Origin of the sequence: Kocuria sp. UBA1838 (assembly GCF_002338785.1) — a bacterium.
Lineage (GTDB): Bacteria > Actinomycetota > Actinomycetes > Actinomycetales > Micrococcaceae > Kocuria > Kocuria marina.
The window spans coordinates 71,531-115,088 of sequence record NZ_DDIY01000006.1; the positions used below are offsets into that span (position 1 = coordinate 71,531).

A 43,558-nucleotide genomic window follows, 5' to 3' on the forward strand; every position below is an offset into this window, starting at 1 on the left:
TGCACGAACACGTCCAGCGACGCCATGGCCGTGGCGAGTTCGGTGCCCGTGAGGAAGCCCTCGAAGTGCGCGTTGGGCAATACCGAGCGCAGCGACTCCTTCCCGGGGCCGGAACCGATGATCACGAGCCGGGTGTCCGGCAGGGCGTCGATCGCGGCGAGGTCTGCGACCTGCTTCTCGGGGGCCAACCGCCCCACGTATCCCACGAGCCGCTTGCCGCCGCCCACGCGCTCGCGCCACGCGTGATCGCGCAGCGCGGGACGGAACCGGCTCGTGTCCACTCCGCGGCGCCACATGTGCACCCGCTGGACGCCATGCTCGTGGAGTTGGCTGATCGACGCCGTGGAGGGAGCGAGCGTGAGGGTCGCACTGTTGTGCATCGCACGCACGTGGGACCACATGGCGGTCTCCAGCACGGACGCCCCGTAGCGTGCGGCGTAACCGGGCACGTCCGTCTGGTACACGGCCACGCACGGCAGACCCAAACCCTTGGCGGCCTGGATGGCCTGCCACCCGAGCACGAACGGGGACGCCACGTGCACCACGTCCGGGGCGAAGCGGGCCAGGATGCGCTGCATGCGACTCACGGTGCAGCTCGCCACGCGGACCTCGGGATAGCCCGCGAGCGGCAGAGACGGGATGCGCTCGATCCGTACGCCGTCCACGTGGTCCACCGAGCCCAGGAACAGGGTCTTCTCGTAGGAGGGGGCGATCACCATGGCCTCGTGCCCGTGATCCCGCAGGTGTTCCAGGACGCGGATCACCGAATGAGTGACACCGTTGACGTGGGGGAGGAACTGTTCGGCCACCAATGCAATTCTCACGGTTCCCACTGTGGGCCCGGCGCCTCACGGGGGAGTCACCCGGGGGTGGCCCGCAGGTGAAGTCCGGGCTAACTTCGCTGCCCGTGGTGCGCGGGTGAACGTGAAAAGATGTCCGGTGATGAAACTTCCCTCACTGCCCGGCGTGGTCTCGGGCGTACGCGACCGCTTCACGTCGCACGGTTCGTCCCCCGCGCGCGCCGCCGACGTGCCCCGCCCCGAACCGGACGACTCCCCGGGACTGCCCATGCCGCTCGCGCTGCAGGGCGTGATCGAGCTGCTCGCGGTGGCCGTGATGGGCCTGTTGCTGGGCACCGTGCTCCTGGGTGCGGTATGGGCTGCGGGGGGCTTCGCGACCCTGGGCGCGGGCGGGAGCCTGCAGCTCGCCGGACAGGTCTGGTTGCTCGCGCACTGCGTGCCCCTCACGATCCAAGCCATCCAGGGCCTGTCGCTGGACGGTGGCGGGACGGTCACGCTCGTGCCTCTAGGGCTCACGCTGATCCCGTTCGGCCTCGCGGTGATCGCAGGCCGCCGGATCGCCCGGGCGTGCTGGCGCGGTCAGTTCCTGATCCCGTTCTTCGCCGGGATGCTCGCGTACGCGCTCTTCGGGACCCTCGTGGGCTGGCTCAGCCGCACCGAACAAGTCTCGGTGGACCTCGTGGCGGCCGCCCTGTTGCCCCTGGTTCCGGCCGGGTTGGGCACCCTCGTGGGCGGGTGGAGCGCTTCGCGCTCGCTCGCCGCGGTGCTCGGGGCCGACGTCGCGTCCTGGTTGCAGCGCACGAGCCAGCACTCACGCTGGGCCGGTTCCTACGTGTGGGCCGTGATCCGCGCCGGTTTCCTCGCCGCGGTCACCGTTGTGGCGGCCGGTGCCCTGTTGTTCGTGGTGACGCTCGCGTGGAACTGGGACCGCGTGATCACGGTCTACCAGGACCTCGGTACCGGCGCTGCGGGGGACACCGCCCTGACGGCACTGCAGTTCGGGTACCTGCCCAACATGGTCGTGTGGGCGCTCACGTGGGCCACCGGTGCCGGCTTCTCGCTGGGCACCGGGACCCTGGTGTCGCCGTTCCAGAGCACGCTGGGACCGCTGCCGCAGTTCCCGGCGCTCGCCGCGCTGCCCACCGGTGACCCGTGGCTGTACGCCCCTGCGGTCCTGGGGTTGCCCGTGCTCGCGGGTCTGCTCGCGGGGTGGTGGTTCTGCCGCGAGGGTGAGAACCACCTGGACGACTGGATGGCCATCCGCCTGCCCCTGCGCTGGATCACGTTCGTGCTCTCCACCGTGCTCACGGCGGTGTTCATGGCCGTGGTGGGGGCGGGCCTCGTGACCGCGCTCGCGTGGCTCTCCAGCGGTTCGCTGGGCATCGGCAGGCTCACGGATATCGGCCCGCACGCGTGGCACGTGTTCCTGTGGCTCGGTGCCGAACTCACGGTGGGCGCCACCGTGGGGTGCCTGGTCGGGCCCTGGCTCGAACGCGAGGGCTACCGTTCCCGCTCCCGCGCCGAGGCGGACGAGCTCCCCGAGTCGGATTCCCCGGCCCCGGAGGACGACGCCGCTGTGGCCCACCACGACGCCCTGCCCGCCGCTGGCGCCGCGCACAGTTCCCGCTCGGCTTCCGGCCCCGGCGCCGGGCAGGATGCTCGCACGGCACCCGGTGGCCGTCCTGGATCCGGGGCGGACGTCCCGGACGGCGAGGTCACGACTCGGGGTGTCCGGGGTCTGTTCCGGGGCCGCGCGTCGCGCGCTGCCGCCGAGCCCGAGCGGGAGTCCCAGCCCCGCGGCGGGTCCACGGCCGTGGGACGATCGGCAGACGAACCGGGACTGTCCCGCCGTGAGGAGGCCAAGCGTCGTCGTGCGCAGCGCAGGTCCGAGAAGCGCAAGGCCGCGCGGCTGGCCGCCCTCGACGACGAGCGGGACTGAGACGACGATGAACCGCTCCTGACGCCGACGGCCTCGGGCGTCCCAGGACGTTGGACTGGGCCGATGACGAACCGCTCCCGATAGCAATGGACTCGCTGGGAACGGGCGTCTCAGGACCCGGGACCGGCGGAGGTCGGCGAGGTCGCCCCCGGTGTAGCACTCCCCGAAGGGGCAGGGTTCGAGGCGCCCGGCGTGGGCGTGACAAGGGAGGCCTCAGGCGTGGCGGTGGCCGTCGGATCGTCCTGCGGCGCACCCGTCTCGAGGGGCGCACCGGAGAAATGCTTCCACACGTTGTCGTTGAGCTGTTGCTCGCACCGGCTGGTCGAGGACAGCGTGAGGGCCCGATCGGTGCATTCCTGGTAGACCTGGGTGGCCGGCCACACGAGCAACCGGGTGCCACCGCCCAGCGCATTGATCACACCCCACACGATGGCCAACACCGCGAGCACCGTGATCAGGACCCGTGAGGACGAACCGCGGGAGCGCGCGAGCGCGATGATGCCCAGCACGATCCCGGCGATGGCGAGTACGAGCCCCGCCACGGTGGACCACACGTCACCCACCACGAGTGCGGAGGCGAGCACCGCGAGGGCCGCGGCCACCGCGGCGAACCGGAGCCGAGCGCCGTCGCCGTCGGAGGGGTCCCCGGACTGGGGGCCGCGAGATGAGGGCTTCTCACCGCGCGGGTCGCCGGCGTGCGGGCCTCCCTGCTGCGGGCCGCCGGAGTGCGGTCCCCCTGAGTGGGAACCCCCGGAAGGGGTGCCGCCGGAGGTCGAACCCATCGAGTGCGTGGCGTGGGGCGGCGTGCTCCGGTGGCGGGAATCGTGCATACCCACCACTGTAGGCGAGCGGACGGACCGAGCAGCGTCGCGGGCGCAGCACCGCCGCGGCGCCATCGAGGCAGCCTCGCTGGATAGAGTGGGCCCATGCGTTTAGTGGTTCTGGTCTCGGGCTCCGGTACGAATTTGCAGGCGATGATCGACGCCCTGCACCAGGGGGACGTGGAGGTGGATATCGCCGCCGTGGGTGCGGACCTGGAGTGCGCCGGTCTGGACCGGGCGCGCGCCGCGGGCATCGACACCTTCGTGGTGCCGCTGTCCGAGTACCCGGACCGGGAGCAGTGGAACCGTGCGCTGCAACGACGCGTGGCGTCCTACCACCCCGACCGCGTGGTGTTCGCCGGGTTCATGCGGATCGTGGACGCGGAGTTCGTGTCCGTGTTCCCGGGCCGGATCATCAACACGCACCCGTCCTTGTTGCCGTCCTTCCCCGGTGCCCATGCCGTGCGGGACGCCCTGGCCTACGGCGTGAAGGTCACGGGCGCCACGGTGCACGAGGTTGTCGCGGACGTGGACGCCGGACCCATCCTGGCCCAGGTCGCGGTCCCCGTGGCCGAGGACGATACCGAGGCCGTGCTGCACGAGCGGATCAAATCCGCCGAGCGCACCCTGCTCGTTAACGCGCTGGCGAAACTGAGCTGGGACGTCACGAGCACCGACCCCGATCTGCCCCGGTCGTAGACTGAACCGGGCTCCGGCCCGCCTACCGTCCGTACCCTCGTCCCGCCTGGAGAGCTCGTGAACACTGCCGACCTGAACCGTGTGCCGCTCAAGCGCGCACTGATCTCCGTGTACGATAAGACCGGTCTGGAGGAGCTCGCGCGAGGGCTGCACGACGCCGGCGTGAGCATCGTCTCGACCGGTTCCACCGCCGGGACCATCCGCGGCGCGGGGGTCCCCGTGACCGAGGTCTCCGAGGTCACCGGGTTCCAGGAGTGCCTGGACGGGCGGGTCAAGACCCTGCACCCGCGCGTGCACTCGGGAATCCTCGCGGACCGGCGCAAGCCGGAACACATGGATCAGCTCACCGAGCTCGAGATCGAGCCGTTCGACCTGGTGATCGTGAACCTCTACCCGTTCCAGGACACCGTGCGCTCGGGTGCGGAGCAGGACGCCGTGGTGGAGCAGATCGACATCGGTGGTCCGTCCATGGTGCGCGCGGCCGCCAAGAACCACGCCGCGGTCTCCGTGGTCGTGGATCCCGCCGGTTACCCGGACGTGGTGCGCGCGGCCCAGGAGGGCGGTTACGACCTCGCGGCCCGGCAGAAGCTCGCGGCGGCGGCGTTCGCCCACACCGCGGCCTACGACACCGCCGTGGCCACGTGGACCGCCCAGCAGTTCGAGCACGACCCCGAGGCGAACTTCTGGCCCCCGTACGCGGGTCTCGCGCTGCAGCGCGCGGAGTCCCTGCGCTACGGCGAGAACCCGCACCAGAAGGCCGCGCTCTACACGAACGACGCCGCGGCGCCCGGGATCGCGCAGGCCGAGCAGTTGCACGGCAAGGCGATGTCCTACAACAACTACGTGGACGCGGACGCCGCCGTCCGCGCCGCATTCGACTACGACGAGCCCGCCGTGGCCGTGGTCAAGCACAACAACCCGTGCGGCGTGGCCGTGGCCACCCCCGGCGCGCAGGACCCCATTGCGGACGCCCACCTCAAGGCCCACGCGTGCGACCCGCTCTCCGCGTACGGCGGTGTCGTGGCGGCCAACCGCACGGTCACGGCGGACATGGCCCGCAACCTCAAGCCCATCTTCACCGAGGTGGTCGTGGCCCCCGAGTTCGAGCCGGAGGCGCTCGAGATCCTCGGGGCCAAGAAGAACATCCGCCTGCTCGCGCTGCCCGAGGGCTTCGGCCGCGATCCCTTGGAGTACCGCGGGATCTCCGGCGGCGCACTGTTCCAGCAGGCCGACCGCCTCGACGCCGAGGGCGACGACCCTGCCGACTGGACCCTGGTCTCGGGTGACGCCGCGGACGAGAAGACCCTGGCGGACCTCGAGTTCGCGTGGCGTTCCCTGCGAGCCGTGAAGTCCAACGCGATCCTGCTCGCGAACGACGGCGCCTCGGTGGGCATCGGCATGGGCCAGGTCAACCGCGTGGACTCGTGCCGCCTGTCCGTGGAGCGGGCGAACACGCTCGCCGAGGATCACGCCGAACGTGCCCGCGGTGCGGTCGCGGCGTCGGACGCGTTCTTCCCGTTCGCGGACGGGTTGCAGGTGCTCCTGGACGCGGGCGTGCGCGCCGTGGTGCAGCCGGGCGGTTCCATCCGTGACGAGGAGGTCATCGAGGCGGCCCAGGCCGCGGGCGTGACCATGTACCTCACGGGGGCGCGGCACTTCTTCCACTGAGCGGCATCCACCGAGCCGCATCCACTGGGCGACACTCACTGAGCCGCTCCCGCCGGGCTACCGCGTTTTCACCCGGCGTACGACGACGCGCGGCCCCAGGCTTCCGGGGCCGCGCGTCGTCGTGTGTTGCGGTTGTCCAGGCGGGCTCAGGAGAACATGGCGCGGTGTTCCCGGGAGAGCTCGATGTAGTTCTGGGCGTTGCGACTCACGGCATGCTGCTCGTCCACGGACAGCTCCCGCCGGACCTTGCCCGGGACCCCGGCCACGAGGGAACCGGGCGGGATGCGTTCGCCCTCGAGTACCACGGTCCCGGCGGCGATCAGGCTCCCTCGGCCCACCACGGCGCCGTTGAGCACGGTGGCGTTCATCCCCACGAGGACGTCGTCCTCCAGGACGCACCCGTGGATCACCGCGTTGTGGCCCACGCTCACGCGCTCGCCGATGGTCGTGGGGTGGTCCGGGTCCGAGTGCACCGTGACGTTGTCCTGCAGGTTGGAGTTCGTCCCGATCCGCAGGGGGGAGCGGTCACCGCGCACCACGGCGCCGTAGAAGATGCCCGCCCCGGCACCCACCACCACGTCACCCACGATCGTGGCGTTGGGTGCCACGAAAGCGGAGCGGGCCACGGAGGGCCGGTGCTGACCGTAGGGCAGGATCAGGGGTTCGCGGGCGGCGTCGGCGCCCGCGGGCTCGGAGAACTGTGTCATGAGCCATAGCATAGTGCGCGCTCGCGCTCGTCACGACGCCGCCGGTAGCCGCCACTCGCCCGGCGCGTGGCCGGGGCTCGGCCCGGTGTGCGCCCGGTGAGCAGGCGCGCCCGAGCCGCGCGGCGTTGTCGTACGGCCACGGTTCGGGGCGGGGCTCAGCCTTCGCCGGCGTCGGAGATGAACCGGCGCCGCAGGGCGGCCATGGCCTTCTCGGGACGCCGGGACTCGCGGTGGCGCAGTGACACCGCGATCTTCTGCCCGCCCTTGAGCACGTACTCGGCGCCGTTGACGTGCACCGTGACCGGATCCGCCTTGACCGAGCTCGCCTCGAGCTCCAGGATGTCGTGGTCCAGCGAGACCTCGATGACCTGACCGCAGTACAGGACCGTGAAGTCCACGGCGTCCAACTCGCGGGGCAGGGCGGGCTGGAACTCAAGCCACTGGCCCCGCACGCGCAGCCCGGCGTACGCGCGGGTGATCACGTCCACCGAACCGGCCATGGCACCCAGGTGGATGCCCTCACCCGTTGTGCCGCCCTGGGTGTCGTCCATGTCGATCATGAGCGCGTCCTGGAACGAACCCCACGAGCGGTCCGGGTCGAGCCACGCGAGCACCGCGGCATTGACCACGCGGGACAGGGACGAACCGTTGGAGGAGCGTGCGATGTAGTGGTCCACGGTGCGCTGGATGGCGTCCAGGTCCGTGGTGTAGCCCATGCGCGCGAGTTCCTCGATCAAACCCTCGGGACCCAGCAGGTACACGAGCATGATCGTGTCCGCCTGCTTGGAGAGCTTGTAGTTGTTGGTCAGGTCGCCCTCGTTCTCGAGCAGCAGGTCCAGGCGGCCGATGTTGCGGTACTTGGTGCGGTAGAAGTCCCAGTCCAGTTCGGCGAGTTCGTCGTAGCCCTCGAACTGCGCGATCGTGCCGTCCGCGTTGAACGGGACGTACATGTTCTCGGCCATCTTGAGCCACTTCTGGACCTCCTGCGGGGAGATCTCGAAGCGGGATTCCAGGTCCTCACGCTGGTGCTCGACCATGTCGTGGAAGATGTGGGCCGAGTGACGGAACAGCCAGGACGTGAGCACGTTGGTGTAGGCGTTGTCCTTGAGCCCACCACCGTGCTGGCCCGCGGGGCCGTCGTGGTACTCGTCGGGGCCCATGACACCGGAGATGTGGTACTTGCCGTCGTGCGAGTCGTACTCCGCGAGGGACGCGAACAGGCGGGTGATTCCCACGATCAGCTCGGTCCCGTGGCCGGAGAGCCAGTCGATGTCCCCGGTGGACTCGTAGTACACCCACGCGTTGTACGCGATCGCCAGGCCCACGTGGAACTGGCGCCACGAGTTGTCCGGTAGCCAGCGCCGGGAGTGGTGGTTGTACAGCTCGGGCGGGGTCTCCTCGCGCCCGTCGGAACCGGACTGCCATGGGAAGGCCGCGCCGTAGAGACCGAAGTCCCGGGCATGCTGTTGGGCCATAGCCAGGCGCCGCCACCGGTAGGAGAGCAGGGACCGGGTCACGTGCGGCTGACGCATGTTGATCACGGGCAGGATGAACAGCTCGTCCCAGAAGATGTGGCCGCGGTAGCCCTCACCGTGCAGACCGCGGGCGGGGATGCCTGCGTCCCGCAGGGACAGGTGGGGGGCCAGGGTCTGGGCCGCGTGGAACAGGTGGGTGCGCACTGCGAGCTGGGTGGCCACGTGCTCGGGGGTGTCCTCCGCGGCCTCCAGGGTGACCTCGTAGCGGTCCCACAACCGGGCCCACTCGATCTCGTGAGAGGCCAGCAGCTTGCGCACCCCGAACGGCGTGCGGTTCAGCTCGGCGAGCGCTCCCTCGCGGGGGGAACCGATCGCGGCGTCGCGGCTCGTGACCACCGCGGTCGTGCTGTCCACGAGCACGAGGTTGTGCGGGTCGATCTGCACCGTGTAGCGGCGGAACTCGATCCCGCCGGGGCGCACCTCGCGGCGCTCGCGCACGGGGGTTTCGGACTCGATGCGCGTGCGCTGGGCCATCGCGATCTCGATTTTGGACTGGGAGGTGCGCACGAGGGACAGCAGGGTCTCGTGCTCGTCCGGCAGGGTCGTGGACTCGAGTAGCGCGAGGTGGTGGGCGTTGAGTTCCCGGTACTCGGCCACGCCGCTGTTGGTCACGGCGGGGTCCACACCGGTGCGCACGTGCAACCGCCCGCTGAATCCACGCGAGACGATCCGGGTCTCCTGGGCGCCCAGGTGGCGGTAGCGCAGGGACACCAGGCGGCGCTGGGTGATCTCCAGGCTGCGCGGGGGTTGGTCCGCGCCGGGGTCCTCGTCCGCTTCCGTGAGCACGAGCGTGCGGGTCAGCAGACCGCGGCGCAGGTCCAGTTCCACGCGTTCTTCGGAGGGCTTCATCCCGCCCTCGGACCACCACTGGCCCTCCGCGAAACGCAGGTCCAGGTGCAGCCAGTTGGGCACGTTGACCATGGACTCGTGTTCCACGTCCCGGCCGTTGATGTGGCTGAGCACCCGGTTGAACACGCCAGCCAGGTAGGTTCCGGGGTAGTGGACGGTGTTCGCGGCGAACTCACAGGCCGCGCCGCGCACGCCCATGTAGCCGTTGGCCAGGGTCAGCAGGGCCTCGCGGCGGGGCTCGGTGGCGGGGTCGAAACCGTCGAACACGAGCGCCCACGGGTCGTCCCGGCGCGCGCCCAGGTCCAGCTCGGCGACGTCGTTGAGCACCACGTGGGCGCCCGCGCGGTAGAGGCGTTCCCGGGCACCGTCCCGGTTGATCCCCACGACCAGGCCGAAGTCGCCGGCGGCACCGGCCTGGACGCCGGCCACGGCGTCCTCCACGACGACGCTCTCGCCGGGGGCCACGCCCAGCAGGCGTGCGCACTCGAGGAAGGTGTCCGGGGCGGGCTTGCCCGGCAGGTCGTGCGAGGCGGCCCAGTTGCCGTCCACGATGCGGTCGAACGAGTGCTGCAACCCGGCGGCCTCGAGGACCACGGCGCTGTTGCGGCTCGCGGTCACCAGCCCCACGGGCACACCGCCCTCGCGCAGCCGCTCGATCAGGGCCACGGTGCCCGTGAACACGCGCACACCGTGCTCGCGCAGCTCCTCGTGGAAGAAGCCGTCCTTCGCGGCGGCCTGGCCCTGCACGGTCCAGTCACCCGGCTGCGGGTCCTCGTGGCTCTGGGCCTCGGGGAGCATGGTCCCGCGGGCGGCGAGCAACGCGCGGACGCCGTCCTCGCGACGTCGTCCGTCCACGTACGTGCGGTAGTCACCGCCCATGTCGAACGGGCGCCGGTCCACCTCGGTGGCCGGGGCTACGGGCTCGAGGCGGGGATCGGTCAGCAACCGGTCGAAGAGCTTCTGCCACGCGCGGGCGTGCACCCCGGCGGTGTCGGTCACCACACCGTCCATGTCGAAGATCACGGCGGCGTACGGGGTGCGCACCACGTCTACGGGTTCCGGCGGCGACTGGCCGTCGGTGATGCGCGGCATGGAAGCGGTGAACGGGGCGGTGGGAAGAACGTTCACGGCGCGAGAACTCCTAACACGAAGGATCAGGACGTGGGACGGGACGATGCGAATGCTCGCGCTCGCTGAGCGAGAGCGGCAGCCCGGCTGCGCTGTGACGGCTGCCGCGCGCAGGGGGTACGCACGCGGTACGGGTACACATGCTACCCGCATTCGCTCCCCTGGCGGGAGCCGCCCGCCGAGGGCCCGGACGATCCAGAAACTCTACGAGCATCGCCGCGCTCGTGCCCCCGCCGTGCTGAGGCGCAACACCGCGGCGCGCGGATATGCTGGAGCGGACCCTCCCGCGCACAAAGAAGGTGGAGCATGACGGAATCCCTGGGACACCCTGTGACCAATCAACCGCTGTCGGAGGTGGACCCGGACGTCGCACGGGCCATCGAGGACGAACTGGGGCGCCAGCGCTCCACGCTCGAGATGATCGCGTCGGAGAACTTCGCGCCGCGCGCCGTGCTTGAGGCGCAGGGCTCGGTGCTCACGAACAAGTACGCGGAGGGCTACCCCGGCCGTCGCTACTACGGCGGTTGCGAGTACGTGGACGTCGTGGAGAACCTCGCTCGCGACCGCGCGTGCGAACTGTTCGGGGCGGATCACGCGAACGTGCAGCCGCACTCGGGCGCCCAGGCGAACACCGCCGTGATGGCCGCGCTCATGCAGCCCGGTGACACCCTCATGGGGCTGTCCCTGGCCCACGGTGGGCACCTGACCCACGGCATGAAGATCAATGTCTCGGGCAAGCTCTACAACATCGCCGCGTACGAGGTGGACCCGGACACCTACCGCATCGACATGGACAAGGTGCGCGAGCAGGCACTGCAGGCCCGGCCGAACGTGATCGTGGCCGGCTGGTCCGCCTACTCGCGCCAGCTGGACTTCGAGGCGTTCCGCTCGATCGCGGACGAGGTGGATGCCAAGCTGTGGGTGGACATGGCCCACTTCGCGGGTCTCGTGGCCGCGGGGCTGCACCCCAACCCGGTGCCCCACGCGCACGTGACCACCTCCACGGTGCACAAGACCCTCGCGGGCCCGCGCTCCGGTGTGATCCTCGCGGAAGCGGACCTCAAGAAGAAGGTCGATTCCGCGGTGTTCCCCGGCCAGCAGGGCGGGCCCCTCATGCACGCGATCGCGGCCAAGGCCGTGGCGTTCAAGATCGCCGCCACCGAGGAGTTCCGCGAGCGCCAGCAGCGCACGATCGAGGGCGCGCAGATCCTCTCCGAGCGGTTGAACTCCCCGGATCTCGCGGAGCACGGTGTGTCCGTGCTGACCGGCGGCACGGACGTGCACCTGGTCCTCGTGGACCTGCGCAACTCCGAGCTGGACGGCAAGCAGGCCGAGGACCTGCTGCACCAGGCGGGGATCACGGTCAACCGCAACGCGGTGCCGTGGGACCCCCGCCCGCCCATGACCACGTCCGGGCTGCGTATCGGGACCCCGGCGCTCGCGACCCGCGGTTTCGGCGCGGGCGAGTTCGAGGAGGTCGCGGACGTGATCGCCGAGGCCCTCAAGCCCGGTGCGGACGTCTCCGCCCTGCGCTCGCGCGTGGACGCCCTGACCGAGCAGTTCCCGCTGTACCCCGGCCTCGAGGAGTGGTGAGATGACGGCCCAGGTCCTCGACGGCAAGGCGACCGCGGCCCGGATCAAGGAAGAACTGACCGAGCGCGTGACCGCACTGCGCGAGCGGGACGTGGTGCCCGGTCTCGGAACCGTGATCGTGGGCGACGATCCCGCCTCGCACTCGTACGTGGCGGGCAAGCACCGCGACTGCGAGCAGGTGGGGATCGCCTCGATCCGTAAGGAACTGCCCGCGGACGCGTCCCAGGAGGAGCTCGAGCGCGTCATCGACGAGCTCAACGACGATCCCCGGTGCACGGGGTACATCGTGCAGTTGCCCCTGCCGCCGCACATGGACACCAACGCCGTGCTCGAGCGCATCGATCCCGCGAAGGACGCCGACGGGTTGCACCCCACGAACTTGGGGCGGCTGGTGCTCAACGTCAACGAGCCCATCACGTCCCCGCTGCCGTGCACGCCGCACGGGATCGTGGAGCTGCTCACGCGTCACGGGGTGGACCTCGCGGGGCGCCACGTGCTGGTGATCGGCCGCGGTGTGACCGTGGGTCGGCCCATCGGTTTGTTGCTGACCCGCCGGGAGATCAACGCGACCGTGACCCTGGCCCACACGGGCACCCGCAACCTGCCCGAGCTGCTCGCGCAAGCGGACGTCGTGGTGGCCGCGGCGGGGCGCCCGCACATGATCGGGGCGGACCAGATCAAGCAGGGTGCCGTCCTGCTCGACGTGGGTGTCTCCCGGGTCGAGGACACGGAGACCGGCAAGAAGAAGCTCACGGGGGACATCGACCCGGCCGCCGCCGAGCGCGCCTCGTGGCTGTCGCCCAACCCCGGGGGCGTGGGTCCCATGACCCGGGCCATGTTGCTCGTCAACGTGGTGGAGTCCTGCGAACGGGCCGTCGAGTCGGCCTGATCCCGTAGCCTTCCGGTCACGACGCCGCGCGGCCGTCTCGTTCGTTCGAGCCGGCCGCGCGGCGTCGTCGTCCCCGGGGTCTGTGCGGCACGCGGGCGGCCGTAAAGCCCGGGAGTCCGCGGTCCGAACACGTGCCGGGAACGAGGTGCGCGGGGCTCAGCCCCGGGATGGCTCCTCGGGGGTGTGTCGGCGCATGTCCGCGATCCCGATCCCCATGGCGATCAGCACGATCACAGTGATCACCGCGAAGCTCGCCGTGAACGCGGCATCCCAGTCGGCGCGGGCGAGCACACCGAAGGTCACCGCCGTGATCAGGGCGGTGCCGATCGCGGTGCCCAACCGAACAGCCCGAACGCCTTGGCGCGCTCCCGACCCTGGAAGTACTCCTGGATCATGCCCACCGTCTGGGGGTTGAGCATCCCGGATCCGAGGCCCTGGATCACCCGGCCGATGTTGCGCACCGTGGTGTTGGGCGCGAGACCGCACAACAGCGAGGCCCCTGCGAAGACCGCGATCCCCGCGATGAACAGCTTCCGGCGGCCGAACACGTCCCCCGCGCGGCCGCTGGCCACGAGCAGCACCCCGAACGCGAGCGCGTACCCGGTGAGCACCCACTGGAGTGCCGAGGAACTCGCCTCCAGCTCCTGCTGGATGGAACTCAGGGCCACGTTCACGATCGAGACGCTGATGAGGGACATGAACAGGGGAACGAGCAGGACCCACAGGATGCGGCGTCGTTCGGCGGGGTCCAGTGCGGGGGAGTCGTCCCCGGGGGAGCGCGGAGAGTCCGCGGAAGATGTGCTCACCCTCTCTTGATACCCCCTCGGGGCCCGGTTGTGCCAAGGGGCTCGGGCGACGCCGGCGGGTCGGGTCCCCGGGGACCGGCCCGATTCGGTGCGCCCCGCGCGGTTTGAGACAATGGGTTCATGCAGTCGATCGGATCAGCACACACCCGCGCCACCGACTCCCCGGACGCTCCCCGCACCGGACGCACCGCCCTGTGGGGGACGGTGATCGGGCTGGCCGTCCTGGCCGTGATCTTCGCGGTGGCCCTGATCCAGGCCGCCAACTCCAACTCCCTGCTCGGCTGGATCCTCGCGGGGATTGCCCTGGGCTGGCTCATGCTCGCGGTGTGGGCGCTGAGCATGGTGCGCAAGGCCGCGGCGTACGGCCGTGAGCAGGTGCGCCAGGCGCAGGAGCAGTTCCAGGCCCAGCACGGCCGCGCTCCCGCCGCCTCCGCGTCCGCCGGCGCGGGTCAGTCCCTGCGGGACGAGAAGCTCGCCCACGGCATGCAGGTGATCCTGGTGCAGTCCAAGGTCGTGAAGGAACAGCTCTCCGGCGCCGAGCCCGATCCTGAGCAGATCCAGCGGGCCCTGGAGACCATCGACATGACCGCGGCCAACGGGCTGCGCAGCCTCAAGGACTCCTCGAAGCCCGTGAGCGGTACGGTGGTGGACTGAGAACCACCCCGTAACGAGCGAGGAGACACAGGCACATGGCGGATTCCCAGCAGACGGTGCGCATTGCCACGGTGAACGTGAACGGCATCCGAGCGGCGTACCGGCGCGGGATGGCGGACTGGCTCGCCCCGCGCGGCGTCGACCTGTTGTGCCTGCAGGAGGTGCGCGCGCCGGACAAGATCACGCGCGAGCTGCTCGACGAGGACGTGTGGGACGTGCGGCACACCGAGGCCGCCGCCAAGGGCCGCGCGGGCGTCGCGATCGCTACGCGCCGCGACGCGTTCGACGGCGCCCTGCTTCCCACCGAGTCCCGCGTGGGCATCGGGGACGAGTACTTCGACGACTCCGGGCGCTGGATCGAGAACGACGTCCGCCTGCCGGACGGCACCACACTGACCCTGGTCTCCGCGTACGTCCACTCCGGCGAGGTGGACACACCCCGCCAGGACGACAAGTACCGCTTCCTGGACGCGATGCTCACCCGCATGCCGCAACTGGCCGAGCGCGGCGATCATGCCCTCGTGGTGGGTGACCTCAACGTGGGCCACACCGAGCGGGACATCAAGAACTGGAAGGGCAACGTCAAGAACGCAGGCTTCCTGCCGCAGGAACGGGCGTACTTCGACAAGTTCTTCGGGGACGTGGGCTACGTGGACGTGGCCCGCAGCCTCGCCGGGGACGTCCCTGGGCCCTACACGTGGTGGTCCTACCGCGGCAAGGCGTTCGACACGGACGCCGGGTGGCGCATCGACTACCATATGGCCACCCCCGGGCTCGCCGCGGCCGCCCGGAGTGCCGTCGTGGACCGGGCCGCCGCGTACGACACGCGCTTCTCCGACCACGCTCCGCTCGTGGTGGACTACCGCCTCTCGTGAGGTCCCGTGCGTCGGCGGACGACGACGCCGCTGCCCGCACCGCACCTCCCCGCCTCCCATGACCGAGAACCGAAAGAAGATGTCGACCGTGACCGAACAGAACACCGCCCCAAATCCCACACCCCGCGTGGTGTCGGGCGTGCAGCCCTCCGCGGACTCCCTGCACCTGGGCAACTACGTGGGAGCGCTGCGCAACTGGGTGGACATGCAGGACGACAACGACTGCGTGTTCTTCGTGGCGGACCTGCACTCGATCACCGCGGGCCAGGACCCGGCCACGATGTCCGAGCGCACCCGGGTCACGGCCGCGCAGTACATCGCCGCGGGCATCGACCCCGAGCGCTCCACGCTGCTCATCCAGTCCCAGGTGCCGGAGCACACGCAGTTGTCATGGGTGCTCAACTGCATCACCGGTTACGGGGAGGCCGCGCGGATGACCCAGTTCAAGGACAAGTCCCTCAAGCAGGGGGCGGAGAACACCACGGTGGGGTTGTTCACCTACCCCGTGCTGATGGCCGCGGACATCCTGGTGTACCAGGCGAACCAGGTCCCGGTGGGGGAGGACCAGCGCCAGCACCTCGAGCTGACCCGCAACCTCGCGCAGCGGTTCAACTCCCGGTTCGGTGAGACGTTCGTGGTCCCGGACGCCAAGATTCTCGAGAACTCCGCGAAGGTCTACGACCTCGCGAACCCCACGGCCAAGATGTCCAAGTCCGCGCCGTCGGATGCCGGGCTCATCCGCCTGCTGGATCCCGCGAAATCCAACGCCAAGAAGATCAAGTCCGCCGTGACGGACGACGGCACCGAAGTGCGCTTCGACCGCCAGGCCAAGCCGGGGATCTCCAACCTGCTGACCATCTACTCGTCCCTCACGGGCACCCCGGTGGACACCCTCGTGGCCGAGTACGAGGGCAAGATGTACGGCCACCTCAAGGTGGACCTGGCCGAGGTGGTCACCCAGACCCTGGACCCCATCCAGAAGCGCGCCCAGGAACTGCTCGACGATCCCGCCGAGCTGGACCGGCTGCTGGCCCGGGGCGCGCACAAGGCCCGGGAGATCGCGGCCCGCACGGTCACGGACGTCTACGAGCGGATGGGCTTCCTCCCCGGCGCGTGAGCCGCCGGGCGGGGCCCCGTGCGGCACGCCGTGTGGCGCCAGACGCCGTGGGATAGTCTGGACGGGGCCGACCTGAGGAGGATCGTGTGAGCGAGGGACATCCTTCCCCCACCGTGCGCCCGGGCCGGGTGTACGCGGGTGTGGTCATCCGGCTGCCCGAACCCATGGGCCAGGAGTTGCAGGACTGGCGTTCGTCCTTCGGGGACGCGCAAGCGGGCTCGGTCCCCGCGCACATCACACTCATGATCGCCGAGCGCGGGGAGGACTGGGCGGACCTCGTGTCCCACATCCGGGAGGTTGCCGACCGCTGGCAACCGTTCCACGTGGAGATCCGCGGCACGGGGACGTTCCGACCCGTGACCCCGGTGGTCTACCTGCGCATCGAGGGCGGTCACGACCAATGCGTGCAGTTGCACTGCGATCTGAGCGAGCACCACCTGGAGTCCGCGTCCCCCTTCGACTTCCACCCCCACGTGACGCTGGCCCACGGCACCACGGAGGAGGGGCTGGACCGCGCCCAGCACGTGCTGCGCACGTACCACGCGTCCTTCCTGGTGGACCACATCGACCTCTACGAGGGGGACGAACACGGTGCGTGGCACGTGCGGGACCGCCTCCCCTTCGGCGGGGCCGGCACGGACGACCGTGACGCACACTGACCCGCCCCCGGTGGTCCCCGCCCTCACGGACCGCACTGGACTGCACGCGGAACACCGGCGCCTGCGCGAAGTACGCCGACAGCTCGCCGCCGAGGGGGCACCCCTGGGCAGGCGGGCCGGCGCCCTGGGTGCGTGGTTCTTCGCGCGGTTCATGTCGGTGTTCCCCGTGCGCGTGGTGGCGCACTACATGTTCCACGGCGGGCCGCTCATGTCCGCCGGGCTCGCGTACCAATTGCTCTTCGCGTCCTCGTCCCTGCTGGTGATCTGCTTCGCAGCACTCGCCACGTTCCTGGGAACCGACTCGCCGCTGCAGCAGACGCTCGTGGCGGGTCTGGTGCAGAACATCCCCGGACTCCTGGACGTGGGGGACGGTAACGGGGGAGTCATCCCGCTGAGCCTGCTCGAGAACACGGGGCCCTTCACCGTGGCCTCCACCGTGGCGCTCGCGGTGTTGTTGTTCACCGCGTGGCGCTGGGTGGCCGGTATCCGGCTGGCCACGCGGCGGATGTTCGAACTGCCGCCCGCCCCCGGGGTGCCCGTGGCGGCCGTACCGCGCGATCTCGCGTGGCTCGTGGTGATCGGGATCCTGCTGCTCGCCTCCGCGACCGTGAGCGTCTTCGCGTCCGGCGCCGTGGACGGGGTGCTGGGGTGGCTCGGTCAGCTCGGTCTCACGCGCCTGCAGCCGTGGTTGGACGGCGGGGCCAAGTCCGCGGTCACGCTCGGCGTGGGTCTGCTCGTGGACATCCTGATGAGCCTGGCTCTGGTGAGCGGGGTCGCCCAGCTCAAACTGCATCGCACGGCCCTGCTGGCCACCATCGTCACGGGTGCCCTGGGCTCGCAGGTGCTGCGCTACGGCGGCAGCGAAATCATCGCCCGCAGCGCGGACAACCCCTATCTGCTCTCGTTCGCGGTGCTCGTGGGTGTACTGCTGTGGTTCAACCTCTACGGGCAGGTTCTGTTGCTCGCGGCCGCCGTGGGCGCGCTCGTGCAGGCGGACATCCGAGGGGCCCGCGCCCAGCCGGAGCGCGAGGACCGGGCCGTCACGGTCGTGGCGGCGACCTCCCTGCCCGATGCCGCTCGGGGCCTCGGACACGCAACTCCCGTCCGCTTCGACAGGCCGGTGGCGGGCAGCAGCCCCGCGGTAGGTAGTGGCCCCGCGGCGTCGTCGTCGGAGAGCTGAAAGCCCGGGAAAGACCGCGGCCCCGGGATCCACGAGGGATCCCGGGGCCGCGGTCGTGCCACGAGGGGTCACAAGGCGGAGGCGAAGACCGCCTTCTTGACCTCGGCGATGGCCTTGGTCACCTGGATGCCGCGGGGGCACGCCTCGGTGCAGTTGAAGGTGGTACGGCAGCGCCACACGCCTTCCTTATCGTTGAGGATCTCCAGGCGCATGTCACCGGCCTGGTCACGCGAGTCGAAGATGAACCGGTGCGCGTTGACGATCGCGGCCGGGCCGAAGTACTGCCCGTCCGTCCAGAACACCGGGCACGAGGACGTGCACGCGGCGCAGAGGATGCACTTGGTGGTGTCGTCGAAGCGCGCGCGGTCCTCCTGGGACTGGAAGCGTTCTCCGGTGGGGGTGTGGTCCTCGTTCACCAGGAACGGCATGATCTCGCGGTAGGACTGGAAGAACGGTTCCATGTCCACGATCAGGTCCTTCTCGCACGGGAGGCCCTTGATGGGCTCCACGAGGATGGGCTTGGACAGGTCCAGGTCCTTGAGAAGGGTCTTGCACGCGAGCCGGTTGCGGCCGTTGATGCGCATGGCGTCCGAGCCGCACACGCCGTGTGCGCACGAGCGGCGGAAGGACAGGGAACCGTCCAGCTCCCACTTGACCTTGTGCAGGGCGTCCAGCACGCGGTCGGTGCCGTACATGGTTAGGTTCCACTCGTCCCAGTGCGCCTCGGAGCTGAACTCGGGATCATAGCGGCGGACCTTGAGCACCACGTCGTACGTGGGGATCGACTCCTCGCCCTTGTCGCCGGGCTTCTGAGCGTCCTGGGTCTGGTTCTCGGTGGCTGCAGTGGACATCAGTACTTACGCTCCATCGGCTCGTAGCGGGTCATGATCACCGGCTTGGTCTCCTGCCGGATTCCCGCGGTGGGGGACGACGGGTCCTCGTACACCATGGAGTGGACCATGAAGTTCTCATCGTCTCGGTTGGGGAAGTCCTCGCGGAAGTGACCACCGCGGGACTCCTCGCGGTGCAGGGCGGCCACGGACATCACCTTGGCCAGCTGCAGCAGGAAACCCAGCTCCACGGCCTCCAGCAGGTCCAGGTTGAACCGCTTGCCCTGGTCCTGGATGGAGATGTGGGAGTAGCGCTCCTCCAGAGCGGCGATGTCGTCCAGGGCCGTCTGGATGGTCTCGGCCGTGCGGAACACCTGCATGTTGGCGTCCATGGTGTCCTGCAGGTCCTTGCGAATGGCCGCGACCTTCTCGTCACCGTGCGGGCTGCGCGCGTTGTTGAGCAGCGCCTCGGTGCGCTCGGTGGCGTTGTCGGGGATCGGCAGGAACTCGGCGTCCCGCGCGTATTCCGCGGCGTAGATTCCGGAGCGCTTGCCGAACACGTTGATGTCGAGCAGCGAGTTGGTGCCCAGACGGTTGGAGCCGTGCACGGACACGCACGCGACCTCACCGGCGGCGTAGAGACCGGGAACCGTGTTCTCGGAGTCCTGGAAGACCTCGCCCTTGATGTCGGTGGGGATGCCACCCATGCAGTAGTGCGCGGTGGGGAACACGGGCACCGGCTCAGTGTAGGGCTCCACACCCAGGTAGGTGCGGGCGAACTCGGTGATGTCCGGGAGCTTGGCGTCGATGTGCGCCGGCTCCAGGTGGGTCAGGTCCAGCAGGACGTAGTCCTTGTTGGGGCCGCAACCGCGGCCCTCACGGACCTCGTTGGCCATGGAACGGGCCACGATGTCACGGGGGGCCAGGTCCTTGATGGTGGGGGCGTAGCGCTCCATGAAACGCTCACCCTCGGAGTTACGCAGGATGCCACCCTCACCACGGGCGGCCTCCGAGACCAGGATGCCCAGGCCCGCCAGGCCCGTGGGGTGGAACTGCACGAACTCCATGTCCTCGAGGGGCAGGCCGTTGCGGAACGCGATCGCCATGCCGTCGCCCGTGAGGGTGTGGGCATTGGACGTGGTCTTGAAGACCTTGCCCGCGCCACCGGAGGCGAAGATCACGGACTTGCACTGGAACACGTGCAGCTCGCCGGTCGCGAGATCGTAGGAGACCACACCGGCGGGGCGGCGGCCCTCCGGGGTGTCCACCATGATCAGGTCCAGGACGTAGTACTCGTTGTAGAACTCCACGTTGTGCTTGATGCACGTCTGGTAGAGGGTCTGCAGGATCATGTGACCGGTACGGTCCGCGGCATAGCACGCGCGGCGGACGGGGTTCTTACCGTGGTCGCGGGTGTGTCCACCGAAGCGACGCTGGTCGATCTTGCCCTCGGGGGTGCGGTTGAAGGGCAGTCCCATGTGCTCCAGGTCCAGCACCGCGTCGATGGCCTCCTTGGCCATGACCTCCGCGGCGTCCTGGTCCACCAGGTAGTCGCCACCCTTGACGGTGTCGAACGTGTGCCACTCCCAGTTGTCCTCCTCGACGTTGGCGAGGGCGGCGCACATGCCGCCCTGGGCCGCACCGGTGTGGGAACGCGTGGGGTAGAGCTTGGTCAGTACGGCAGTGCGGGCGCGCTGGCCGGATTCAATGGCGGCACGCATGCCGGCGCCGCCGGCGCCGACGATTACCACATCGTACTTGTGAACCTGCATACCAGATGTTCTTTCTATGTGGGTGAGTGGGAGAAGTATCGGGTCCCGGCCGCTCGGGCCGCGACGACGCACGACGGCGGAGCCGGGGGCTCCGCCGTGGCCGCGATCACGCTCCGGGGCAGAAGGACGCCAGCAGCGCGGGGTCCGCACCGGCGGGGCACGGCTCGAAGGTGAAGATCACCATGGTGCCCAGCAGGATCACGAAGCCCGAGGCCACGAAGAGCAGCACCTTGAGCCAGAAGCGGGTGGTGTTGCGATCGGCGTAGTCGTCGATGATGGTACGGATACCGTTGGTGCCGTGGAGCATGGCCAGCCACAGCATGACCAGGTCCCAGACCTGCCAGAACGGGTTGGCCCACTTGCCGCCCACGAACCCGAAGTCGATCGCGTGCACGCCGTCCCCCACCATGAGGTTGACGTAGAGGTGACCGAACACGAGCACGAGCAGCACCACGCCCGACATGCGCATGAACAGCCACGCGATCATCTCGAAACTGCTGCGGGACGAACCGGCGCGGTTGTACTTCACGCCGTCCACCTGAAGGTCCCGGCTGCGGGGGACGCTGATCTTGGTCTTGAGAGGAGTGCTCACGGAATTAACCCCCGAAAACGACTGAGAGGTGACGGATGAGGAACGGGATCATCACGATGACCCAGAGGGCGATGACGCCCCAGAGCAGGCCCTTCTGGTTCTTGGTCCCGCCCTTCCAGAAGTCGATCAGGATGATGCGCAGGCCGTTGAAGGCGTGGTAGACGATCGCGGCCACGAGGCCGGCCTCGCCGAGACCCATCACGGGGTTCTTGTAGGTCGCCATCACTGCGTTATACGCCTCGGGGGATACACGCACGAGGGCGGTGTCGAGGACGTGGACCAGCAAGAAGAAGAAGATGGCCACGCCGGTAATACGGTGGGCGACCCAAGACCACATGCCGTACTGGCCGCGGTAAAGGGTGCCCCTGGTTGAGTTCGCCACGGAATGTCCTCCCTGTGTCGCTCGTCGTCGTGCGCACCGAAGAATGGTCGAAGAAGAAGGCAGCGTTCTCGCGCGAGTGCACGGCGATGGCGGAGCCCTGGCTGGCTCTGTCATGGATGATGCGGTAGTTCTCGTCAAAGATACCAGCCCCCCGCACATTTCCTGACAACGTGTCTGCAAGTGTGCCCCCCGGAATAGCGCGGAATTAGCGCATTGTTCTGTGTCTGAATCGGCTCCGGCCGTGCGCCGTCCGAACGCCCCGCGAGCGGCCGTCAAGCGGCCCCACGACCTCCGTGCGTAGGGTCCGCCGGCGACGTCTCACGGGGCCTTCGAGGGACCCTCTCGCCCGGGTGCGGGGTCGGGCCCGCGAAGGCTCACGGGAAGTCCCCGTGGGCCGGCCGGCCGCGTCGTGCGTGGGCACACCCGGCCCGTGTGCGGCCCGTACCCCGGGATGTCACGGGTGACGCATCCAGGGCCGCCGGGGGAGGGGGCCGTACACTGACCGTCGTGACTTCGCCATTGCAACGTTTCCATCCGTTCATCCCCGCGGGCGGGGTGGGTTCACGGCTGTGGCCGCTGTCCCGTGCGGATGCCCCCAAGTTCTTGCTGGACCTCACGGGCTCCGGCTCGTCCCTGCTGCGGGCCACCTTTGACCGGCTCGCGGGCCTGTCCGCCGGTCCGGTCATGGTCGTGACCGGGCGCTCCCACGCCGGGGCGGTGCAGGAACAGCTGCCTGAGCTCACGGCGGACGACCTCGTGCTCGAGCCGTCCCCCAAGGACTCCGCGGCGGCGATCGGCCTCGCGTGCACGCTCATCGAGCGCCGCGACCCCACCGCGATCATCGGTTCGTTCGCGGCGGACCACGTGGTGGAGCCCGCCTCGGCGTTCCAGGAGGTCGTCAAGGAAGCGGTGCGGGCGGCGGACACCGGACGCATCGTCACGATCGGGATCACGCCGTCGTCGCCCGCCACGGGCTTCGGCTACATCAAGGCGGGGCAGTCCCTGGGACTCGATCAGGCACCCCACGCGCTCGCCGTGGAGCAGTTCGTGGAGAAGCCGGACGAGGAGACCGCGCGCGCTTACGTGGCCAGCGGGAAGTACACGTGGAACGCGGGCATGTTCGTGGCGCCCGTGGGTCTCATGCTCTCCTACCTGCGCCGCAGCGAACCCGAGCTCGCGCGGGGCCTGGACCGAATCGCGGACGCGTGGGAGACCCCCGAGCGGGACGCCGTCGTGGACGAGGTGTGGCCCACCCTGACCAAGACCGCGATCGACTACGCCGTGGCCGAACCCGCCGCCGCGGCCGGGGACGTGGCCATGGTCCCCGGGGACTTCACGTGGGAGGACGTGGGGGACTTCGCGGCGATCAACCGGCTCAACAAGGTGGACCCGCGCACGGACGCGCCAGTGTCCATCCTGGGCCAGAACAACCGTGTGCTCACGGACGAGTCCTCCGGGATCGTCGTGTCCGACACGGGGCGGTTGATCGCGCTGATCGGCGTGGCGGACATCGTGGTCGTGGACACCCCGGATGCCCTGCTGGTCACCACGGCCGAGCACGCGCAACGGGTCAAGAACGCGGTGGACTCCCTCAAGCGCAACGGCGACACGGACGTCCTGTGAGCCCCGCCTCCGCCCGCGCTGAATCACCGCGCGGGGTCCCGGCGGTACTGTGACACACATGTTGGATCTGCCTCTGCCGTCCGCCGACGACATCGGACTGCCCCCGGCCATCGGCCCCCTGCTCTCGCACTACCTCCCGGACCTCGTGCGCTTCCGCCGGGACATCCACAAGCACCCGGAACTGTCCTACGAGGAGTACCGCACCACGGACCGGATCGTGCACGCCCTCGAGGCCGCCGGGTTGCACCCCGTGCGCTTCGAACGCACCGGGTGCTACGTGGACGTGGGTCGCGGGCCCGTGATGGTGGGCCTGCGCGCGGACATCGACGCCCTGCCCATCCTCGAGGACACGGGCCTGGACTACGCGTCCGTCAACGAGGGCGTGATGCATGCGTGCGGTCACGACATCCACACCACGGTCATGCTCGGGGTGGCCCGCGTGCTCGCCGACGTGCACCGTTCGTCCCCGTTCGCGGGCACCGTGCGCGTGGTCTTCCAGCCGGCCGAGGAGAAACTGCCCGGCGGCGCCCTGACCATCATTAAGGAGGACGTGCTGGCCGGCGTGCCGCGGATGTTCGCCCTGCACTGCGAACCCAAGGTGGACGTGGGCCAGGTAGGCACGCGCATCGGGGCGATCACCTCGGCGTCGGACACCATCCGGATCGAGCTGTCCGGACGCGGCGGGCACACGTCCCGCCCGCACCTGACCGAGGACCTGGTCTACGCGATGAGCCAGATCGCGATCAACGTGCCCGCGGTGCTCTCCCGCCGCGTGGACGTGCGCTCCGGGGTGGCCGTGGTGTGGGGTCAGATCCACGCAGGTGTGGCACCCAACGCGATCCCCATGTCCGGTTTCATGTCCGGGACCATGCGCTGCCTGGACGCGGACGCGTGGTCGCGCGCCGGGGACATGCTGGACGAGGTCGTGGAGCAGGTGGCCGCACCGTACGGCGTGAACGTGGACCTCGAGCACATCCGGGGTGTGCCGCCGGTGGTCAACGGCGAGACCGAGACCACCCTGCTGGAGATCGCCGCGCGAGCGGAGCTGGGGGAGGAGAGCATCCTGCTGGTGGAGCAGTCCATGGGCGGGGAGGACTTCGCGTGGTTCCTGCAGCACGTCCCCGGCGCCATGATGCGCCTGGGGACCCGGGCTCCCGGCGGCCGAACCTACGACCTGCACCAGTCCGACTACGCCCCTCAGGAGGAGGCGATCGGCTGCGGCGTGCAGGTCATGGCCTCCACGGCGTTGCGCGCCATCCGCTTGCGCGTGCGCGAGCTCGCGGACGCGACGACGACGCCGGACGCCCCGCAGCCCTGACACGCCCGCGGTGAGCGTACTGCTGGGTACTTCCGGGGCTACACTGAGCTGACCTATGACCCGTCTCACTGCACGGGTCACCGCCCGGGGACACGGGCCGGTGACCCGTGCACTGTGTTCCCGGGTCACGACCCACATCTGATCCCAGCCCGACCGGAGGACCTCATGACCACTCGACGCTTGCGCACCCTGGGGACGCTTGGCCTGGCCGGGGTCACCGGCCTGGTCCTGGCGGGTTGCGGTGCCGCCCCGGACAACGCCGGCGACAGCAGCGCCCAGGCCTCCGACTTCAAGGGCTGCATCGTCTCCGACGACGGCGGTTTCCAGGACCGTTCCTTCAACCAGAGCTCCTATGAGGGCCTCAAGGCCGCCGAGGAGCACAAGGGCATCCAGATCAGCCAGGCCGAGTCCCAGTCCGAGACGGAGTTCGAGCCCAACCTGACCTCCATGGCGCAGCAGGGCTGCAACCTCACGGTCTCCGTGGGCTTCCTGCTCGCGGACACCACCAAGAAGGTGGCCGCGGCCAACCCGGAGAAGCACTTCGCGATCGTGGACGACAACTCGATCAAGGCGGACAACGTCAAGCCCATCGTCTACAACACCGCCCAGGCGGCGTTCCTGGCCGGGTACCTCGCGGCGGGCACGTCCGAGACGGGCAAGGTCGCCACGTACGGCGGCATGGACATCCCCACCGTGACCGTGTTCATGGACGGTTTCGCGGACGGGGTGAAGTACTACAACGAGAAGAACAAGGCGGACGTGCAGGTCCTCGGGTGGAACAAGGACTCCCAGAACGGCACGTTCCTGAGCTCGTTCCAGGATTCTTCCAAGGCCAAGACCGTCACGCAGAACCTCATCGGCGAGGGCGCGGACGTGGTCCTGCCCGTCGCCGGCCAGGCGGCCCAGGGCACCGTGGACGCCATGACCGAGGCCAACCGCAGCGGCAAGAACGTCCGGCTGATCTGGCCGGACACCGACGGCTACGAGACCCTGGACGCCGGCAAGGAGTTCCTGCTCACGTCCGTGCTCAAGGAGATGTCCACCTCGGTCGAGGACGTCGTGACGCAGGCCGCGGACGGCAACTTCGACAACACCCAGTACGTGGGCACGCTCGAGAACGGTGGTGTGGGCCTGGCCCCCTACCACGACCAGCAGGACGAGGTCAGCGAGGACCTCGACAAGCAGGTCCAGCAGCTCAAGCAGGACATCATCGACGGCAAGGTCACGGTGCAGTCCAAGAACGCCCCCACCGCCTGAGCGGGCGGGCCCGGCAGGAGCAGAACAGTGCAGTTGAAACTGACGGACGTCACCAAGAAGTTCGGTGACTTCACCGCCAACAACCGTGTGAACCTCACGGTGGAACCACATCAGATCCACTGTTTGCTCGGTGAGAACGGTGCGGGCAAGTCCACGCTCATGAACGTGCTGTACGGGCTGTACGAGCCCACGTCCGGCACGATCGAGATCGACGGCGCGCCCGTCAGTTTCTCCGGCCCCGGCGATGCCATGGCGGCCGGGATCGGCATGGTGCATCAGCACTTCATGCTGATCCCGGTCTTCACGGTCGCCGAGAACGTGGCCCTGGGTCACGAGAACACGCGCGGGATGTCCCTGGACCTGGAGACCACCCGGGCCCGGATCCGGGAGATCTCCGAACGCTACGGCTTCGCGGTGGACCCGGACGCCGTGGTCGAGGACCTGCCCGTGGGCGTCCAGCAGCGGGTCGAGATCATCAAGGCCCTCGTGCGGGACGCCAAGGTGTTGATCCTGGACGAGCCCACGGCCGTGCTGACCCCCCGGGAGACGGACGAGCTGCTCGAGATCATGCGGCAACTGCGGGACAACGGCACGTCCATCGTGTTCATCTCCCACAAGCTGCGCGAGGTCCGGGCGGTGTCGGACGTGATCACCGTGATCCGGCGCGGGGAAGTGGTCGGCCAGGTGGGTCCGGAAACGTCCACGGACGAGCTTGCGGCCCTGATGGTGGGCCGGGACGTCTCCCTGACCGTGGCCAAGGACACCGCCCACACCACCGGGACCGCGCTCGAGGTGCGCGGGCTCACCGTGGTGGGGGACAACGGCGTCGTGCTGCTGGACAATGTTGACTTCGACGTCGCGCCCGGCGAGATCCTGGCCGTGGCCGGTGTGCAGGGCAACGGACAGACCGAGCTCACCCAGGCCCTCGTGGGACTCGAGGAGCAGGTGAGCGGTTCCGCGCGCCTGGACGGGCAGGAACTCGTGGGGCTGCGCACCCGGGAGATCCTGGCCAGCGGTGTGGGTTTCGTGCCCGAGGACCGTTCCACGGACGGGCTCGTGGGCACCTTCACCGTGGCCGAGAACCTCGTGCTGGACCGCTACCGGGAACGGGAGTTCGCGGCGGGACCGTCCCTGCGCCTCGGTGCGATCAGTGGGCACGCCGGCTCTGAGGTGAACGAGTACGACATCCGCACCGGATCCGTGGACTCTCCGGTGGCCACGCTGTCCGGCGGCAATCAGCAGAAGGTCGTGATCGCCCGCGAGCTCGGGCGGCCCCTCAAACTGTTCGTGGCGTCCCAGCCCACGCGCGGTGTGGACGTGGGATCCATCGAGTTCATCCACAAGCGCATCGTGGCCGAGCGGGACAAGGGCACCGCGGTGCTCATCGTGTCCACCGAACTGGACGAGATCTACGCACTCGCGGACCGCATCGCGGTGTTCTTCCACGGTCGCCTCATGGGTATCGTGGGCCCGGACACCCCGCGCGAGGCCCTTGGGCGCATGATGGCCGGTGAGCCCGCGGACAGCGTGCTGCCGCCCGCGCCGTGGGATCACTCCCACGACGACGGCGGGTCCGCCGCGGCCGCCACCGACCGGTCCCCGGCGGGTGCCCCCGCGGGCGGCTCGACGGCCGCACCCGCGACCGCTCCCGCTCACGCGGGCGACGCCGCTGCCGTCACCCTGGATGGGGACGGCCTCGATCCCGGCGCCCACCCCACCGACCGAACCACCGACCGACCCGAGGGGAACCGCACGGCATGAGCGCGTCCACCGCACCGGCCACCTCCGATCAGGTCTCGGCCCCGCCACCCACCGAACTCTCCGCTGAGGACCCGCGCCGCACCCTGCTGGGCTCCACCCTGCAGTCGGTGCTCGCGGTCGTCGTGGCGCTGATCCTGGGCGGGCTGCTGATCGCAGTCACGGACGAGCGCGTCCGCCAGGCCGCCGGGTACTTCTTCGCCCGCCCCGGGGACACGCTCTCCGCGATGTGGCGAGCGGCCTCGAGCGCGTACATCGCCATGTTCTACGGCGCGGTGTATAACCCCAACGGCAGCACGCTCGCGGACCGGTTGTACCCGCTGACCGAGACCCTGACCGTGGCGACCCCCCTGATCCTGGCGGGTCTGGGCGTGGCCCTCGCGTTCCGGGCCGGGCTGTTCAACATCGGCGCCCAGGGACAGATCCTGATCGGTGCCACGCTCGCCGCGTGGGTTGGTTTCGCGTGGCAGTTGCCCGTGGGACTGCACCTGCTCGCCGTCGTCGTCGCCGGCGCCGCGGGCGGTGCCGTGTGGGGCGGGATCGTGGGACTGATCAAGGCGCGCACGGGCGCGCACGAGGTCATCCTCACGATCATGCTCAACTACGTGGCCCTGAACCTCGTGGCGTGGTTGCTCACGCTGCCGGGGTTTCAGCGCGAGGGCTCGTCCAACCCCATCAGCCCGCCCGTCGCGGACACCGCGATGTTCCCCAAGCTGCTGGGTGACCACTTCCGGTTGCACTGGGGCTTCGTGGTGGCCGTGCTGGCCACCGTGGCCGTGGCGTGGCTGCTCAACCGTTCCACCGTGGGCTTCGAGCTGCGCGCCGTGGGAGCGAACCCCCGCGCCGCGCGTACCGCGGGCATTTCCGTGACCCGCGGGTTCGTCGTCGTCATGCTCCTCGCCGGCCTGCTGGCCGGGCTCGCGGGTACCGCGCAGATCGCCGGTACGGAACACTCGCTGACCTCGGGCGTGGCCGCGTCCTTCGGCTTCGACGCGATCACCGTAGCCCTGCTCGGCCGCTCGCGTCCGTGGGGGACGTTCTTCGCGGGCATCCTCTACGGGGCCTTCCGCGCCGGTGGCGTGACCATGCAGTCCATGACGGGGACCAACATCGACATCGTGCTGGTCGTGCAGTCCCTGATCGTGCTGTTCGTGGCGCTGCCCCCGCTATTCAAGTTCGCTACCCGTCGCTCGCAGGAGGCCGCCGCGTGAGTACCGCTATCACTTCGCAGTCCTCCGGTCCTTCGTCCGGATCTCCGGAGCACGCGCCCGAAGCCGCTCTGGCCACCTCCGCCGCGAACCGCGCCGTGGGTGTGCGGACCCTGCGGCCCGCAATCGGCCTGGGTGTCCTGGCGCTCGTGTCCCTGATCGTCTTCGCGCTGAACGCCTCCGGGCAGAGGGTGGACTTCCGGTTCTCGAATGACGGCGGTGCCATCCGCCTGCCCGACGTCTCCGTGCCCTCCGCCCCCTACGGTTGGGTAGTCACGATCGTGCTCGCCGCCCTCACGGTGTACGCGGCCGTGCAGGCGCGCAAGCTGCCGCGCTGGGCGGTGATCGTGGCCGGTTTCTTCTTCGTGACCGGGTTCCTGGTGTGGATCGTGGGCACCGCCCAGACGCCCAGCATCTCCATCACGGCGTTGCTCGCCGGGTCCGTGGCACTCGCCACGCCGCTCGTGTTCGGTTCCTTGGGCGGTCTGCTGTGTGAGCGCTCGGGCGTGGTGAACATCGCGATCGAGGCCCAGCTGCTCTTCGGTGCGTTCTCCGCCGCGGTCGCCGGGACCGTGGCCGGCAACCCCTGGGTGGGTCTGCTCGCGGCGATGCTGGGAGCGGTGCTGGTCGCCGCCGTGCTCGCGCTGTTCGCGATCCGCTACCGCGTGAACCAGGTGATCGTGGGCGTGGTGCTCAACGTGCTCGTCTCCGGCCTGACCGGGTTTCTCTTCGCGACCGTGCTCGAGCCCAACGCCGCGTCCTTCAACGCACCGGACCGCTTGCCGCACGTGCGCATCCCGGTCCTCGCCGAAATCCCCGTGGTGGGTCCCGTGCTGTTCGACCAGTCGGTGATCGGCTACATCATGTACCTCGCGGTGATCGTGGTGTGGTTCGCGCTGTACCGGACCCGATGGGGTCTGCGTACCCGCGCGGTGGGGGAGCACCCCAAGGCCGCGGACACCCTGGGTGTCTCGGTGAATGCGCTGCGCGTGCGCAACGTGTTGTTGGGCGGTGCCGTGGCCGGTCTGGGCGGGGCGTTCTACACGCTCGTCTCGGTCTCCGCGTTCACGCGCGATATGACCGCGGGCGCCGGGTACATCGCCCTGGCCGCGCTGATCTTCGGCCGCTGGAACCCCGTGGGTGCGTTGCTCGCGTCCCTGCTGTTCGGTTTCGCATCCAACCTGGAATCCATCCTGTCCTTCCTGGGCACCCCTGTGCCCAGCCAGTTCCTGGCCATGCTGCCGTACGTGGTCACGATCCTCGCGGTGGCGGGTCTCGTGGGCCGTTCCCGCGGCCCGGCCGCCTCGGGCGAGCCGTACACCAAGGAATGACGCGCACCACGGTACGACGACGCCGGCGCATGCGCCGCTCGCATGGCCACGCGGCGTCGTCGACCGGTGGTGCAAACGCGAGACCGAGCAGTTCCAGAACCGAGCAATCCTGACGTTCGAGCGACGAGGAGAGGCAACGATCATGAGTGGCACCCGCAACCCGGTGGACGAGGCCACGTGGCGCGAACTGCAGCGTGCCGCCACGGACGCCCTGGCCCACTCCTACTCGCCGTACTCCCGATACCCGGTGGGGGCGGCCGCACTCGTGGATGACGGCCGCGTGGTCACGGGCGCGAACATCGAGAACGCGTCCTACGGGGTGACCCTGTGCGCCGAGTGCTCCATGGTGAGCGCGCTGTTCATGTCCGGCGGGGGCAAGCTCGTGGCGTTCGTGTGCGTGGACGGCCACGGGGAGGTGCTCATGCCGTGCGGGCGCTGCCGGCAGCTGCTCTACGAACACCGGGCCCCGGGGATGGAACTGCTCACGGTCAGTGGGGTGCGCAGCATGGACCAGGTGCTCCCGGACGCCTTCGGGCCGGAGAACCTGTAGCCGGGGCGAAGCGACGTCGAGCCCGTCACGGACCGGCGCACGGGCCCGGTTCCCGGTATCCGTGGAGTCCGCGCCACCTATACTTTGCAGGAAACCAAGCCCGGCTCTGGAAGGGAAACGAACACGTGGGTCTGAGAGATCTGTTCCGCAGCAAGAAGAACGACACCCCGACACCCCAGCCGGCTCCCGGCGCCCGCCCCGTCGACCCTGCGGCCGCTCCCCAGAGCGCGCAGGGCGCTCCCGAGGCACCGCAGCAGGCGCAGGAGAACGCGCCGCGTCGTCATGATCCGAACGCAGTCGCCCTGCCGGAGTCCGGTGCGCTGCGCAACCTCGTGGAGCTGTTGCTGTCCCGCGGCGCGGACCGTGCGCGGCTGACCCTCGTGCAATCGGGCAACATCATGACGCACCAGACCCGCCAGGCCGTCGGGGACGCCCAGGACGAGGTCGAGAACGGCACCGTGGACCAGGGCTCGCCGCTGTTCGACGACGTCGCGGATCTCTACACCCAGGCCATGAACACCCCCGTGGGGCCGTGGCGTCAGCTGGACCTGATCGCCGCCACCCCGCACGACGGGCAGCGCGAGATCACCGTGACCTACGACTTCCCCAACGGAGAGTCCCGCACGGAGCAGTACGTGCACGGCGCCCCGGCGGAGGCGTCGCAGCATGCCCCGGTGGCCGGGGCGCCCGTCGTCGACGGCGCGCTCGCCGAGGACTCCCGGCCCGCCGCCGGGACAGTCCCGGCCGACACCACCCAGGGCGACGACGACGCCGTGCGGGTGGTGCCCGAGCACGGGCCGAGCGAACCCGTCGAGGACGGCGAGGTGCTCACGGCCGGTGACGCGGCCCCGGTCGTGCAGGACGAGTCCCTCGAGACGCCCGCGGTGGCCGATCGGGATGCCGCCGAGCTCACGGCGCAGCAGGAAGAGGCCGAGCAGCCCCAGCGGTCGGAGCCGCTCGACGAGCGGGGACAGTTCGAGCAGCGGGAGTCGGCCCTCCACGCCGAGCCCGTGGCGCAGAGCACCGAGGATCGTCCCGAGGTGATCGACGCGACCGAGGAACGGGCCACCGAGAACGATGAGTCCAGCCCCGAGGACCTCCCGGCCCACGTGGACGAGTCCGAGTTCGGCACGGAACCCGCCGAGAACCTCGTGTCCGCCGCCTCTGTGCAGGATGCTGAGGACGACCCCGCGAGCGCACCGCAGGTCGCGCTCGCCACGGACGTGGCGCCGTCGTACCGCGGGGCCGAGCCGGAGCAGGGACTCGACCCGGACGCGTTGGCCCCGGGCAACCTCGCGCTGACCACGGGTGACGTGGTCTCCCGCTTGGCGGACGCGCAGCGGCACCTGTTCGACTCCGAGGGCACCGCGCGGGACGTCTCCACCGTGTTGATCCGCGTGCGCGCTCTGGGCACGTACTACGACGCGCTGACCCACGTGCGCCTCAACGGGTTCTGGGATCAGCGTCCGACCTTCGAGCTGGTTCCGGAGGAACTGCTCAAGGTCCAGGAGCTCAAGGACGACTCCTACGTGGAGGGCTCCGGCGCACCGCTGGCCATGATGTTCCGCTTCCGCCCGGGCGTCCCGCCCGAGGTCACGTTCGACTACTCGGACGAGGAGGCCTTCGTGCGTTACGAGCAGCGCCTGCCGGGGCAGAACTATCTCGAGGAGCTGCGGATGTACCCGCGCACCGGCTCCAACATCCCGGAGCACGTGAACGAGGCACTGCAGGACTGGAACTACTGATCCATGACCACGAGAACCACTCCCGAGGCCCCCGACCGCACCACGGACGGGGGCCTCGGGCCACACCGCCGGATCTGCCTGCACGATCACCTGGACGGCGCGCTGCGACCGGCCACGATCATCGACCTCGCCGCAGGTTTCGGCCATGAGCTGCCCGCCACGGACCCCGCCGCACTCGGTCGCTGGTTCCGGGAGAGCGCCAACTCGGGCAGCCTGGAGCGCTACCTGGAGACCTTCGCGCACACCGTGGCCGTGACCCAGACCGCGGACGCGCTACGCCGGGTGGCCCGCGAGTACGTCGCGGACTGCGCGGCGGACGGGATCGTGCACGCGGAAGTGCGCTGGGCCCCGGAACAGCACGTGGCCGGTGGGCTCACGCTCGACGACGCCGTGGATGCCGTGCAGGCCGGTCTCGCCGAGGGCGTGGCCGAGGTCAAGGCCGCGGGCGGTCACCTCTCAGTCGTGCAGATCCTGTGCGCCATGCGCCACTTGGACCGCTCTCTCGAGATCGCCGAGCTCGTGGTGCGCCGCGTACGCGCCGCGGCATCCGATAACGCGGCGTCGGACACCACGACGGCGCACGGGGGCGTCCCCAGCGAACCCGCACCCGGGTCCGTGGTCGCGTTCGACCTAGCGGGACCCGAGCGTGGTTTCCCGGCGTCGGATCACCGCGCGGCCCTGGACCTGCTCGCGGAGAACTTCATCCCCGTGACGCTGCATGCGGGTGAAGCGGACGGTGCGGAGTCCATGGCGGATGCGCTCACCGCCGGACGCGCCCTGCGCCTGGGTCACGGCGTGCGGTTGCTCAACGAGGACCCCGATGCGCGGTCGCCGCTGTCCCGGTGGATCCGCGACCGCAGGATCGCGCTGGAGGTCTGCCCGTGCTCCAACCTGCAGACCGGTGCGAGCGCGGTGTGGGGGGACGACATCGCTCATCACCCGGCCACCCGGTTTCTGCGGCACGGCTTCGCGGTCACGATCTCCCCGGATAACCGGCTCATGAGCGACACCTCCGTGGGCAACGAGCTCGAGCTGTTGCGTGAGCAGGCGGGGTGGGACGAGGCCGATCTGGTCGCGGTGCAGCGCAACGCGGCCCGCGCGGCGTTCGTGCCGCGGGCCTATCAGGAATGGCTCGAACGCCACGTGACGGGTGAGGACGCATGACGGCGCCCGAGGAACCGACACGAGAGGCGCCCGCGGGGTCTGTGACCCCGCACGATGAGTCGGCGCAGAAAGCCAGGACGGGGAACATGACCGCCCATGACCCGGCGGTGCCGGACGGAGGCTCCGCACCGGGCGCGGAGTTCGAGCGGCTGCTCGCCGTCATGGACCGCTTGCGTTCGCCGGGCGGGTGCCCGTGGGATGCCGCCCAGACCCACGAGTCGCTGCTGCGCTACCTCGTGGAGGAGAGTTACGAGGTCGTGGAGGCGGTCGAGGCGCTCGAGCCGTCCGAGCGGCGTCGTACCGAGCTCGTGGAGGAACTCGGGGACGTGCTGCTGCAGGTCGTCTTCCACTCGCGCATCGGCCAGGAACACCCCGACGGGCAGCGCTTCGACATCTCGGACGTGCTGGCCGCGGTCACGGACAAGCTCGTGCGGCGCCACCCCGCGGTGTTCCCACCGGGCCACGACGCCGCGGCGCGCCAGGCCGCGGGGACGACCGCTGCGACTGCGGGCGCCGTGAAGGCGACCGCTGCGGACAGCACCGTTGTCGAGGGCACCACCCTGGACAGTGCCAGCCCAGGCGGCACTGGCTCGGATGTGACGGGCGCGGGCAGCGTCGTCGTCGGCAACGGGACACCGAGCGATGCGGAACTCGCCGCGCGCTGGGACGCAGTGAAACGCCGCGAGAAACCCCAGCGCACGCGGATCTTCGACGGCATCCCGCCGGCGCTGCCCGCGCTCGCGTACGCCGAGAAGGCCCTGTCCAAGGCGCGCCGGCACGGCGTGGCCGGGCTCCCGGAACCGCGCCCCGAGTCGGACGAGCAGGACCGGCAGGCGGAGGAGGACGCGCTGGGGGAGGAGTTGTTCCGCCGCGTGCAGGACAGCTCCGCGCGCGGCCTCGACGCCGAGCGCGCATTGCGGACGGCGGTGCGACGGTTCGTGCGTGACCACGACGCACCTTTATCGCCCGCACCCAGCGACGCTCGGTAGGCTAAAGACCGGGGGACCGCCCCACGGGTCGACGACCGACAAGGAGATTTTCATGGCAATGATCATTGCGCTGCAAGCCCGCCAGATTCTGGACTCCCGTGGCAACCCCACGGTCGAGGTTGAGGCACTGCTCGAGGACGGCAGCTTCGGGCGCGCGGCCGTGCCCTCCGGCGCGTCCACCGGTGAGTTCGAGGCCGTGGAGCGCCGCGACGGCGACAAGAAGGTCTTCCTGGGCAAGGGCGTGCTGGACGCCGTCCACGCCGTGGACGAGGAGATCGAGCAGGCCGTGGTGGGCCTGGACGCCTCCGACCAGCGCGCCGTGGATCAGGCCATGTTGGAACTGGACGGTACCGACAACAAGGCCAAGCTGGGCGCCAACGCGATCCTGGGCGCCTCCATGGCGATCGCCCGTGCGGCTGCGAGCTCCGCAGACCTGGAACTGTACAAGTACCTGGGCGGGCCCAACGCGCACGTGCTGCCGGTGCCCATGATGAACATCCTCAACGGCGGTTCCCACGCGGACTCCAACGTGGACATCCAGGAGTTCATGATCGCCCCGATCGGTGCTCCCACGTTCTCCGAGGCCCTGCGCTGGGGTGTGGAGGTCTACCACAGCCTCAAGTCCGTGCTCAAGGACCGCGGGCTGGCCACCGGTCTGGGTGACGAGGGCGGCTTCGCCCCGAACCTGGAGTCCAACGCCGCCGCGCTGGACCTGATCCTCGAGGCCATCGAGAAGGCCGGGTACAAGCCCGGTCAGGAGATCGCGCTGGCCCTGGACGTGGCGTCCTCCGAGTTCCACGAGAAGGGTTCCTACACCTTCGAGGGCCAGAAGCGTTCGGCCGAAGACATGTCCCGGTACTACGCCGAGCTGGTCGAGAAGTACCCGCTCGTGTCCATCGAGGACCCCCTGGACGAGAACGACTGGGAGGGCTGGGCAGCGCTCACCGAGCACATCGGGGACAAGGTCCAGCTCGTGGGTGACGACCTCTTCGTGACCAACCCGGAGCGCCTGGGTCGCGGCATCGACGAGCACGTGGCCAACGCCCTGCTCGTGAAGGTCAACCAGATCGGCTCCCTCACCGAGACCTTCGACGCGATCGAGCTCGCCCAGCGCAACGGCTACCGCTGCATGATCTCCCACCGTTCCGGCGAGACCGAGGACACCACGATCGCGGACATCTCCGTGGCCGTGAACGCGGGTCAGATCAAGACCGGTGCCCCGGCGCGTTCCGAGCGCGTGGCGAAGTACAACCAGCTGCTGCGCATCGAGGAGGAGCTCGGCGATTCCGCGACGTACGCCGGCGCCTCCGCGTTCCCCCGCTTCACCGGCAAGTGAGCTGTGCGGCGGCCCCCGTGCCGCCGTGGGTTCCCTGACGACGACGCCGCTCGCCCCCGTTCCCGGGGCCGGGCGGCGTCGTGCTGCGGGTAGACTGACCGAGCACGAACCACCCACGTCACCCGGGAGGCACCCATGGTCGGACCCCGCCCGCGGATCCCCCGTATGGGCCCCGAGCCCGCTGACGACACCCCGCGCGAACCGCGCGGCGGGCGCTCGCGGGACGCTCGGCGCAACCCTCCGCGGGACACGCAACGGTCCGCGAAACGGGACTCGCTGAGGGACACCCCCTCCCAGGACAGCGCTGGCGGCTCGTCGACGCTCGCGGCCCCCACACCCGCCCACTCGTTCAACGGGCGCCTCGTGGCCCTGATCGTGGTGGCCACGCTCATCGTGTTCTTGGCCGCGCCCACCACCAAGATCTTCTTCGACCAGCGCGCGCAGATCTCCGCGCTGCAGCAGAGCATCGCCCACGAACAAGAGCGACAACAGCAGCTCAAGCACGAGGAACAACTGTGGGGGGACGACTCCTACGTGGAGCAACAAGCGCGTGAGCGGATGTCCTACGTGATGCCGGGGGAGAACGCCTACCTGGTGCTCGGCGCGCAACCGGGCGTGCGCCAGAGCGTCGAATCCTCCGCCGAGCAGGTCGAGGCTAGCAAGCCGGCGTGGGCGGACGGGCTGTGGCAGTCCGTGGTGGACTCCGCGTACCCGCCCGAACAGATCACCCTTGAACCGCAGACCCGAGGAAGTGGCAATCAGTGACCGCAGCGGCCCATGAACACCGCCCGTCCGTGACCGATCAGGACCGCACCGTGGTGGGACACCAGCTGGGTCGGCCCCCGCGGGACGTCGTGGAGATCGCGGCGCGCTGCGTGTGCGGGAACCCGCTGGTCGTGGCCACGGCCCCCCGGTTGAGCAACGGTTCCCCGTTCCCCACGGTCTTCTACCTCACGCACCCCGTGATCACGTCCGCGGTGTCCCGGCTCGAGGCCGAGGGCACCATGTACGGCATGTCCGACCGGATCACCGAGGACCCGGAACTCGCCGAGCGGTACCGGGCCGCGCACGAGCACTACCTGGAGCAGCGGCGCCGGATCGGGGAGGAAGCGGGGATCGGCGAGGTTCCCGAGATCGAGGGGATCTCCGCGGGCGGCATGCCCACGCGCGTGAAGTGCCTGCACGTGCTCGTGGGGCACAGCCTCGCGGCCGGTCCGGGGGTGAACCCCCTGGGGGACGAGACCCTCGAGCTGATCTCCGACACCTGGTCCCGGGACCGCTGCGCATGCGATCCCGCGTGGCGCAGCGCGGACTGACCCTCGTACGGCGTTCGCCCCGGTGGGGTGACGTTCCCGAGGGGCGGTCCGATCATGACTGCCCCGATCACTCATGCGCGATCATGCGCGATCATGCGTGTGCCGTGACCAGCGCGGGCATGGGCGGCGGCGCGTTCGCTGGTCAGAGTCCCGGGTCGGGGTCCACGGCGCGCAGCGCCACGTCCACACCGCCGCGCGCGGACTGCCACAAGAACCACCCGAGCAACGTCAGCGTCCCCGCCGCGCGTCGGAGCCACGTGCGCGGGGTCGCGGTTCAGAACGACCCCCAAGCCCCGTGCCACGGCTCCGGTGCCGTCGTGCAGGGGGGCCAGCGCGCGCCCGCCCGAACGGGCCAGACCGGACAACACCTTCTCCACCGGGACCAGGACGTCCCCGGGGGTGATCGTGGTGCCGTCCGCGCGCGGGGTCCAGCGCTCGCCCACGAGCCACGGCACCACGATGCCCGCCGCGGCCACGAGCAACCACGAGACCAATTCGCCGTCGGGCCTGCGGCGCGGATCGCGCTCCGCCGTCCATACCAGCCATGTGAACCGCATGAGCAGCAGGGTGGAACCGGTGGCCACGAGCGGCAGGATCGAGTCCAGGCCCACTCCCAGTACGGAGATGGGCGATACGGCTTCCTTGGACACGTGCGTGTCGAACGCGTCCGGGGTCAGCGGGGCGCCAGCGACGGCGGCCAGGTACGTGCCGATGTTGCCCACGAAGGACAAGAGCATGAAGGCGGTGAGCGCACCGTGGTGCCGTTCGGTGTGGCGCAGTTTGAGCTACGTCAGGGCCAGCAGGGACCCGCCGTACAGCAGCGCGGCGATCAACAACAGGGGCCGGGCCACGGCGTCCACCGAGAAGCGGGTGCCGAACAACAACCACGGGACGTCCACGGACTCGCCGCCACCGAACACCGCCAGCAGCCCGGCCGGCACCGCGGCCAGTGGGGCACAGAGGGCGGCGCCGCGGCGCACGGGGGCCGCGCGCTGTGCCGGGAGCACTCCCGCGAGCACCACGAGGGCGACCACCGCGATCGGGACCAGGAACGTGAGGGCGAAGAGCATCAGCCGAGCACCCCCTCTGCGACCTGGCGGGCGATCTGCAGCGGAGCGAACTTGAGCGACGCCGCGAGACCCACGAACACGGACGCGGCCGCGGTGATCACGGTGGGCACCAGCAGGCTGGCCGGTTCCCGCATCACGACGGTCGCACCGGGCTGCGCGGCCGTGCTGCCGCCGGACGTCGCGGTGCTGCTGTCCGACGCCACCGGGGTGCCGTCCTCGGACGGTGTCGCCGAACTGTCCTCGGGCCCCGCGGTGCTGGTTTCGGACCCCGCAGCCGAGCCGTCCCCGGCCGTCGCAGGGGAAGCATCCTGGTCAGCGGGGTCGCGGAACCACATGTGGTAGACCGCCGGTAGGAAATACATGGCGTTGAGCAGAGACGAGGCGATCAGCACGCCCACGACCCAGGGGTGTTCCGACTCCAGGGCACCCAGGCCCAGCATCCACTCGGACACGAAACCGGCGGTCACGGGCAGACCGATCATGCCGAACGCGCCCACGGTGAAGGCCGCGGAGGTCCACGGCATGCGCCGACCCAGACCGTGCATCTGCGAGAGCTTGGTGATGCCCAGGGCCTCGGCGAACAGTCCCGCGCAGAAGAACAGGGCGATCTTCATGAGTCCCTGGTGCACCAGGTGCACCACACCGCGCGTGGTCCCCGCGAGCGTGACCAGGGAGATCCCGACCACCACGTAGCTGACGTGCGAGACCGTGGAGTACGCGAGCCGCTTCTTGAGGTCCTCCTGGCGCCGGGCCTGGTAGCAGCCGTACAGGATGGTTAAGCACGCAACGATCAGCAACGGGGTGAGCACGCCAAGTTCCGAGGCCACGTAGATCCCGTACACGTCGTCCACCACGCGCACGATCCCGGCGGTCAGCGCGATCTCCACGGTGAGCATGGCCGCGAAGGACCATTCCGGGGACCACCGCAGCCGCGCGTTACCGAGCGAGACGGCCAGCGCCCCGGTCATGATGAAACCGATCACGCCCACGATCAGTAGGGGCCGTAGCCACCGGCCGGTCAGCCGGTCCAGGGGCACCCCGGCGCTGCGCAGCAGGATGAGCGCGCCCGCCAGCACAGCCCCGGACTGGAACGCACCGCCGGAGTCCGAGCTGCCCAGCCGCAGCCACACGAGGATCACGAGCACCCCAGACCCAGGAAGGACATGGCCTGCACGCTGCGCGCGGGGGGAGCACGGTGGCCGCGGTGGTCGCGAGTACGGCGACGCCGAGGGCCACGTCGAGGGCGGTGAGTTCGGTCACGGGGCGGGCCGCCTCGGGTCCGCGGTACCCGGCGCGCTGGACTCATTTGCCGTGCGGGCAGTGCCGGACTCGCTCACCGTGCGAGCGGAACCCCATTTCGCCCACCGCGGGGGAGGCGCCGGGGCCGTCAAGGGTGCGAGCGGCGTCGTGCTCCGTGGCTTCCCGCGCGGTCAGGGCGTGCGCCGAGACGGACGCCGAGCCGAGGATGAGCACCCACGCGATCGCGAGCAACGCCGCGGTGGACCAGCTCCCCAGGTACACGGCGGCGCCGACCATGACGAGTCCCGGGCCCAGGTTGTCCGCCTTGGTGAGCGCGTGCAGTTGACTGCGTATGTCCGGGAACCGGATGAACGCTGCCGTGCCCGCGGTGAAGAACAACGCTCCGCACACGATCAGGACGGCGCTGAGGCCGGTGATCATGCGCCGGCACCGCCTCCAAGCGGCGCGGGGCTCGTCCTCGCGCCCCGAGCGGCACCGGGGGTGCGCGCCGCGGTCAGTCGGACGACGGCCGTGAGCGAGGCCAGCCCGATCAGCCCCACGGCCACGTCCGGGAATCGCGACGCCGCCGCGGGGCCAAGCAGCACGGTCAGCAGCACGACGAGCGCGGCGCCGGTGGTACCGCTCAGCAGCAGGGACAACAGCCAGCGGTCGGTGACGGGGCGGCGGGCCGTGACCACGAACGCGACCACGACATCGACCAGGAGCACCACGAAGACCGTGGTGAGCAGGATCTCGAACACATCGGCTCCTCGGATCGCGGGTCACGGGCTGCGCAGGTGATTTACGGGGGAGGGGACGGAAGTGCCCCGCGACGCGGGTAAATTGGTGCCGGGCCGGTCAACCGGCACGCTCCCACCGAACCGAGGATCCATCACCCATGCGCGTTGCGGCCATCGACTGCGGTACGAACTCCATCCGTCTGCTCATCGCGGACGTGAAGGGCAAGGACGGCCACCTTGAGCTCAAGGACAGGGTGCGCGAGATGCGCATCGTGCGCCTGGGCCAGGGTGTGGACGCCACCGGCTGGCTCGCCGAGGCCGCCCTCGAGCGGACCTTCGCCGCCGCCGAGGAGTACGCCCGGCTCATCACCAAGCACAAGGTGGACGCCGTCCGGTTCGTGGCCACGTCCGCCACGCGCGACGCCGGCAACCGGCAGGTCTTCGTGGACGGGATCAGGTCCCGCCTGGGGGTGACCCCGGAGGTCGTGAGCGGTGACGAGGAAGCGGCGTTGTCATTCCGCGGCGCGCTCAATGCGGCCGCGGGTCTGACCCCGGAGGACCGCGTGCTCGTGGTGGACCTGGGCGGTGGTTCCACCGAGTGCGTCCTGGGTTCCCCGGATCATGTGATCGCCGCCCGCAGCGTGGACGTGGGGTGCGTGCGCATGACCGAACGCCACCTGGGGTCCAACCCGCCCACCGAGGAACAGCAACGTCTCGTGCTGCGGGACGTGGACGAGGCCATGGACACCGTGGCCCGCACCGTACCGCTCGAACTGACCACCCGGCTCGTTGGTGTCGCCGGGACGGTCACCACGGTCGGTGCCATGGCCATGGGTCTGAGCCGCTACGACGAGGACCGGATCAACGGCAGCGTCCTGGGCAGCGACGTCGTTATCCGGGCGTGCCGGGACCTGACCGGGATGACGCGGGAGGAACGCGCCGAGCTCGGGTTCATGCACGAGGGCCGCGTGGACGTCATCGGGGCGGGTGCGCTCGTGTGGCGCCGGATCATCGAACGTGTCTCGGACGCGACCAACGGGCGCGTCAGCACCGTGACCGCGAGCGAACACGATATTTTGGACGGAATCGCCCTGTCCCTCGCGGCCTGAGATCACGGGCCGGTCGCCGTCGCACCCCGGCACACCACCTGCGGGCGCGCGGGGGAGCGGACGCCCGCGCCGGCACCCGGTGTGGACGGGCCCGGAGCGGAAGCGAGCCGGAGTGGACGGGTCAGCGGGCGACGTCGTCGTGACGCCGGGCGGGGGTCCGGTACATCGGCCGCCGGGAGCGGTCGAAGACGCGCGTGCAGCGCGGGAAAGCAGAGGGATCATGGGACGGCTGAGAACACGCGGCGCGCTGTCACTCGCCGCGGTGGGCCTGCTGCTCGGCGGGACCGGTGTCGCCCCGGCGCTCGCGGTGGAACCCATGCCTGCGCCGTCGGTGCCCGTGGAGACCCCCGTGGCACCGCCCCCGAACGGCAAGGTCCCCGTGGAGCCGGTGGACGTGCGCAAGGTGGAGTACTGGCTGGACGACTACGGCGTGCGGGACGCATGGAAGTCCGCGACCGGCAAGGGCGTGAAGATCGCCGTGATCGACACCGGCGTAGACGGCTCCCACCAGGATCTGCGGGGCGCGGTCGGTGAGGGGACGGACGTCTCGGGCGTGGGCCGCGCGAACGGTCAGGAGGGCCTGGGCGCGGAACCCGAACACGGGACCCTGGTGGCCTCGCTCGCCGCGGGACGCGGTCACGGACCCGAGAACCCGGACGGTCCGGGTGGCACGCGGGGCATCATCGGCGTGGCCCCGGAGGCGGAGATCCTGCCCGTGTCCCTGTGGGTGGGCAGCGAACACCCCGACGCCCGTGACATCGACGAACAGATCCCGGACGCCGTGCGTTGGGCCGTGGACCACGGCGCGAACGTGATCAACATGTCCCTGGGCTCGAACGCCACGGGCTGGCCCCCCGCATGGGACTCGGCGTTCGCGTACGCGGAGGAGAAGGGCGTTCTCGTGGTCGCGGCGGCGGGCAACCGGGGATCGGGGCTCAACCAGGTGGGGGCGCCCGCCACGATTCCGGGGGTGCTGTCCGTGGGCGGCGTGGACCGGTCGCGCACGGCGAGTTGGGACTCGTCCTCCCAGGGCATCTCGATCGCGGTGGCCGGGCCCAGCGAGGAGATGGTGGGTGCGATCCCGGGGGGCGGCTACGCCCGGTGGTCCGGGACCTCCGCCACCGTGCCCCTCGTGGCCGGGACCGCGGCGCTGATCAAGCAGAAGCACCCCGACCTCACGGCCGCTGGGATCGCCCAGCGGATCGTGGACACCGCGCACGACGCGGGAGCGCAGGGCAAGGACCCGCTCTACGGGTATGGGATCCTGGATGTGCGCGCGGCCGTAGAGGACGACGTCCGGATCTCCGACACCAATCCCCTGGGCAGCGTGCGGCAATGGATTGCGCAGAACCGCCCGCCCTCGCAGACACCCACCCCGAGCAGCTCCCCGACCCCGCCCGCGCCGGACACGCGGCAGGTGACCGGGGAGGCCACCCCACCCGTGGCGCAGGCACCCCTCAACGAGACCGGCGCGCTACCCGTGGTGATCCTCGTCAGCTTCGGGGTGATCGTCGCGGGCCTCACCGTAGCCGCGGTCCTGCACATCCGCAGGCTCTCGCGCTGATTTCACGATCAGCTCACCGGGCCGCTGACACCGCGTCGGCAAAACCGTGCCACGGTGAGTAAACTTTCGGGTATGGCTTTCAATCAACTTGCTAAGGACCGTCCGCGCCTTCTCATCGTGGGTGGCGGTTACGTCGGTTTCACGCTGGCGCAGAAGCTGCAGACCCGCATTAAGGAGTCCGGCGGCGTGGTCACGGTGGTGGACCCCAACCCGTACATGACCTACCTCCCGTTCCTGCCCGAGGTCTCGGCCGGCAACATCGAGGCGCGCTCCGCCGTGATCCCGCACCGTCAGCACCTGGCCGACTGCGAGTTGATCACCGGCCGCGTGGAGAGCATCGACCATGCCAACCGTACGGTCACCGTCCACGGCATCGACGAGGGCCCCGAGTTCGAGCTCACGTACGACGAGATCGTGCTCGCCGGCGGTTCCAACACCCGCACGTTCCCCATCCCGGGGCTCGCGGACAAGGCCATCGGCATGAAGACCATCGAAGAGGCCGTGTCCGTGCGCAACTGGGTGCTCGAGCGCATCGAGGTGGCTTCCCTCACCAACGACGAGGACGAGAAGCGCAAGGCGCTGACCTTCATCGTGGTGGGCGGCGGCTACGCCGGTTCCGAGACCATCGCCGAGCTCGAGGACATGGCGCGTTCGGCCGTGCAGCGCAACGACCTCCTGAAGGTCTCGGACCTGCGCTTCGTGCTGGTCGAGGCCATGGGCCGGATCATGCCCGAGGTCTCCGAGGA

At 70.0% G+C, this 43,558-nt stretch carries 41 protein-coding genes; 26 read left to right on the top strand and 15 right to left on the bottom strand.

Translation table 11 applies throughout. The annotated features are described in order from the left end of the window. The coding region (locus B3I25_RS03560; RefSeq protein ID WP_286737827.1) for a glycosyltransferase at positions 1 to 824 on the bottom strand (824 nt) is incomplete at its 3' end. 118 nt (positions 825 to 942) lie between these two features. On the opposite strand from B3I25_RS03560, the gene B3I25_RS03565 reads away from it, so the two are divergent. Then, a complete protein-coding gene (locus B3I25_RS03565; RefSeq protein ID WP_286737828.1) occupies positions 943 to 2,739 on the top strand; it encodes a DUF6350 family protein in 1,797 nt (598 codons plus the stop codon). 110 nt (positions 2,740 to 2,849) lie between these two features. Here the strand turns inward: B3I25_RS03565 and B3I25_RS03570 are convergent, their stop codons facing one another. After that, positions 2,850 to 3,569: a DUF308 domain-containing protein gene (locus B3I25_RS03570; protein ID WP_286737830.1), complete on the bottom strand. Its 720-nt coding sequence runs from the start codon at positions 3,567 to 3,569 to the stop codon at positions 2,850 to 2,852. Positions 3,570 to 3,665: 96 nt separating this feature from the next. Here B3I25_RS03570 and purN point away from each other — a divergent pair, with 96 nt between their 5' ends. Together purN and purH are read left to right on the top strand one after the other, a co-directional pair. Then, complete coding sequence (gene purN / locus B3I25_RS03575; RefSeq protein ID WP_084118061.1) at positions 3,666 to 4,259, top strand: phosphoribosylglycinamide formyltransferase; 594 nt, start codon at positions 3,666 to 3,668, stop codon at positions 4,257 to 4,259. Between the two features lie 57 nt (positions 4,260 to 4,316). Next, on the top strand, positions 4,317 to 5,927 hold the full coding sequence (purH, locus tag B3I25_RS03580) for a bifunctional phosphoribosylaminoimidazolecarboxamide formyltransferase/IMP cyclohydrolase (protein ID WP_286737831.1): 1,611 nt from the start codon (positions 4,317 to 4,319) through the stop codon (positions 5,925 to 5,927). 146 nt (positions 5,928 to 6,073) lie between these two features. On the opposite strand, the gene B3I25_RS03585 is transcribed toward purH, so the two are convergent. Beyond that, the gene (locus B3I25_RS03585; RefSeq protein ID WP_052160784.1) at positions 6,074 to 6,634 is read right to left on the bottom strand and encodes a gamma carbonic anhydrase family protein; all 561 of its coding nucleotides are present in this window, start codon (positions 6,632 to 6,634) and stop codon (positions 6,074 to 6,076) included. A gap of 155 nt (positions 6,635 to 6,789) precedes the next feature. Next, a complete protein-coding gene (locus B3I25_RS03590) occupies positions 6,790 to 10,146 on the bottom strand; it encodes a beta-phosphoglucomutase family hydrolase (protein WP_286737832.1) in 3,357 nt (1,118 codons plus the stop codon). A 306-nt stretch (positions 10,147 to 10,452) separates the two neighbouring features. Between B3I25_RS03590 and glyA the strand changes: the two genes are divergently transcribed. Next, complete coding sequence (gene glyA, locus B3I25_RS03595) at positions 10,453 to 11,739, top strand: serine hydroxymethyltransferase (RefSeq protein ID WP_286737833.1); 1,287 nt, start codon at positions 10,453 to 10,455, stop codon at positions 11,737 to 11,739. A gap of 1 nt (position 11,740) precedes the next feature. Beyond that, on the top strand, positions 11,741 to 12,628 hold the full coding sequence (locus B3I25_RS03600) for a bifunctional methylenetetrahydrofolate dehydrogenase/methenyltetrahydrofolate cyclohydrolase (RefSeq protein ID WP_064847188.1): 888 nt from the start codon (positions 11,741 to 11,743) through the stop codon (positions 12,626 to 12,628). A 156-nt stretch (positions 12,629 to 12,784) separates the two neighbouring features. Here B3I25_RS03600 and B3I25_RS03605 read toward each other — a convergent pair whose 3' ends face one another. Then, complete coding sequence (locus B3I25_RS03605; RefSeq protein WP_064847187.1) at positions 12,785 to 12,967, bottom strand: hypothetical protein; 183 nt, start codon at positions 12,965 to 12,967, stop codon at positions 12,785 to 12,787. Beyond that, positions 12,940 to 13,434 carry an MFS transporter gene (locus tag B3I25_RS03610; RefSeq protein WP_286737834.1) on the bottom strand — a complete coding sequence of 165 codons (495 nt, stop codon included), beginning with the start codon at positions 13,432 to 13,434 and terminating at the stop codon, positions 12,940 to 12,942. Before B3I25_RS03610 ends, B3I25_RS03605 begins: the two co-directional genes overlap by 28 nt. A 120-nt stretch (positions 13,435 to 13,554) precedes the next feature. Here B3I25_RS03610 and B3I25_RS03615 point away from each other — a divergent pair, with 120 nt between their 5' ends. The 5 genes from B3I25_RS03615 (at position 13,555) to B3I25_RS03635 (ending at position 17,919) form a co-directional block, all read left to right on the top strand. Further along, entirely contained in the window at positions 13,555 to 14,088 is a 534-nt protein-coding gene (locus tag B3I25_RS03615) for a hypothetical protein (RefSeq protein WP_064847185.1), read from the top strand. Between the two features lie 35 nt (positions 14,089 to 14,123). Continuing rightward, the gene (locus B3I25_RS03620; RefSeq protein WP_064847184.1) at positions 14,124 to 14,963 is read left to right on the top strand and encodes an exodeoxyribonuclease III; all 840 of its coding nucleotides are present in this window, start codon (positions 14,124 to 14,126) and stop codon (positions 14,961 to 14,963) included. 79 nt (positions 14,964 to 15,042) lie between these two features. Next, complete coding sequence (trpS, locus tag B3I25_RS03625) at positions 15,043 to 16,080, top strand: tryptophan--tRNA ligase (protein ID WP_231885637.1); 1,038 nt, start codon at positions 15,043 to 15,045, stop codon at positions 16,078 to 16,080. Between the two features lie 86 nt (positions 16,081 to 16,166). Next, positions 16,167 to 16,739, top strand: coding sequence for a 2'-5' RNA ligase family protein (locus B3I25_RS03630; protein WP_064847182.1), 573 nt, complete (start codon positions 16,167 to 16,169; stop codon positions 16,737 to 16,739). Further along, positions 16,726 to 17,919 carry a YihY/virulence factor BrkB family protein gene (locus B3I25_RS03635; protein WP_286737837.1) on the top strand — a complete coding sequence of 398 codons (1,194 nt, stop codon included), beginning with the start codon at positions 16,726 to 16,728 and terminating at the stop codon, positions 17,917 to 17,919. The genes B3I25_RS03630 and B3I25_RS03635 overlap by 14 nt, the downstream gene beginning before the upstream one ends. A gap of 68 nt (positions 17,920 to 17,987) precedes the next feature. On the opposite strand, the gene B3I25_RS03640 is transcribed toward B3I25_RS03635, so the two are convergent. From B3I25_RS03640 to sdhC, 4 genes are all read right to left on the bottom strand, one after another. Beyond that, positions 17,988 to 18,770, bottom strand: a complete 783-nt coding sequence (locus B3I25_RS03640; RefSeq protein ID WP_064847181.1) for a succinate dehydrogenase iron-sulfur subunit — start codon at positions 18,768 to 18,770, stop codon at positions 17,988 to 17,990. Beyond that, positions 18,770 to 20,521, bottom strand: a complete 1,752-nt coding sequence (gene sdhA / locus B3I25_RS03645) for a succinate dehydrogenase flavoprotein subunit (RefSeq protein WP_064847180.1) — start codon at positions 20,519 to 20,521, stop codon at positions 18,770 to 18,772. The genes B3I25_RS03640 and sdhA overlap by 1 nt, the downstream gene beginning before the upstream one ends. Before the next feature lie 106 nt (positions 20,522 to 20,627). Then, on the bottom strand, positions 20,628 to 21,113 hold the full coding sequence (locus B3I25_RS03650; RefSeq protein WP_035963740.1) for a succinate dehydrogenase hydrophobic membrane anchor subunit: 486 nt from the start codon (positions 21,111 to 21,113) through the stop codon (positions 20,628 to 20,630). 4 nt (positions 21,114 to 21,117) lie between these two features. Beyond that, positions 21,118 to 21,495, bottom strand: a complete 378-nt coding sequence (gene sdhC, locus B3I25_RS03655; protein ID WP_082943437.1) for a succinate dehydrogenase, cytochrome b556 subunit — start codon at positions 21,493 to 21,495, stop codon at positions 21,118 to 21,120. Between the two features lie 507 nt (positions 21,496 to 22,002). Between sdhC and B3I25_RS03660 the strand changes: the two genes are divergently transcribed. The 13 genes from B3I25_RS03660 to B3I25_RS03720 all read left to right on the top strand — a co-directional run bounded on the left by B3I25_RS03660 (position 22,003) and on the right by B3I25_RS03720 (position 37,090). Continuing rightward, the gene (locus tag B3I25_RS03660) at positions 22,003 to 23,118 is read left to right on the top strand and encodes a mannose-1-phosphate guanylyltransferase (protein ID WP_064847179.1); all 1,116 of its coding nucleotides are present in this window, start codon (positions 22,003 to 22,005) and stop codon (positions 23,116 to 23,118) included. A gap of 58 nt (positions 23,119 to 23,176) precedes the next feature. Then, positions 23,177 to 24,436 (top strand): amidohydrolase, encoded by a 1,260-nt coding sequence (locus tag B3I25_RS03665; protein WP_206399519.1) that lies wholly within the window; start codon positions 23,177 to 23,179, stop codon positions 24,434 to 24,436. A gap of 165 nt (positions 24,437 to 24,601) precedes the next feature. Then, positions 24,602 to 25,693 (top strand): BMP family lipoprotein, encoded by a 1,092-nt coding sequence (locus B3I25_RS03670; RefSeq protein ID WP_064847178.1) that lies wholly within the window; start codon positions 24,602 to 24,604, stop codon positions 25,691 to 25,693. Positions 25,694 to 25,720: 27 nt separating this feature from the next. Next, entirely contained in the window at positions 25,721 to 27,454 is a 1,734-nt protein-coding gene (locus B3I25_RS03675; protein ID WP_286737838.1) for an ABC transporter ATP-binding protein, read from the top strand. Continuing rightward, positions 27,451 to 28,662, top strand: a complete 1,212-nt coding sequence (locus tag B3I25_RS03680; protein WP_035963734.1) for an ABC transporter permease — start codon at positions 27,451 to 27,453, stop codon at positions 28,660 to 28,662. The genes B3I25_RS03675 and B3I25_RS03680 overlap by 4 nt, the downstream gene beginning before the upstream one ends. Next, positions 28,659 to 29,990 (top strand): ABC transporter permease, encoded by a 1,332-nt coding sequence (locus B3I25_RS03685; protein WP_414672682.1) that lies wholly within the window; start codon positions 28,659 to 28,661, stop codon positions 29,988 to 29,990. Before B3I25_RS03680 ends, B3I25_RS03685 begins: the two co-directional genes overlap by 4 nt. A gap of 142 nt (positions 29,991 to 30,132) precedes the next feature. Beyond that, entirely contained in the window at positions 30,133 to 30,540 is a 408-nt protein-coding gene (locus B3I25_RS03690) for a cytidine deaminase (RefSeq protein ID WP_064847174.1), read from the top strand. A 125-nt stretch (positions 30,541 to 30,665) separates the two neighbouring features. Further along, positions 30,666 to 32,285: a hypothetical protein gene (locus B3I25_RS03695; protein ID WP_286737839.1), complete on the top strand. Its 1,620-nt coding sequence runs from the start codon at positions 30,666 to 30,668 to the stop codon at positions 32,283 to 32,285. Between the two features lie 3 nt (positions 32,286 to 32,288). Beyond that, on the top strand, positions 32,289 to 33,449 hold the full coding sequence (locus tag B3I25_RS03700; protein ID WP_286737840.1) for an adenosine deaminase: 1,161 nt from the start codon (positions 32,289 to 32,291) through the stop codon (positions 33,447 to 33,449). A gap of 86 nt (positions 33,450 to 33,535) precedes the next feature. Further along, entirely contained in the window at positions 33,536 to 34,438 is a 903-nt protein-coding gene (locus B3I25_RS03705; RefSeq protein ID WP_193519780.1) for a MazG nucleotide pyrophosphohydrolase domain-containing protein, read from the top strand. A 52-nt stretch (positions 34,439 to 34,490) separates the two neighbouring features. After that, positions 34,491 to 35,774, top strand: a complete 1,284-nt coding sequence (gene eno, locus B3I25_RS03710) for a phosphopyruvate hydratase (protein ID WP_064847172.1) — start codon at positions 34,491 to 34,493, stop codon at positions 35,772 to 35,774. 135 nt (positions 35,775 to 35,909) lie between these two features. Then, positions 35,910 to 36,539: an FtsB family cell division protein gene (locus B3I25_RS03715; RefSeq protein ID WP_064847171.1), complete on the top strand. Its 630-nt coding sequence runs from the start codon at positions 35,910 to 35,912 to the stop codon at positions 36,537 to 36,539. Further along, entirely contained in the window at positions 36,536 to 37,090 is a 555-nt protein-coding gene (locus B3I25_RS03720; protein ID WP_206399522.1) for a DUF501 domain-containing protein, read from the top strand. The genes B3I25_RS03715 and B3I25_RS03720 overlap by 4 nt, the downstream gene beginning before the upstream one ends. 71 nt (positions 37,091 to 37,161) lie before the next feature. On the opposite strand, the gene B3I25_RS03725 is transcribed toward B3I25_RS03720, so the two are convergent. The 5 genes from B3I25_RS03725 to B3I25_RS03745 form a co-directional block, all read right to left on the bottom strand. Beyond that, positions 37,162 to 37,827, bottom strand: a complete 666-nt coding sequence (locus B3I25_RS03725; RefSeq protein ID WP_286737842.1) for a hypothetical protein — start codon at positions 37,825 to 37,827, stop codon at positions 37,162 to 37,164. Positions 37,828 to 37,875: 48 nt separating this feature from the next. Beyond that, positions 37,876 to 38,160 carry a hypothetical protein gene (locus tag B3I25_RS03730; protein ID WP_286737843.1) on the bottom strand — a complete coding sequence of 95 codons (285 nt, stop codon included), beginning with the start codon at positions 38,158 to 38,160 and terminating at the stop codon, positions 37,876 to 37,878. After that, the gene (locus B3I25_RS03735) at positions 38,160 to 39,299 is read right to left on the bottom strand and encodes a proton-conducting transporter membrane subunit (RefSeq protein ID WP_286737844.1); all 1,140 of its coding nucleotides are present in this window, start codon (positions 39,297 to 39,299) and stop codon (positions 38,160 to 38,162) included. The genes B3I25_RS03730 and B3I25_RS03735 overlap by 1 nt, the downstream gene beginning before the upstream one ends. 163 nt (positions 39,300 to 39,462) lie before the next feature. After that, positions 39,463 to 39,840 (bottom strand): cation:proton antiporter, encoded by a 378-nt coding sequence (locus B3I25_RS03740; protein ID WP_193519776.1) that lies wholly within the window; start codon positions 39,838 to 39,840, stop codon positions 39,463 to 39,465. Further along, the gene (locus B3I25_RS03745; protein WP_193519775.1) at positions 39,837 to 40,160 is read right to left on the bottom strand and encodes a hypothetical protein; all 324 of its coding nucleotides are present in this window, start codon (positions 40,158 to 40,160) and stop codon (positions 39,837 to 39,839) included. The genes B3I25_RS03740 and B3I25_RS03745 overlap by 4 nt, the downstream gene beginning before the upstream one ends. 137 nt (positions 40,161 to 40,297) lie before the next feature. Between B3I25_RS03745 and B3I25_RS03750 the strand changes: the two genes are divergently transcribed. From B3I25_RS03750 to B3I25_RS03760, 3 genes are all read left to right on the top strand, one after another. After that, the gene (locus B3I25_RS03750; RefSeq protein WP_286737845.1) at positions 40,298 to 41,248 is read left to right on the top strand and encodes a Ppx/GppA phosphatase family protein; all 951 of its coding nucleotides are present in this window, start codon (positions 40,298 to 40,300) and stop codon (positions 41,246 to 41,248) included. Positions 41,249 to 41,468: 220 nt separating this feature from the next. Continuing rightward, positions 41,469 to 42,812 (top strand): S8 family peptidase, encoded by a 1,344-nt coding sequence (locus B3I25_RS03755; RefSeq protein ID WP_286737846.1) that lies wholly within the window; start codon positions 41,469 to 41,471, stop codon positions 42,810 to 42,812. A gap of 72 nt (positions 42,813 to 42,884) precedes the next feature. Beyond that, positions 42,885 to 43,558 (top strand): NAD(P)/FAD-dependent oxidoreductase (locus B3I25_RS03760; protein ID WP_286737849.1); only part of this gene is annotated, 674 nt, incomplete at its 3' end.

Bases quoted from the DNA above. Each gene is read 5' to 3' on its own strand.
- B3I25_RS03615 (WP_064847185.1), top strand. From the start codon at position 13,555: ATGCAGTCGATCGGATCAGCACACACCCGCGCCACCGACTCCCCGGAC.
- B3I25_RS03565 (WP_286737828.1), top strand. From the start codon at position 943: ATGAAACTTCCCTCACTGCCCGGCGTGGTCTCGGGCGTACGCGACCGC.
- sdhA (WP_064847180.1), bottom strand. From the start codon at position 20,521: ATGCAGGTTCACAAGTACGATGTGGTAATCGTCGGCGCCGGCGGCGCC.
- B3I25_RS03740 (WP_193519776.1), bottom strand. From the start codon at position 39,840: ATGATCACCGGCCTCAGCGCCGTCCTGATCGTGTGCGGAGCGTTGTTC.
- B3I25_RS03640 (WP_064847181.1), bottom strand. From the start codon at position 18,770: ATGTCCACTGCAGCCACCGAGAACCAGACCCAGGACGCTCAGAAGCCC.
- trpS (WP_231885637.1), top strand. From the start codon at position 15,043: ATGTCGACCGTGACCGAACAGAACACCGCCCCAAATCCCACACCCCGC.
- B3I25_RS03730 (WP_286737843.1), bottom strand. From the start codon at position 38,160: ATGCTCTTCGCCCTCACGTTCCTGGTCCCGATCGCGGTGGTCGCCCTC.
- B3I25_RS03600 (WP_064847188.1), top strand. From the start codon at position 11,741: ATGACGGCCCAGGTCCTCGACGGCAAGGCGACCGCGGCCCGGATCAAG.
- B3I25_RS03690 (WP_064847174.1), top strand. From the start codon at position 30,133: ATGAGTGGCACCCGCAACCCGGTGGACGAGGCCACGTGGCGCGAACTG.
- B3I25_RS03585 (WP_052160784.1), bottom strand. From the start codon at position 6,634: ATGACACAGTTCTCCGAGCCCGCGGGCGCCGACGCCGCCCGCGAACCC.
- glyA (WP_286737833.1), top strand. From the start codon at position 10,453: ATGACGGAATCCCTGGGACACCCTGTGACCAATCAACCGCTGTCGGAG.
- B3I25_RS03725 (WP_286737842.1), bottom strand. From the start codon at position 37,827: ATGCTCTTGTCCTTCGTGGGCAACATCGGCACGTACCTGGCCGCCGTC.
- B3I25_RS03750 (WP_286737845.1), top strand. From the start codon at position 40,298: ATGCGCGTTGCGGCCATCGACTGCGGTACGAACTCCATCCGTCTGCTC.
- B3I25_RS03715 (WP_064847171.1), top strand. From the start codon at position 35,910: ATGGTCGGACCCCGCCCGCGGATCCCCCGTATGGGCCCCGAGCCCGCT.
- B3I25_RS03705 (WP_193519780.1), top strand. From the start codon at position 33,536: ATGACCGCCCATGACCCGGCGGTGCCGGACGGAGGCTCCGCACCGGGC.
- B3I25_RS03670 (WP_064847178.1), top strand. From the start codon at position 24,602: ATGACCACTCGACGCTTGCGCACCCTGGGGACGCTTGGCCTGGCCGGG.
- B3I25_RS03570 (WP_286737830.1), bottom strand. From the start codon at position 3,569: ATGCACGATTCCCGCCACCGGAGCACGCCGCCCCACGCCACGCACTCG.
- B3I25_RS03620 (WP_064847184.1), top strand. From the start codon at position 14,124: ATGGCGGATTCCCAGCAGACGGTGCGCATTGCCACGGTGAACGTGAAC.
- B3I25_RS03665 (WP_206399519.1), top strand. From the start codon at position 23,177: ATGTTGGATCTGCCTCTGCCGTCCGCCGACGACATCGGACTGCCCCCG.
- eno (WP_064847172.1), top strand. From the start codon at position 34,491: ATGGCAATGATCATTGCGCTGCAAGCCCGCCAGATTCTGGACTCCCGT.
- purN (WP_084118061.1), top strand. From the start codon at position 3,666: ATGCGTTTAGTGGTTCTGGTCTCGGGCTCCGGTACGAATTTGCAGGCG.
- B3I25_RS03700 (WP_286737840.1), top strand. From the start codon at position 32,289: ATGACCACGAGAACCACTCCCGAGGCCCCCGACCGCACCACGGACGGG.
- B3I25_RS03680 (WP_035963734.1), top strand. From the start codon at position 27,451: ATGAGCGCGTCCACCGCACCGGCCACCTCCGATCAGGTCTCGGCCCCG.
- B3I25_RS03755 (WP_286737846.1), top strand. From the start codon at position 41,469: ATGGGACGGCTGAGAACACGCGGCGCGCTGTCACTCGCCGCGGTGGGC.